This is a genomic window from Peptoanaerobacter stomatis, assembly GCF_000238095.2.
Lineage (GTDB): Bacteria > Bacillota > Clostridia > Peptostreptococcales > Filifactoraceae > Peptoanaerobacter > Peptoanaerobacter stomatis_A.
Map to the genome: position 1 here is coordinate 209863 of NZ_JH815226.1, position 57671 is coordinate 267533.

Below are 57671 nucleotides of genomic sequence, written 5' to 3' on the forward strand. Positions count from 1 at the left end.
GTTCCCGGAAAATTTTGATTGAAGAAGTTCTTTTGACCGTCATCATCCTGCTCTTCCACAGTATATATAGGATAATCTTTTTTTACTCCATTTTCTTCATTCTCATCATATATATTTATCTTGAAATCTTTATAGTTTCTTAAAAATGTTCCTACAAATACGGCTCTATCCGATCTTCCGTCTCCATTCGGAGAAATGGCAATCTTGTTTTCATCAAACACAGGTTTCTCAAAAGTACTGTCTTCGCCTCTTCCAAGCACTACAGGCTTTCCTTCATTTATTGAAGATATATGAGTAAAAGGAGCATCTAAATATTGTGAAATAGTTTCTGTATAAAAATAAGGTTTTTTATTTTCTTTGCTCATTTTATATATACTGTCTTCAATTATTTGTAATTTTTCCCATGTTCCTCTGAATCCTACAAAAGGTATACTTATGTTTTGTTCACTGTCTGAATTTTCAAAAAACACAAAACCTTCCAAGAAAAATCCGTTCGGCATTTGGGCTTTAAATTTTTCATAATCACTATCTGATAAAGTAAAATCAACCTCAAAATCTGCTGTTCCATTGGCAGGCACTATTATAGACTTTTTACTATTTTTAGTAGAATCTATTTTTTGCGGTTTTAATAATATTCTTCCACCTTCCACTGTGTCAGTATTCAAATCAGCATAATAATTAAATTCTTTTTCGTAGTTGGAATAATTTTTTAATTGTCCTTTGATTTTTATATCATTTGTATTTAAATTTCTTAGATTTATGCTTGATACACCATTTGTTCCAATCGCAACTACACTTGCCTTTATTGCGTTTTTCAAATTCATCAGTCCGGCGCCTTGACCTCTTGGAGACATATATGCTCCAGTTTTTTTGTCTTCACGTGGTGTAGCCGTACTCATAAGTAAATTTTTAATAAGACTGTGTTTCTCTGCATTCATTACATTTGGAAATGTTTTTTCAACATATTCCTTAACTATTGCAATACCTCCTGCAACGTGTGGAGTAGCCATAGATGTTCCACTCATAACAGTATATTCGTCATTATTAATACTTGAATATATCTTTCCTCCCGGAGCTGATATATCCGGTTTTATATTCCCTTCAGGAGTAACACCCCAGCTTGAAAAAGATGATAAATTATAACTATTTGGATTTTCCATAACAGAATCCGAATTTGTAAATTGTAACTTTAGATTCGGATTGTTTTTTAGATATTCTCCATCATTTTTACTTATAAAACAAGATGGTATTTTAGCATTTATTCCGCCCATACTTGTCAAATCTGTTTCGTCTATATTATTATATACTATCGCTCCAATTGCACCTTTTTTCTCAGCATTTTTAACCTTATCGCTAAAATTTAATATTTTGCCGCCATCAGGTTCTCCACGTTTTATAAGTGCATATTTACCTTCAACATTCTTATTGTTATAATCTTCTTCATAACCATATCCGATTTCAACATATTCTTTTTCATCTGTTGTAAATTCTATTTTATCTGCAGATATTTGAAATGGTATAGTCTTTTCACCAGCACCACCTATGATTTTTATACCTTTTTCTCTCATAGTTGCATTATCTACCGATGCAACTGTAAGTGATAAATCAGCTATACCAGGAGAGTTTATCAGACCATAATCCAACTGAGTTGACGGTGGACCGTCCAATATTTGAAATCCCATAAAACCGTCATTACCTGCTGCTATAGCTACAACTATACCTGCTTGTTGAGCATTTTTTAATGCCTCAATAGTTGTCTTTTCCAAACGTGAATCTGTTGTTCCTGTAGCTCCAAGACTCATATTTATACTGTCCGCACCGAGTTTTACAGCATCATCTATTGCCTTATTATATATTTCAGGAGTAGTGCCGCCTCCAAGCATACCGCCTCCGAAAACTCTAAGGATAGCAAGTTGGGAATCATATGCCACACCCTTTAAACCTTTTTTTATAAGTTTACCTTGCTGATTGAATTTATCATCAAGATTTGCCGCTATTATACCGGCAACGTGCATACCATGAGATGTCTGAGATTTTTCCTTTATATCTGAACTTTTATCAGCATAGTTATAACCATAAACTATTTTTTTATTAAACCATCTATCACCAGGATAGTTTATTCCTTTATCCTTTAGGTAACTATCCATCTGTTCCTTAGTTTTAAATCTAAGATGTTCATCATCAGTTTTTTTGAATATTTCATGATTCGGATCAGCACCGGAGTCTATTATAGCTATTAATTTCCCTTTACCTGTATATTCACTTTGCCAAGCAGATCCTGTTCCTACCATGTCATTACTTGAAAAATCTACAGGTCTCATTATATTTCCGCTTGTCATAACAGGAGCAGGTATTACCTTGCTTATCTCAATAGAATTTACTTCAGGTAATTGTGCTATAACTTTTGCATCTTTAAATGTTGTCTTTATAGCGAGACCGTTAAGTGCAGCATCATAACGTTCTGTTACATCAAAATTCACATCTTTATCTTCTATTTGATCTATAAGTTTTTCTTGTGATTCTCTTGAATATTCTACTCTATCATCCAAACCGTCTTCCGTACGCAATTTCTTCAAATCCGGCACATTCATACCGTATTTTTGTATCATAGTTTTGTCATTTACAGACACAATTATTTTTATCTCATCATTATCCTTATAATCATTATCTGCTTGTCTGATTAAGTCTTGAAGTGCCGGCGATGAGTTGTCATTAATATTTTCTGAATTTTCACTTTCTTGTCTGCTTATATCCGGCAATTTATCCGCAAATATGTATGATTGTGCGGGTAATACAGAAAATATCATACCGAGCGATAAAGCAACGGAAATTATTTTTCTATTCACTAATTTACCTCTTTCTTAATAATATCAATGTATTATATAAATTATATTAATCTAATGAATTTTAATATGTCATATAGTAATACTACTATTCCAGCAAATAGATACAATGTTAAAATCCCTTAGGGTTATACTTTTGAGCATATTTTTTTTGAAAGGCATTATATATTATTTTCTTCTTTTGTATCGTTATGTTATAGAAGTTTAGTATAGCTATAAATCTTTTATTAATTCATTTATGAGATTTAATATAATCTGTATAAAATATTTTTAAGCTATATATTTTAAGTGACTATTACTATCATTAATATCCTAAATAAAATTATAAGTGATAAAGTTATTTACTTTATCACTTATAATACAAAAGTCTAAAAGCAATATAATAAGTCTTTAATTTTTAAAGTGTGTTATTTTTTTGCCGCTGTCATAATTGCTTCATATGCCCAGCTATCTTTTTTAACATCACTATAAGGTTTCTTGTTAGATATATCTGCTTTTAAGTTAAATGCACGATTTACCATAGAGCAAGCTTCTGCACGAGTGATAGTGTTATCTGGTTTGAAACTTCCATCTTTATAGCCACTTATAATGCCTTTTTCTACTAAAGATGATATTTCTTTTGCTGCCCAATAATCATTTTTTACATCTTTTAATGATTTTGTGCCATCTTTGTAATTTCCTAATTTAGCTAATATATAAGCATATTCTGCTCTTGTTATTGCTCTATCAGGGTCAAGTTTAGTATCTTTTTCAACTTTTATATATCCAAGAGCTACTAATTTGTTCACTCCTTTGCTATACCAAGTCTTAGCTTTTGTTACAGGCATTTCGTTTGTTTCTTCATCTATTAGATTTGCAAACATAACTGATGCTTCTGCTACAGTTATTTGTTTGTTAGGCATAAATTTATTTTCCGGATATCCTACCATATATCCTGATTGTAACAATGTAGTAACTTTTTCTAATCTTGCAGTTTCAAGTACAGCTCTTAATTTTGCTTCAGAATCTTTTTCTCCTTTTTTGAATGCTTCAAATGCTTTTTCCAAAGATTCTAAAGTTTGTTTCTTGTAATATTTTCTTTCTTCCTTGGATAATATTTTTTCAATTTTTTTCTTCAATTTTTGTTCTACTTCTTTTTTCTTATCCTGTTTACTATCTTTTTTAACTTCATTTGTTTCTGTAAATACAAGATAAACATCTTTGTAAGTATCTATTACATTATCCGCTTTTATTGATGCTTTCACTTTATCAGGTTTTTCATCAAGAGTAAATGTATATGATACAATATAGTCATCATTGTCAATCTTAGTCGGTGATATTGTATCTGAATCTTGTCCGTTATATATACTAAAACTTGTTATGTCTCCTGATTTGTCGTTCAATTTTATAGTTTTAAACTCTACAGTATATTTGTATTTACCGCTTTCTTCTACCAATTTTGCAATAGGATTTATGAACTTGTTAATAATTGACTCTTTATTAGTGTCCATATCAAGAACTTTTACATTTAAGTCTCTTTCTATTTTCACAGGTTTTGTATTTGCACCATCCCAGTTAAACATTATGAAAGCTCTTTGTTCTCCTAATCCCAATTCATCCATTATATCCGCTTTCAGGTATACTTTTAATTCTTTGGCTTTGTAATCAAGCTCAAACTCATATACTCCATCTGATACTTCTGATACAACTTCTTTTGTTCCGTTTCTGTCTATAGCAAAACTTGTAATATGACCTGTTCTTCCAAGTATTTCAAGAGGTACAAATGTTATTGTATATTTATATATACTTCCGTTTTTTACAACTTTTACATTTTCCGATAATGCTTTTCCTGCCATTGATTCTTCATTTGAATTTTCTTTTCTCAACCATGCACTTACAGTATGAACACCGTCGCTAAGCTCATCGCTTGAGCCTGAAGTTTGAAGTTTGCTCTTATCATATCCTATAACAAATGTTGAAAAGTGATCAGTTTTAAATGAAAGCTTTTCACCGTCATATTTTACTCCATCTGTCATCTCTTGTATGCTTCCATCTTCTTTTACATAATATGGTGTTATAGCTCTTGAATCTTCATTTGATTTTTTAACATATGGTATTTCAACGGTTATTTTTCCATCAAAATTACGAACAGCACTTCCATTAGCTGTAACTTTAAAATCTCTTACAGGTCTGGCACTATCAATTTTATCTTTAAAATTATCAGGTAATTTTTTTAAGTCTAAAGTTGTTTCTTTTACGGATATTTGTATATTTCCCTTACCTTCCAATTGTTTAACAACTTTTGAATCCAAGTTTATCTTTGCGGATTTAGTAAAAACTATAATTTTTTTGTTGACATCACTTACTGCTTTAAATAAACTTTCAGGTATAGATGTTTTTATTTCTTTAACATCTTTGTTTTCCGTATCCACTTTTAATTCAACCGAAGTATTTTCCGGTTTTTTAATTTCTTTATTCAGTTTTTGTACTTCAGCTTCATTTACAGTAGCAGTCGCAACGGCATCTACAATCTTTGCTTCTATTTTTTTTACAATCGGTTTTTCTTCTTTAGGTTGTTCAGGCTTTGGTTGTTCAGGTGCTGGCGGTTGAGGTTTGTTAGCCCAATTAAATACCAATATGACTTTTTGCTCAGGCATTTTCATCTGTTCCATAACATCAGCAAGAATAGTAGCTTTTACTTCATCCACTTTTTCATTAAGTTCAAATACATATTCCCTTTGTTTTCCCTTTACTGTCGGTGTAATTGACTGCTTATTTCCATCTTTAAATATTGAAAACTTAGTTATATGTCCTTCTCTTCCTAAAACTTCCATAGGTTTGAAAGTTATAGTGTATCTGTAGGTATTATCCCCTATTTTTTCAACCTTTGCCGGTTTTACCAAAGCTCGATCTGCCATTGATTTTTCATTGCTGTTATCATCTTTTTTCAACCAAACGTCAACATTATATTTTTCGTTTTCATTTTGAGTTTTTGCATCACTGTTTGCAGTAAATTCTATATCAAAATCTGCTGATTTCATAAAACCGTAAATATTATTATGTTCATATACAGATTTTGTTAATATATATCTGTCACCTTTTTTCATTTCATCATCTTTAAATGTTTGAAGTAGACCTTCTTCTTTTGGAAGATTTGACTTATCTTCATATATTACCGAACCATTTTTAGTGATGACCGTATTTACTTTAAAATCATTTCCGATTTTACTTTTCAATATTTCTAAAGCCGCTTTATTTCTTTTTAAATCTCTTGATACGCCATTTGCATCACGTCCAAAAGTATCAAAATAACTCAAAAACTCATCATTCGATAAGAAAGATGCTTTATTAGTAGGAAGACTTGAATATCCCCCCACCAAATCTCCTTTATCCCAATAAATAAGCTCCAACAAATCCAAATCCGATTTTAAACTGATTACTCCGTTTTCTGCTGTTGCAACAGCTTTCATATTAGTTTTTTGCGGATAATATGTTTCCCATTTATCAGATTCAAATTTTACACCTATTTTTTCAAGCTTTTCTCTATTTTCTTTAGAGACATCAGAATTAAGGTAGTTCATATTAAGCTCAAGTCTTGCAAATTTTTTAGCATTATTGTCATATGTCTCAAAAATCTTATCTATAGGTAAATCGGATATCATATTATGGCTAAGTTGTAAACGTGGCTCTTTATTGGAATATTTTGAATATAACGCCATATTTATATAAAGTTCATCAGGCACGTTTGTTATTCTGTTATAACCGAAATCAGCCTCTGTCAACTGTACTAAATTTGAAAATGTGTCAGGTATTTCTTTTATATCATTTCCGTTTGCTTTCAATACAGATAGACCTGTAACATAGCCCAAACTTGAAGGCAGATTGTCCAAACTGTTTAATTCAAAATGTATATTTGTAAGTTTTTCGCTATTTTTTTGACCTTCGAAGAAATCATCAGGTAAATGAGTCAATGATTTATTTTCATATATATATAAATTTTGTAAATTACGTTGATTTTTTATGAAATTGCTGCCCAATCTACTTAAATTAGTATTAGCAATAGATATAAGTTGAAGCTTAGGATTATTTCTGAACAAATCATCCGGCAATTCGGTAAATTTGTTTCCATCCATTTGTATATGTTCTAATTTAGATAAATTTGCAAATGCATCTTTATCTATTTTTTCTATTCTGTTTCCGTCTAAAAATATTGCTCTTATATTCGTTGCATTGGCAAATACATCATGTGGCAATTCAGCTATTTGATTAGAAGCTAACACTATAGCATCAATATTAGGACCTAAATCTCTAAGCATACTTACATTTTTTATCTTTTTATTTTCAAGATCTAATACATTGCTATATATTTTATATTTATTATTTCCACTCGGTAATTCTTTAGTTTTACCCTTAGCATTTTTTAGTTCTTCCTTGCTGATTTGTCCATCATTATTAGTATCTACACCTGCTTCTGCAAGTGCATCTATCAGATTTTTATCTTCTTCTACCAAGGCTGATTTTTCATCTTCTATAACTTTATAATCTTTAAAACCTTTTGCAACTTCATCTTTGAATACGATTTGTATTTTTTGATATTTACTATAATCTCCTATATCTCCGGCTCCTACTTGTGAACCCGGCATAGCAACTAATACAAATACAACCTTTTTGCCTTTTAAATCCGGCAAATCTATACTATATTCGGCTTTTTGAGGTTTACCATTTTTAACCTCCACTAAATTTTTGCTGAATCTTGTCTTATTATCGTCATCATCTTTTATAGCCATATCTAATAACAGTTCAGCAAACGAGTGATTTAAAAATGATACTGTTTTCTTATTTCCTTCTATATGAAGTTTAACTCTTTCATCAAGATAACCGCCTACTGATGATGGTTGGTTTTCTCCATATTTATAAGCATTAAATCCGAGCGTATAATCTCCATCCGGCAATTCGCTATCTATTGTAAGTCCAGGTTCTTTTCCTTCACCTATATTCTTCTCCAATTTAGAATCATCAGAGAATACAAGCATTATTTCAACAGGCACTTTTTTCTTGGCTTGTTTTAGTATATCTTCCCCTTCTATAAACAATACTTTACCGTCAACTGATAGCTTATCTTCTGATAATTCAAAATCTTGCCCATTTATATTTACAGTTTTAAATATTTTTTTATCAGTTTCAATATTTTTATCAAAGTTTACTACAAGACCTTTTTTTCCATTGTAATTTTCGTTCGCTATCGCTGATTCTATTTCGTATGTTGACGCTATTTTATCAACAGTTTTAGCTATAGATTTTTCTATCTTTGTCAAATCAGCAAATGTAATCACTATATCAACCGGATCTTTTTCTTTTGCTTTTTGTACTATATCAGAGTTTTGTATATTAAGACTGTGATTATCTTCACTTAAAGCATAAGACAATGTAGCAAACTCAAACTCTTGTCCATTTACACTAATCTTGCTGAAATCTCTCAATTGGAATGTATATAGACTTGTTTCGAAATTCAAGAACAACATATCTTCTTTAGCCTTAATACCTGTAAGTTTATGCTCTGCAGCCATATTCGTTTGCGGTTTCTCATTTTCCGCAGCCGCATTTTTCAATATAGAACCGTCTTTAAATTGTATTATTATGGATATAGGAGTTTTAGACTGAGCTTGTTTTATTACATCAGAATGTAATGAAGTGGTTAAAATTGTATTCATACTGATACCTAAATCCGTTATATCTCTTTTATTAGCGTCAGGATTAGATTGATCATACAATTTACCATTTATAGTGATATTTTTAATACTATTAACCAATTCTAAAGATATGTTTTTATCAAAATGTATCTTTAATTCTGTTGTTCCCCATTTCGTAACTAATTCCGTTTTTTCTATTTTATATTGTGATGCTATATTAGAAGTTTGCCCACCGGAACCACTTTCTGATTTTTTAAGTATTGAGCCGTCTTCAAATTTTATTATGGCTTTTGTATCTACAAAGTTTCCATTATTTTCAGCAGCCCTTACAACATCTCCGTCTTTTGAAGATATACTCGAAGAACTCCATACAAATTTATCTTTTGAAAAAATTTTATTGCTTCCTTCAATTTTTATCTCTTTAATCTTATTAAAATCCGGATATTCAATTTTTTTATCAAAATTTATAACAAAATTATCATAGTCGTATTTATCTGTTATTTTAGCTGTACTTACTATTTTATATTTTGCTGCTATACCTGTAGGTGACTGAGGTTCTCTATCAGGTTTTACATATCCCGGATTTTCTAACTCTAATTTTGAACCGTCATCAAAATTTATAACAACTTTATGTGCATCTCTTTTTTTGAAATCTTCTACAGCCTGTATACCTAACGGATATGCTGCAAATATGCTGTATGCTCCTTGCCAAAGCATAAACGCAGGTCTATTATCACTCGGATCTCTGTAAGGATATTCAAAATCATCAATAACTACATTTTTAACATGCTTTCTTAATACAGAGGATAGCTCATCATCTTTAATCTGAGCATCAAGATTTATGTTTATACACTCTTTCACCACATCCATTTCTCCGGTTAATCCGCCGGCTTTTCCCAACGCTATGCTAACTATCTCAATACCGTCTGAGTGTTTTTTATTAGACGGTGCCAATGGAACAGCGTTATTTACATCTAACAATTTTCTTAATGCCTCTACATATTCTGATGAAGGTGTATTTTGTTTCTCAGATTGTCCATCGTTTGTTGTATTTTCTACTGCATCTTCCTTCTGAGCGTTTGTTGTATTATTTTGTTCTTGCTCGCTGGCTTGCTCTTGCGATATTTCCTGCCCTTGTGCATATACTGCAAACGGCACTGATGATAATGTATTACCATATATCATAGCAGAACACAATGCAAGAGATAACAGTTTTTGTGCCTTTCTTTTCACAATTTTCCTCCTTGATTAAATGCTTTAAAAATTTTATAAAAGTTTTATCATAATTAATAAATGATAAGATTATAATCATTAACAAATCACAACTATCCGCAAAAAATCTCATAGCAACACAAAGCAAATATATATAATGCATCATAAATTTGATAGGCTGGTTTTATAAATCGAATAATTATTTGTGTCAATGCTATAAAACGTTAAATAGAAATATTGCAAAAATAATTATGTCTTATTAAGTTTTAAATTAAAACTGACAATTTTAAGTATAAATAATTTGCAAAGAGCTACATAAAAATATGTTAAAATTAATTTTTAATATATACATAATCCGTATATATTACGTTCAATCCATAGGCAAACTGCAAAAAAGCTATACATAATCAAGTTATAATCTTATACATAAATCTGAATTACAACACTTGATAAAAAATTATACGATCATGATAATCATGTACTTTTTTATCAGTAAAATCTAATACTTTTATCGATAATATGTAATATTAAAAATGTTGCAACATCATATGATAAAACAAACTTATTGCATTAAGTATTATATTACAAGTGAATTATTTTGTCAAATGAATATTCAGGTAAAATTAAATTTAATATCACAATTAACCAATATCAATTCTCTACATCAAAAAACAGGATATATTCTTATAAAATATATCCTGTTTGAAATTTACTCTACTTTATATACTTTTTCAGCTATTGCCAATGTTGATTTTCTATGTGAAACTAAAATTACAGTTTTATTTAGACTTTCTTGTTTTATTGTTTTTAAAATTACTGCCTCGTTTAAGCTGTCCAAATTACTTGTAGGCTCATCTAACAAGAGTACAGGAGCATCGTGCAAAAAGGCTCTTGCCATAGATATTCTTTGTTTTTCTCCCGCACTTAATTGATTAATTGCTTCTCCTATAGGCGTATCATATTTATCCGGTAATTTATCTATAAATTCGTGTATAGACGCTTTTTTACTCGCCTCTATAATTTCTTCCATAGAAGCATTTTCTCTTGCTATTCTTATATTTTCTGCAATAGTTCCTTGAAACAATATTGTTTCCTGCGTTACATAGCTTTGTATATTTCTAAGACTCTTTGTGTTTAATTCTTTTATATCTTCATTGCCTATGTTTATCTTACCTCTGTTTACATCCCAAAAACGCATAATAAGTTTCAGCATTGTAGATTTACCGCTACCGCTTTTGCCTAATATACCTATGATTTTATTCTTTTCAAAATTCATATTTGCATTTTTGAAAATTTGTTTTGAATCATATGCAAAATCTACATCATCTATATTTATATCTTCATATTTTGCTATGTTTTCTGATATATTTTCTTCAACTTGAGGCTGTTCTTCAAGCAAACCTAACACTCTTCGTCCACTTGACAATGTCTGCAAAAGATTATTCGAAAGATTGCTGAGAGCTATAAAAGGACCGAATGATGATAAAGAAAGTACGGTAGGTATTACTACCATCTCAAAAGGCGCATTTGTCACTTCTCTTACGAACATCGTGTATAAAAATATTGTAATTCCTGTAACTATTACCGTTAAATCACTAAGTGCTTTTGTAAGCTCTTCATATTCTTTAAGTTCTCTATTTGTGTCTTCCAATTTTTCTGTCATAACCTGCATAGTATCCATACGTTCTTTTGTGTTGCCGTATTGCATACTTTCTCTTAATCCCTTTAGGCTTTCAAGCACATAACTGCTAAGTACAGCAAAATCGGAGCGAAATTTTTTGCCATTTTCTTCTCCAAGTCTTGTTATAAGTCTTGGAATAAATATTGATGTAGTCAAATATGCAACAAGCAATATAAACATCGCTACTACACTATACTGATACATTATAAATAAAATTATCAAGCCCATAAAAAATGCAATACACACAGGTGCAATAGTATGTGCAAAAAAAACTTCAAGAAGCTCTATATCCGTAGTTATAAGAGCAATCAAATCACCTTTATCTCTGCCCTCCAATTTTGCAGGAGATAAGCGTCTAAGTACGGTATATATTTTATCTCTTATTATAGCCAAAACTCTAAAAGCTATATAATGCCCTGAATACTGCTCCGCATATCTGAGTACACCTCTCAAAACTGCAAGTATAATAACTGCATAAAATATATGATTATATGTTATCTTTGTAAGCTCACCCATATATATTAGCAAGGCAATACCGCCAAGTACAGGTATTCCAATAGAACAGATAAATCCTATAACTCCCATAACTATTGTAATAATCATTATAGGAAACAACGGCTTAACTATTTTTAATAAATCAGATATTAAAGACAACTTGCTCTTGTTCATAATCGTCTGCTCCTTTCTTGAAATTTTCCAAATCTTGCTGTTTTGTATAAAGTGTATAGAACTGTTTTTTATTTTCTAACAACTGATTTAAATTACCTTGCTCAACAAGTCTTCCTTCTTCAAATACAAGTATATTATCTGCTTGCTTGACATTTTCCAATCTATGACTTATAAGTAGTATTGTTTTCTTCTTTTTCAGTGAATTTATACAATTAAGTATTATTTCTTCACTTTCTACATCTATATTTGATGTAGCTTCATCAAATATATAGATATTTACATCTTTTAATAATGCTCTTGCTATAGCTAATCTTTGTTTTTGACCTCCTGACAGATTACTTGCATTTTCTGCAAGTTTTGTGTCAAGCCCTTCTTTTGTCTGTAAAAAATCCCAAAGATTTACTCGTTGTAATACATCTATCATATCCTTATCGTTACAGGATTTTTTTGCAATAATTAAATTTTCTCTCACAGTGCCTTTGAATATATAATTTTCATTTTTTACCAAACATATATTATTCCAAAGACTTGATGATGATATATCTTTAATCTGTACATCTCCTACAAGTATATCTCCTGTATAATGTCTGTATTGCAATGTAAGTAAATTTGCCAACGTACTTTTTCCTGAACCGCTTTCTCCAACAATACCCACGAAACTTCCTTTTTTAATAACAGTGTTCACGTCTTGCAATACTGTTCTTTGTTCATTGTATGAAAAAGATACATTTTTTACTTCTATATCCGCAAATTCTTCTACGTCCTGTGTATCACCATTATCTTCCGGCATATCTAATATTGCAAACAATCTGTCACTTGCCGACATACCGTTCATAGCTATATGAAAAAACGAACCTAATATTCTAAGCGGTATAAAAAATTCTGAAGAAATCATCATTATGAAAAATGCCTGACCTATATTTATTCTTCCATTTATAAGCTCAACTGTTGCAAATATCACGCCAAGTGCAGCTCCCATATATGCTATTAAATCCATAAGAGATACTGAATTAAGTTGCATAACCAATACGCTCATAGTTATTTTTCTGAAGTTTTCGGCATTATCGTTCATCTTTTCCTGCTGTCTTTCATCTGCTCCATATATCTTCAGCGTTGTAAGTCCTTGCAAATTTTCGTAAAAATCATCGCCGAGTTTGGTATATTTTCCCCAATATTTTGCAAATAATTTCTTAGCAAATTTTTGTACTGCAATTATAGATAAGGGAATAAGCGGTACACAAAGCATAAGCACTAATGCTGTTTTAATACTAAGCACACTTATCACAATAAATAATGTAAGTGGCGCAATAAGGCTGTAAAAAAATTGCGGAAGATATCTGCTGAAATATATCTCCATTTGTTCTATACCTTCGCTGAATAATTGAGTTACTTGTGATATAGATACTTTTTGTGCATAATTTGTACCAAAACTTATCATTTTTTGGTATAACTTATCTCTAAGCGTGTATTTTATCTTACCGCTTGCTAAAAAACTTTGTTTTGCAACTTTTAATCTAAAAAAATATCTTATTGCTGTTAAAATTATTATAATAGTTACATTTATGTTAACAGTTTCTATGTCTATGCTTCTGTCAACTGTTTTTTGTAATATAATCGATATGCAGTATATTGATACTATATTACATATAAGGCATATCCAATTAAAAAACACTATGTTTTTTATGTGTTTCATACCTTCCGGCGCTTCTTGAATCAACCTTTTTTTTATCAAATCCGGTTCTCCTTTATCATAATTTTTGATGTTGAAGTAATGCTAATAAATAAAGTATATTTTCATATCATTAGATAAAAATCTTTATTTTACAAGTTTTACAGACCATTAATAGTTTAAAATTCTATAAAAACATTACAGATCAATGAGTTTTTATTATATTCATCAGTATTACTTTACATTTTAAATAAATTTTAGTATTACAATAAAAATATAATTATTCCTGTGCTGTATTTACCCTAAATATAAAATAATAATAATGTGCCAATAATACCACACCCATAAACGCTTTTAAATGAATACTTTTCGCTAAAAATATACCTATTAATAAAAGCACTGTCACCATTGCAAGAAGTGATATTTTTCTCTTTTTAGTCATACTTTTGTTTTCTACATAACTTTCAATATACTGTTTGTATATCTTGGTATTTTTAAACCATTCATTTACTTTTGTTGAGCTTTTTGCAAAACAAACTCCTGACAACAATAAAAACGGTGTCGTAGGCAAAAGCACAATGAATATTCCTATTATTCCAAGCGCAAGTGATATGAATCCTATTGTTAGTATTATATATTTCATATGCTCTCCAATTCTGTATAATATATATTTATAAAAATGTATATTCTCTAAAAAAATATAATCTTAAAAGTCTACTAATATTGTTAAATTTCAACTTATCAAAACTTGTCTTAAAAGCGTATATTTACGTCATTATTCTATAATTTCGCTTATATCGTTTTAATACAGGCATTCAAGATATATTAGTCTGTCTTGTTCTGAGATTTTTACAAAATAAATTTTACTTGTCTGTATTATTTTATAAAACAAATTTTATATATTCAATACAAAAAATTAATTTTATAAAGTATATAAAAATAATTATATACCATTCTATAAGTAAATCATATTTTATAAATATTTATTATTTTAATTATGATACTTTTTTTAATGCTTTAGAAAATCTTGCAATAGCATCATTCATATCTTCTTCATTAGGTTCTCTTGATTTTTCTCCAGCGCTTATCATTTTGTTTAGTATAGGTTTAGGCAAAAATAGAGGCGGTTTTGTTTTAAGTTTTTCGAGTAATTTCGGATCTACAAGTCCGTTATAAATACCTACTTCTATAAGTTTATTTGATTTATCCGCAAGCTTGTTCATATTTTTTATAACATCCTGTCCGTGTTTTGATGACGGATCTGCACCTAAGGTTGCAAATAAAGCAATATTTTTATTCTTTATATTTTTTATAAATTTTTTTGCCGATGAGTTGGCTGTACCTTTATCTATCCAAAAACCTACAAGCAAAGTATCATAATCATCAAGTAGACTTAAATCCTTTATATTATCCATATTTTCTATGCTCAAGTCGTATTCATCTTTCAGACCTTCGTATATCCCGTAAGCCACTTTTTTTGTGTTTCCCGTTTTGCTTGAATATATTATTAAAGTTTTCATATTTCCTCCAGAAAATAATTTTTATATAATTAATTTTTAAAAATTAATGATTTATTTCTTATAAATTTATAATAGTATTTTTTATTCTATATCACACCGCAAGTACATATTTTTGATTTTCCAAATAACCAACTTTTAGATTTATGCCATACATATCCTGTATACTGTTTTCACATATCACTTCTTGCGGATTACCTTGGAATATTATTTTTCCTTTTTTCATTCCTATTATCTCGTCACTGTAGTGAATTGCTTGATTTATATCATGCAGTACCATAACTATTGTCATATTATAGTCTTTATTAAGAAGTTTTATCAACCTCAATATCTCTATTTGATATTTGACATCAAGATATGTCGTAGGCTCATCCAAAAATAATATTTGCGGTTTTTGTGCCAATGCCATGGCTATCCATGCTCTTTGCCTTTGCCCTCCTGACAACTGCCCTAAATTCCTATTGCTAAGCTCTTTTAAATTAGTTACTTCCAATGCCCAATTGATTATTTCTTTGTCTTTGTCTGTTTGTGTTTGAAAATGTTTATAAAACGGTATTCTTCCATAAGAAACGAGTCTTTTTACGGGTAAATCAGCAGGAGCTGTGTTATATTGATGAACTATTGCTACTTTCTGTGCAAATTCTTTCAACTTTATATCCTGAACATTTTTTTCTTCAAGTAGCACTTGTCCATGTCTTGCTTTTAAATTCTTTGTCAACAATTGAAACAGCGTAGATTTTCCGCATCCGTTAGCTCCGAGAAGTGTGGTTATCTTCTTATTTTTAATTTCAAAGGAAATTCCATTTATAATATCTTCTTTATCATATGCAAAATATAAATCATTGACTCTCATATGTGCCCTCACTTTTTCTAAGCAAGATTATGAAAAAAGGTCCCCCGAATACTGACATAAATACTCCTATCGGTATTTCAAAAGGCATTATTATCATTCTGCCGACTGTATCTGCAAGCAACATCACAAATGCACCTAATATCATAGAGTAAGGTATTAATACTCTATTGTCGTTACCTACCAACATTCTTGACATATGTGGCACAATAAGTCCTATAAATCCTATCACTCCAACTACGGCAGTTGATATTCCTATAAGCAATAAAGATATTGCCGATATATATACTCTCAATCTGTTTACATTTATCCCCAAACTTTTTATAGTTTTATCCTCTAAAGCTAACAGGTTGCAACGACCTGAAAATATTAACGCGAGCAACATACCGATACTTATATAAGTTGACAATAATGATACGTCTTTCCAAGTTTTTTGAGCTATATTCGCATTTACTATGGCGGTAACCGAATTTTGGCTGCCTCCGCTCATAGCGTTTATAGCATTTAAAAGCCCTACAAATACTGCATTTACAGCCACACCTACAAGTATTACTCTAAGCGGTTTAAGTCCATCTTTCCAAGAAAGTGTATAAACTAAAATACAAGCCAGCACTCCACCTATAAAGGCAAAAAGCGGAGATAAAAAATAAAGCTTAGGAAACATAAACGTAACAATCATAGATATAAAACTTGCACCTGATGATATTCCTATAGTACCGGGATCTGCAAGCGGATTTTTCATAACCGCCTGAAACATAACTCCAGACACTGACAGCCCCGCTCCTGCAAGTATAGCTACCAATATTCTCGGAAATCTCAAATCATATATTGTAGCGAATTCTTCATCATATTTTATAAATAATCCGTTAAAAATTTGTGTATAAGTAAGGTTTATACTTCCGCTTCTTATTGCAACAAATAATAAAATTATTAGTAAAATTATGAGAAAAATAAAAGCAAAAATCTTTTTAATCACACAACACCTCTTTATTTTTCATAAAAAATCTCATCTAATATCTTTAATCCCTCTTTGTATCCCATTGTTGCCGACATACCGAAATACTTATTATCCAAATTATACACTCTGCCATTTTTTACAGCGTCAAAGTGTTTCCATATATCATTTGTTTTAAATTCTTCATCAAATTCATCCATAATTTCTTCAGACATTGTATGTGAAGTCCTAAGTATTACATCCGGCTGCATTTTTACAAGTTCTTCCGTATTTATCGGCAAAAATTCCTCAACGTCATCCTCAAAAATATTTATTCCACCAGCAAGCTCCACCATATTGCCTACATAAGAATTATTCGTAGCAATTACATATGAACCCGGCAAACCCATAAGTACAAGGACTTTTGGTTTTTCTTTATCTTTTCTCTTCTCTTGATAATCTTTAAGCAAGTTTTCATACTCACTTCTCAATTTTTTTGCTTCTTCTTCTTTCCCATATTCTTTCGCCACTTCGTCTATTGAATCATACATAGCTTTGACACTTGACATATCCAAAAATTTATATGGCAGTTTTGCTTCTTTATATTGTTCCTCCAAAAAACTTTGTAAAGATGTAGGACTAAGCACTTGTGTAGGTTTAAGAGAACGCATTATTTCCATATCAGGTCCCATAGGCATACCTACACGAGTTACACTTTCATATCTTTCCGGAATTTTAAACGACTTCGTATCGCATATACCTACCAAATCCAATCCCAACAAATCTGTAATCTGGGATATAGCAACCGATGTAGCTATTATCCTTGTTCCAGTCTCTGATTGGCTTTGTGGTTTTTGGTGCTGATCTACACAACCGGTCATAATCATACATATAAGTACAATCATTCCTATAAGTCTTTTTCTCATAGTTTCCCTTTCTATTAAATTCTCTTATATACTATAATGCTACATTTTATTTAAACTAATATATACTAAAATTGTTTTAAGAATAAAATTATTCATTCTTTTATAAATGTCTACAAAAAAACATTTTATAAAAAAGTATCTCAAGTAAAATATATTTAAACATTATATTAAAAAATATCTATATTTAATCAAATACTTGTATAACCATACTTTAAATCTACAATATATTCCAGATAATAAGATAAGTAAAATCTAATTTATAAAAATCCGTATATCTGAAGTTTAATAATCTTTTATGTATTCACAAAAATATACTCTTCTAAATTATACTTAAAATAAAGAAGAGCATCTTTCATGTCAATTATTCTTCATTAGTAGAAGGTGCTTTTGTAGTCATCTTCTGTGAATTAAACTCTTTTGCTCCTTCTTTTGCGTCTTTACTGCTCATTTGTGCAAAAAATGTTATATCTCTGCCCATAGGTTCTACATAGGCTGATATTTTTATATATGCTTCATTTGTAGGCACTTCAAATTTTATATCTTTTGTCTTTTTCTTTTTATCTTCTTTTACTACCTTAAATTTCACTTCTTTATATTTATCATCTTTTACATTTTTTACTGATATTTTGTAGTCTTTAGAAACATCTGTAAGTCCTATCTTTATAGTTAAAGACTTTGTTTTTCCGGTATTGTCCAAAAGAGCATATTTACCTAATATAGATCTGCTCATTCCATCTCCGATAGCTTTTTTACTCTTATACTTAGGCTGACCTTCTTTTATCTTCAAATCCTCCAACTCTTTAGTTATCGGATTTTCATATTGAGCAGTATTCTTTATAGAATATACTTTATTCCCTAAATCTTGAGCATTTATATTTGACACAAAAATTGTAAAAATAAAACTTAAAGCTATAATGCTTGACAATATTTTTTTTAACATAATCTTTCTCCTTTTCTTATATTATATAAATAGTACAAACTCTAAATATCAATATAAAAAACTATAATAAAATCTAAAAAATAAACTTTTATACTTCAAGCTCATTAATTATTACTTTTATTTTTAATATTTATTTTTCAAGTGAACTCCAATCCAATTTTATTGCAGCATCCGGTTTCATCCCTCCTAAAGAGTTCATAACATCTACTTCTATCCTAATATATGCAAAATCTGCACCAATTTCCACCGGAAATGCTACTGTCTTCGGATAACTTTTGATATCTTCCGTATCAAACGCTTTATCTTTATACTTATCTATAATTTCAACAGTTTTTAAATTATCTATTTTTTTATCAGTCAAAGACTTATGATAATCTTCTTTACTGCCGTAATACCAAGCGTTTTGCAAATGTCCTTTTTGCTCTCCAAAACTTTTTAATGCCATAGGCTTTGTAACCAAATACAATTTAGCTTTACCATTTTCAACTTTTAACATCGCCTTATGCTCTATAGATTCATTTGCCATAGACAATTCGCTTGGAGTATCCTGTCCTTCCGCTTTTAACATTTCTACAGAAAGTTTATATTCTCCGTCTTTTAAATTTTTATAATCTACTTTTTCAGTCTCTTTTTTGTCTTCTTTTTCAAGAGTTTTCTCTTCCTGTTTATCTTTTGTTATATTATCTTGAACCGTTTCCTGTTCTTTAAGATCATTTATAGCACTAACTATATTGGAATAAGCCCAGTGGTTCGCATTTACATCTTTTGGCATAACCAGTTTGCTGTTCATTTTCTTTAATTCTTCTATTGCTTCAGGTCTACCCAACACATCATTTAATATGCTTGCTATCTCTGCTCTTGATACTTTTTTGTCAGGTTTGAATGTACCGTCCGGATATCCTGACATATATCCGTTTGAAACCATTATTTCTATGTATTCTTTATATTCATTTTTTTCAATGTCTGAAAACTTTTTACTTACTCCATCTTCTTTTGTAAGATGATATGCTTTAACTATTACACTACAAAGCTCAGCTCTGCTCATATCGTCTTTTACGCTGTATTTTCCACCATTATCAGAACTTAATATATTTTTAGTTCTAAGATAGTTTACACTGTCATATGCCCAATTCCCTTTTTTCACATCTGTAAACTCTAAACTTTGATCTATTTCTTCATCATCTCTTATAAGATTTGAAATCATAACAGCTACCTCTGCTCTTGTAACCACACTTGCCGGTTTAAAACTACCATCAGGATAGCCTTTCATATACGCTTTATATGTATCAGATGCAAATACACTCCTTTGCAATCCTAAGCTCATTATCAATGAAAGTGTCAATGCCAATTTTCTTCTTGTGCTTCTTTTCATAAAACTCCTCCAATTTATAGCAAGTAACTTGCATAATATTTATAAAATAAAAATTTTATTACCCTTCTATAAATAATATTATTATGTAAATTTAAAAATGATATCTTTCAATATCATTATTTATTCTCCTGTTTAATTTTATATCAGATACTATAAATTGTCAATTGGCATTTTATATCTAAATATTGAGATTATCAAATATATAATGCCTTAAAGTGAAAATTTACAACATATAATAACAATTATTATATAAATATTTATAAAAAATCATCAAGAGATTACAAAACAAAAAATATTCAGCATTATAGGTTACGCTCTTATTTATATTTATATTTACATTGACACTCACATATTTTAACAATCAATTACATTTCAAATAAAACAATAGAACATTTTAACAATTTATGGTATAATTCTAAACAATAATTTAAAATTAAAAGGGGTAATTGAAATGGCAAATGTATTTGATACTCTAAAAGAACGAGGTTTTATAGCTCAAACATCGCATGAAGATGAATTAAGAGAGTTATTTGCAAATGAACGTGTAACATTTTATACAGGATATGATGCAACAGCCGATTCCTTACATGTAGGACATTTTTTACAAGCCATAGCTATGAGACATATGCAGCTTGCCGGTCACAGGCCTATAGTTTTATTAGGTGGTGGAACTACTATGGTAGGAGATCCATCCGGCAGAACGGACATGCGTAAAATGCTTTCAGAAGATGACATCAATCATAATGCCGAAAAATTTAAAGAGCAACTGTCCAGATTTATAGATTTCAGTGAAGACAAGGCCATATTGGAAAACAATGCAAACTGGCTTATGAAACTGCAATATATACCTTTTTTAAGGGAAGTCGGATCAGAATTTTCTGTAAACAGAATGTTAACCGCAGAATGTTTTAAAAGCAGAATGGAAAAAGGTCTTTCATTTTTGGAATTTAACTATATGATTATGCAAGCTTATGATTTTTACAAACTGAATCAATTATATGATTGTAAAGTTCAATGCGGTGGAGATGACCAATGGTCCAATATACTCGCAGGTGCAGATTTGGTTAGAAGAAAATCTCAAAATAAAGCATACGCTTTAACATTTAATCTGCTTACTACATCAGATGGCAAAAAAATGGGTAAAACAATGTCAGGCGCATTATGGCTTGATAAAGATAAAACTTCACCTTATGAATTTTTCCAATATTGGAGAAATATTGAAGATGCATCAGTAGAAAAATGTTTAGGCCTGCTTACTTTTTTACCTATGGATGAAGTCAGAAGACTTGGTAGTTTGGAAGGCAACAAAATAAATGAGGCAAAAGAAGTTTTAGCATACGAAACTACAAAACTTGTCCATGGAAAAGAAGAAGCTGATAAAGCTTTAGAGGCTGCAAGAGCTATATTTTCATCAAACAGTGTATCACAAAACGCTCCTACAACTCTTGTTGACAAAGACAAACTTGATAATGGCATAGATATATTGGAATTATTAAAAATGACTTCATTAGCACCTTCATCTTCCGAAGCAAGAAGACTTATAGAACAAGGCGGTATAGTCGTAAATGATAAAAAAGTCACAAGCAAAGATTTCAAAGTCAATTCATCTATGTTAAAAAATGATGTAATAATGATAAAAAAAGGCAAAAAAACTTTCCATCAAGTAAAAGTTAAATAATTAAAGCCTATATTAATCTAATTTTATGTAAAATCACTGAAACAAAACTTTTAATTTTGTTATGCTACAATAGATTTGTGACAAAAAAGTATAAAAAAAGAAAGCCAACTGATATAATAAGATTTGGAAAAAATAAAAATCAGTAAAGAGGCTTTCTTATGAATAAAAGTATAACAGAAGGAATGAAAAGACGCAAGCAAATAATAGAATATGCAATAAAAGAAAAAAATAATGCAAAAGCAGCAAGAAAATACCATGTAACAAGACAGTATGTACATTATTGGATGAAAAGATATGATGGAACAATAGAATCATTAAGAAAAGAGTCAACAAAACCAAAAAGCCATCCAAAAGAGCACACAGCAGAAGAACAAGAAAAGATAAAACATTGCTATAGATATCATAAGCATGAAGGGTTAGCACAAGTATACAGAAAGTTACAAGAAAAAGGATATACAAGATGCTATGATTCAATGACAAGACAGATAAAAAAATTAAAATTAAAAACTATACAAGAAAAAAAAGAAATTAGAAAAAAGAAGAAAGAAAAGAAAGTAAGCAAAGTAACAAGACCAGGAGAGCAAGTACAAGTAGATATAAAATATGTACCGTTAGAATGCATAGGATTTAAAAGTGAAGTAGACAGATATTATCAAATAACAGGTATAGATGTATATACAAGAAAAAGAATATTGAAGCTTGTAAAAGAAAAAAGCACATACGAAACAAGTAATTACTTAAATACATTAGAAAAAGAAATGGGATTTAAAATAGAGCAAATACAAACAGATAATGGATTAGAATTTACAAATGAGCAAGACAGAACAAATAAAAAAAGTAGATTTCAAAAAACATTAGAAGAATTAGGTATAGAGCATAAACTAACAGCCGCATACAGTCCGTGGCAAAATGGGTATGTAGAAAGAAGTCATAGAGAAGATAGTGAGAAATTTTATGCAAATAGAAGATTCAAGAGCGAAGAAGAGATGTATAAGAGTTTTGAAAGATATGCAAAAAGGCAAAACAATATAGCGAAGAAAGTTTTGAAATTCAAAACTGCAAATGAAATGTTAGAAGATTATATAGAAAAAGCGAGAGTGTGATTTAGAAAATTTTTAACAATATATGGGGTTACCCGCATATATTGTTAAAAAAATATGATATACAATAATCAAAATTATATTATAGGCTTTGTGTCAAAAATGTTTGACTTTTTTACAATCACTGAAACAAAACTTTTAATTTATTATTGATTTTTATATTTTTTTATGTTAATATATTGAGTGTTGATTTTAGTTAATTGATAATAATGGAGGTGTTATATATATGGCATTTGTATGCGAAGTATGCGGAAAAGGCACTACAACAGGAAACAACGTGAGCCACTCAAATCGTCACACAAGAAGAAAATGGAAACCTAATCTTCAAAGTGTTAAAGTTATAGTTAACGGAGCACCAAAAAGAGTAAGAGTTTGCACAAGATGTTTACGCTCAGGAAAAGTTCAAAGAGCTGTATAATAAAAAAGACTGCTATCAGCAGTCTTTTTTATTATAATACGATTTATCATACTAAATACTATATACCAATTAATAATTAACACTGAATCTAATAGAAATCTATATATTAAATTTAGGCTCACAATACAAGCCTATATAACTTGAATAAAATCTATAATCTGAATAGATTTTAGTATAAAAGCTAATTATATACTTAAAAATTTATGCTTTTTAAACAACCATTTATAAAATTTAGAAATTTTATAATTTGTAATAGTGTTTAGTATTAAACATAATCAATTTTTTAAGGAAAGAAAGGTTTTATAAACAATGGGAAAATTAGGCGATAATTACTGCAAAACACTGAATATAACAAATGACAGAATAAGCCTTGATGAAATACAAAGAAGTATTATCAAAAAATACAGAAAAGATATATGGTCAAAATTTACAAAAGCAGTAAGAGATTACAACCTCATATCTGAAAATGACAAAATTGCTGTAGCTATATCCGGCGGAAAAGACTCCATACTTATGGCAAAATTATTTCAAGAACTACAAAAGCATGGCAATATAAAATTTGATACTGAATTTGTAGTAATGGACCCCGGATATCATAAAGATATAAGAAAACTCTTGGAAGAGAATTGCAAATATCTTGATATACCTATAAAAATATTCGATACCGATGTATTTGCAATTGCTGACAAAATAGCAGGCGACTACCCTTGCTATATGTGCGCAAAGATGAGAAGAGGCGCTTTATATAACATTGCAAGAAGCCTTGATTGCAATAAGCTTTCGCTTGGTCATCATTTTAATGATGTCATAGAAACCACAATGCTCAATGTATTATATGCCGGTTCTTACAAAACCATGCTTCCAAAGTTAAAATCAAAGAATTTCGACTCAATAGAATTGATACGTCCACTTTACTATATAGAAGAAAAAAGTATAATACGCTTCACACAAAACGCAGGTATCAATGTACTTAACTGTGCATGTATGGTGGCTGCAAAAAAAACAGGCTCAAAAAGATATGAAGTAAAAGATTTAATAGAAGAAATGAAAAAATCCAATCCTAATGTAGATAAAAATATATTTATGTCAGCTCAAAATGTTTATACAGACTGTATTTTGGGGTATAACTTAGACGGAAAATCACATAGCTATCTCGAAAATTATTAGAGGAGTCTTTATGCAAAATGAAATTATCTCACTAAAAAATGATGAAAAACTGCTTGTAGGCTTATCATGGGAAAATTTTTCCAATGGCGAAGAAATAGATTTTGACCTGCTTGCTATAATGTTGGATAAAAACGAAAAATTTCTTAATAAAGCCGATTTAATTTTTTATAACAACTTATTTTCAAGAACAGGCGCTCTATTTCACACAGGCGACAACAAAACAGGCAACTCCGAAGCTGATGACGAAGCCATACTTGTAAATCTTGCATCTATACCCAGTAGTATAAGACACATAAAATTTGCAATATTAAATCAATCACAGAAGAAAAATTGTGGAAAAGTATCTTTTAGAATTGCCAAAATATCTGATATATTTGACACGAAAGGCGAAAATATATATTCTTACAGCTTTGATGACAGCGACTTCTATCTTATGTATATATTTGAAATAGAAAAAAACGAAAAGAATTTCATAATAAACATAAAATTAAAAAATATAGATGACCCTATTGACAAAATATTAAAATCTTACAATATAAAACCGGAACAATTTGAAGTTTAATTCTAAAAGTTAATATAATAACGGATATTTCTATTTTTAAGTATTTATTAGCTAAGTAAAATTAAGCATACTTAAAATAAACAACTTATATAAATTTTATCCATTAATTAAACAGATATTAGTATAATATAAATCATAACTACCGGCTAAGCCGGTAGTTTGCTCTGCCCCTATAAGGGGCTGTTACAAGCTTGTGCCTGCAGGCACATTGAATAGTTCGCCAGTCGCGTTTATTTCCCAATTAGTGCTAAAGCACTTTATTTCTTATTTTTCTTTGCGGGCTCTCCCTGTTGCCACTTGTCAAGGACTTTTTAATCAAAATCATCTTTTTTTTCATTCGATTTTCTCCGAAACTCCCTCAGCATTATTCTTGTCAGCTTATCTTGCATTGTTTCAGTTGCATTTTCATTGAAGTGGACAACGACCTCATAGGTGGTCTTTCCAATCTTTCTCTTTGTGCTAATGCCTTTTTTATCTGTGTTTTTCAGTTCTTCCATAAATTCTCCTTTCCGCTTTTTGAATTTTTGACAACAAAAAAAGGAAGTATCGGCAATTTGCTTTTACTTCCTCTTGGTAATATCCTATTTGATTTTTTTACTTCGACAAATTATGATTTTTGGTTTTTCAGAAAAAAAGCACTTGTTATATCATTTGCACATAACGTCCTAATTTTTTTATTGAGTATAGATTTGATTTATTCCCAAAACTTATCTTCTTCCTCTTGTTTTTCTGCGAAAGTCCAAACTTCCTGTATCTTACCATTCTCTATCCTGAATAGGTCAATCCCCGGATCATTTAGTTTTTCTTCTCCTCTTTCTGCTAAAGAAACAACACTGGCAGCCACAAAACAGTCATTGCTTTCAGCCCAATTTGTTATCACCCTAAATGTTCCGTTACTTCTTTTTGAAAATTCTCCCAAACGCTCTCCTAATGCCTGTTTTCCCACTATCACGCCGGAAAGCGAACTCTCTCCTCCCATATGCCATACAATATTATCCGACATCATTTCAAAAACCGCTCCAAAATCTCCTTTTGATAATGCTTCTGTGTAAGCATGAAATACTTTCATAACTTCATTTTTCATAGCTGATCTCCTTTCATTTTTGAGAAATGATTTTCTCTTGCTATCATTATACTTTTTAAGTCTTGATTTTAGAAGTACGAACATTTATAATACATAGTATCTAATACGATACTGTTAGTTTTCTAAGGAGGTTACAATGTCAAATGTTTATGATAAATGTCCATATGTTACGACTCAAAAAGTTTTACAAGGAAAATGGGCAATTGTAGTTTTATATCATCTAAGTACAGGCACAAAAAGATTTAGTGAACTTGAACGGTTAATACCTGATGTTACCCGAACCGTTTTAACAAGACAGCTCCGTCAATTGGAACAAGACAAACTAATCGTCAGAAAAGTTTTTCCGGAAGTTCCTCCTCATGTTGAGTATTCTTTGAGTGCATTAGGTACAAAATTCCAAAGAGTATTAAATGAAATAGAGATCTTTGGTTTAGATTATATTGCTGAACTCAACAAGTCCAAAAATACAAAGAGATATTAAATATAATTATTAAGCATTCCGGATATTATTATTAAAAAATAGTCCTCTTTCAAAAATTATGATTTTTGGTTTTTCAGCAAAAAATCAGTGAAAAATCACTCGTTATTTCATTCCACATAGCTTCTTTATTTTTTATTGGTGATATATTACCTCCCCTCGTTTGTGTTACTACCTAAAGTAAGATTCCTTTCAGAAAAGATTTTTTTTGCAACGAATGTAGCATTTAAGACTTTTGGAAAACCCACATACGGAATGCACTGAATAAATGTCTCAATAATTTTTTCTGGAGATATTCCCACATTTAAAGATCCATTAATATGAACTTCTAATTGTGGTTCGCACCCTCCTAATGTCAATAAACTTGTGATAGTTATCATTTCTCTTTCTTGCAAAGAAAGTCCTTGTCTATTATAAATATCTCCAAATGCAAATTCGATAATATATTCTCCTAAATCTGGAGCAATATCTTCTAATGTTTGTATAACTTTTTCGCCACTCACGCCATCAATTTCTTGTAATTGTTCTAAACCTATTTCAAATCGTTTACTTTTCACTTGAATTCACCTCCTTTTTTCTTTTATAATATAACTATACTACTTAAACTTTGGTTTAAGTCAAGTTCTTTTACTTATGAATTTTAAAAATTAGGAAAGGAGCCATCTGCAATGAAAATAGGCGAAATTACAAATAAAACAAATCTTCCAGCAAGCACCCTTCGTTACTACGAAAAAAAAGGATTACTCAAAGTAGATAGAGACAAAAATGGTAGAAGATATTATAAAGAAAGCGATATAGAGTGGATAAAATTTATAAGACGGCTGAAAGAAACAGGAATGCTTATCAAAGATATTCAACATTATTCCGAGTTACGATATGTTGGCTCGATTACAATGCCTGAACGATTACAAATTCTCCAATTACACAGAAATTATGTTTTAGAACAGCAACTAAAATGGACTGAGTATCTTCAAAATTTAGATGATAAAATTGAGTTCTATCAGCAATCTATTAAAAATATGACAAAACATAACTTGTAATTCGATAAAATCTGTTACATTGAGTGCGTGAAAAAAAGAAGTCTATAATTAGGCTTCTTTTTTCATTAGCTCTTTATATTCACTTAATGGTATTCCGCTTTTTTTCAGCGTTTTAAGTTTCTCCTGTTTGAGTTGCTCCCTTTTCTCCTTGTATCTGTCCTCATATTCTTTTTGCTTGCCGTTTGCTTTACGCTTGAGGTAGTTTTGATGAAGCCTGTCTTTTCTTTCCCGTTCTTTTTCTTCCTCCTCCCTTAATTTCTGCATTTCTTCTTCGGATAATTCTTCTTTCGGCGGTTCATAGTTGCAGATAAAGTTGAAATAGATTTCAACTTTCTGATTGGCGGTTTGACTGCCTTTTCGATCTCGTTCGTGGACTAAGATTTTTTCTACAAACTCATTGATGATGGTCGGTGTCAGTTCGTCAAAGTTATCATAGCGTTCAATCAACCGGATAAACTTCATGGCTCTGTCTGTTTCTTTTTCGTATCGCTTGATGGATTTTTCCAACCCATCGATTTCTTTGCTAAGTTCCCTTTGCTCAGTTTCATACTGATTGTTTAAGATTTCATATCGGGTGTTCGGTATCTTCTCCAGTATCATATCTTCGTATATTCGACACATTAAGCGTTCCAATTCCTGAAGCCTGTTTTTACTATCTGTGAGCCTTGTCTTTTTCTTTTCCATTTCCATTTTCTCGCTTTCTTCCATTTCATTTTGAATGGAATGGAGAAAGGCTTCGTTATCTTCATTAAGGCTTTCCTTAATGTCTTGTAAGGTGCTTTGAATGAGATTTAATAATACTTCTGCCTTTATTCGGTGTCCTGATTTACAAAGTGTTCCGCAAGGCACTTTTGTGTAGGCACTACAAGTATAATATGTGATATTCTTGTAGTTGCTTGTTTCTATGCACATACATTTTACTTCGACAATCAGAACAGTACATAAGCCCTGTAAGGGGGTGACAGTCACCCCAACCATCGGGATAGCGTTTGACATTTCCTCGTATTCTCTGCACATTATCAAAGGTTTCTTGGTCTATGATTGGCTCGTGGGTGTTTTCAAAGATGAGCCAGTTATCTTCAGATACATATTTACTTTTCTTATCTTTGAAATGCTTTCTGGTTTTGAAGTTGACCGTATGTCCTAAGTATTCTTGCTTTTTTAAGATACTTGCAATCGTGGAACTGCACCAACGATACGGATATTCAAACACTTTGCTTTGATGTAGTCCATATCCCAATTTCTGCTGATGATAGGCAGGTATGTCTATCTTGTCGACTTCTAATATCCTTGCAATGGCATAGGGTCCTTTTCCATCCATTGTCAGATGGAATATTCTTCGGACAACTTCTTCCGCTTTTTCGTCAACAATCCACTGATTTTTATCGTCCTTGTCTTTGATATATCCATAGGGAGGGCTGCTTCCTGTATGTTTTCCACTTTCTCCTTTCGCTTTGAATGTGGACTTGATTTTCCTTGAGGTATCCCTTGCATACCACTCGTTCATAATGTTTCGAAATGGAGTAAAATCATCGTCTTTGTAAAAGCTGTCTACATTGTCGCCCACGGCAATGAGCCTAACTCCCTTTTGCCTTAATATCTCCATACATTGACCGACTTTAAGGTAATCTCTGCCCAGTCTTGACATATCTTTTACGATGATACAACCGATATTCCTTTGATTGACTCCGTTCATCATTGCCATAAAGCCCGGACGATCAAACTGCGTTCCGCTGATTCCGTCATCAGTAAAATGAACGATGTTCTCCAAATGATTTTTCTTTGCGTATTCTTCCAAGATTTTCTTTTGATTGATGATCGAATTGCTCTCGCCTTGTAGTTCATCATCTCGGCTTAACCTCTCATACAAGGCGGTTATTTTCTCATAGCTTCTCACGATTACCTCCTTTCACGGGGATTCTCCAATAAAAAAAGAATTAAGCAAAACATCTTTCACTCAAATAGTGATGAAGTGTTCTTCTTAATTCTATAACTCCGTAAACGGGTCTATATATTCTTTCATCGTCAACTGTTCTGTCAACCTATCTTCTTCTAACTGATTTTTTATATATTCTTGTATCTTTCTCGCATTCTTTCCTGATGTATCTACATAATATCCTCTGCACCAAAAATGTCTGTTTCCATATTTATATTTTAAATTCGCATGTCTATCAAATATTATTAGGCTGCTTTTTCCTTTCAGATACCCAATTATTTCTGATGCACTGTATTTTGGTGGTATTCTTACCAACATGTGTATGTTATCAGGGCAACATTCTGCTTGTATTATTTCTATTCCTTTTCTTTCACATAACTCTCTTAATATCTTTCCTATTTCTATTTTTAACTTTCCATATATTATTTGTCTTCTATATTTTGGCTCAAATACTAAATGATATTTGCATTCCCATTTTGTATGTGCTAAACTATTATTGTCCACTTTAGGACACCTCCTTATGATTTTTAATATTTGGCTGACGAACCAATATTATTATATCATAAGGTTTTTTGTTTTTGCTTATAGCTAAAGCTTTCTTCCCTCCACCTGCATAGCAGGTGGATTATTGTTTTGTAAAAGCTTTGCATTTACAAAACTGGCTTAAGCCTATATAAAAAATGGCTATTCATCAATATTTTATTTCATCGATGATAGCCATTTTTTATTTAATGAATAAGTCCTATTAACTCATTTTATACTAATACCTGATAAAACAAATGAATATTTTCAACTTATAATCATCAAAAAACGAATTATTATTTTTTATAATATAAATTAGTCAAATAGGTATTAGTATTAAATCAATCATTATTTCTGTTTTTGTTTTATCACTGCTTGTGCTGCCGCTAATCTTGCTATCGGAACTCTATACGGTGAACAAGATACATATGTCAAACCTAAAGCATTGCAGAATTCTACTGATGAAGGATCTCCTCCATGCTCTCCACATATTCCGAGTATCAAATCAGGATTTGATTTTCTACCGTCTTCTACTGCCATTTTCATAAGCTTACCTACTCCTATTTGGTCAACTTGTTCAAACGGTGCAAAATCAAATACTTTTTTATTATTATAATCTGCAAGGAATCTGCTTGAATCATCTCTTGAAAATCCGAATGTCATTTGTGTAAGGTCATTAGTTCCAAAACTGAAGAAGTCCGCTTCAGTTGCTATCTGATCTGCTGTAAGTGCAGCTCTCGGTACTTCTATCATAGTTCCTATGAGATATTCAACTTTTTCGCCTTTTTCTGCAAAAACCTTGTTTATTTCATCTATCATTTGTTCTTTTACAAATTTAAGCTCATTTATATGACCTACAAGCGGTACCATTATTTCAGGTTTGATATTAGGAACTTCAGATTTTATTTCTATAGCAGCCTCTATTATTGCTCTTGCCTGCATTCTTGCTATTTCAGGATAGCTTACTGCAAGTCTGCAACCTCTATGTCCAAGCATAGGGTTGAACTCTTCAAGTTCGATAACTCTATCTCTTATGTCTTCATAAGAAATACCCATTGAATTCGCTATATCTTGTAAATCTTTTTCTTCTTTAGGTAAAAATTCATGTAGTGGAGGATCAAGTAATCTTATAACTACCGGATATTCTCTCATTTCTTTGAATATTCCGTAGAAGTCTTCTCTTTGCATTGGTAAGAGTTCATTTAAAGCTTTTACTCTTTCTTCCAAAGATCTTGATATTATCATTCTTCTAACTGCCGGTATTCTGTTTTCACTGAAGAACATATGTTCAGTTCTACAAAGTCCTATACCTTCAGCACCGAATATTCTTCCTTGTTTTGCATCTCTTGGTGTGTCAGCGTTTGTGTAAACTCCTAAACGTTTTACTTCGTTTACCCACTCCATAAACTTGCCGAATTTTCCTGATAACTCAGCTTTTGCTTTTGCTATTTTTGCATCATATACTGCTCCTGTTGAGCCGTCAAGTGATATTTCATCGCCTTCTTTAAATACTCTATCGCCTACTCTTAAAGTTTTTAATTCTTCATCAACTCTCACTTCGCTACATCCTGCTACACAGCATTTTCCCATTCCTCTTGCAACAACCGCAGCATGTGATGTCATACCTCCTCTTGAAGTCAATATACCTTGAGAGCATACCATACCTTCTATATCTTCTGGAGAAGTCTCTTGTCTCACAAGCAACACTTCTTCGCCTTTTTTACTTGCTTCCACAGCCTCATCAGCATGGAAATATATCTTTCCTGATGCAGCACCCGGTGATGCAGGCAAACCCTTTGTGAGCATAGTGGCTTTTTTAAGTGCTTCTATCTCAAATGTAGGGTGCAATAATTGATCCAATTGTTTAGGCTCTACTTTCATTATAGCCTCTTCTTTTGTTAGAAGACCTTCTTCAACCAAATCAACTGCAACATTTACTGCTGCTTGAGCTGTTCTTTTTCCATTTCTTGTTTGTAAGAAGAATAATCTTCCTTCTTCTATTGTGAACTCAATATCTTGCATATCTTTATAGTGATTTTCCAAGATATGTGTTGTATCAACAAATTGCTTATAACAATCAGGATTTATTTCCTTTAATGTATCAATACTCTTTGGAGTTCTTATACCGGCAACTACATCTTCACCTTGTGCATTCATCAAAAACTCTCCAAACAGTTTATTTTCTCCTGTTGCAGGATTTCTTGTAAATGCAACACCTGTTCCTGATGTTTCTCCCTTATTACCAAAAACCATAGATTGAACATTTACAGCTGTACCAAGATCATGAGATATTCCGTTTAAGTTTCTGTATACTATTGCTCTGTTATTATTCCAAGAAGAAAATACAGCCTCAACCGCTTTGTATAATTGCTTTTTAGGTTCTTGAGGAAAATCTTCTTTCATCTCTTGTTTATAAACTTCTTTAAATTGTTCCACAAGCTTCTTCAAATCATTAGCATCAAGATCAGTATCTTGAGTAACACCTTTGTTTTCCTTCATATTATCCAATTTCGTATCAAAAAGTACTTTAGGTATTCCTATTGCAACATCAGAAAACATTTGTATAAATCTTCTATAAGAATCGTATGCAAATCTTTCATTGTTTGTTGCTCTTGCAAGTCCTTTCACAGTTTCATCATTAAGACCGAGATTAAGTATTGTATCCATCATTCCAGGCATTGATATAACTGCTCCTGAACGAACTGAGAATAATAAAGGATCGTTTGCATCGGAAAATTTTTTGCCCTGCAATTTTTCTACTGTCTCCAAGTGTTCATCAATTTCTTTTAACAATTCATCCCAAAGTTTTTTATCTTCATCATAATATTTAAGACAAGCTTCAGTAGTTATTGTAAATCCCTGTGGCACCGGTAATCCTATGTTGGTCATTTCTGCAAGGTTAGCACCTTTTCCGCCAAGCAAGCCTCTCATTGACATATTGCCTTCTTTAAAGTCATAAACATATTTTTTTGCCATTATAACTCCTCCTAAATGTTAAATAATCTGAATATCCCAAAACCAGTCAACTATCAGCTCTTTTAACAAAATAATTTTATAAAAATAGTATTAAAATCTACATAATTTAAACTATATTATCTCATTATCTATCTTTACCCCATTTCTTTTTAAATAGGAAATTACAATCTCTGCTGTTTCTTCTATGGCTTTATTTGCAACATTTATAACAGGACACCCTATCTTTTTCATGATTGTTTCAGCATAATCAATTTCTTCAAGTATTCTATTCATATCTGCATAGCTTGAACCTGTCGGTAAGCCAAGTGCATTAAGTCTTTCTGTCCTTATTTCATTGAGTTTTTCAGGAGAATTTGTAAGCCCTATTATTTTTTGTGCCGGTACCTGATATATTTCTTTTGGTGGTGTAGACTCAGGCACTAAAGGTATGTTTGCCACTTTTATATTTTTATTGGCAAGATACATTGATAACGGTGTCTTTGAAGTTCTTGATATTCCAAGTATTACCAAGTCTGCCTTCAAAACTCCTCTTGGATCCTTTCCGTCATCATATTTTACCGCAAACTCTATAGACTCTACTCTTTTAAAGTACAAATCATTCAGTTTTCTTAGCATACCTGTCTTATCAAGAGGAACAAGACCTGTTATATCTTGTATAGAAGATACTATGGGAGACAATAAATCTATCTCTTTTATATTCTCTCTTGACGCAAAATTCTTTATTTCACTTATTATTTGTTTATGTACTATAGTATATAATATAATAGCTTTTTTCTGAGATTTAATTTCTTCAAATATATTTCCCAACATAGATACATCAGTAATATATGAAAATTTTCTCATTACAAAATCGTTAGCTTCAAACTGTGACATTGCCGCTTTTACAACATGCTCAGCGGTATTACCGAGAGAATCCGAAAGTATGAATATATTTAAGGTATCCATTCAAATATGTTCCTTTCAAATAAGCTTAAATTAATATAATATTTATATTCGGAAATCTATTTCCTTTATATAAGGATATAATTTTTTGTCTAAATTGTCAAGATATATTCGGCTTTTATAGCATTTTTTATTTTTCCAAACTATTTATAATTGAATATCTATAATTGCATTTTTCAAGATAATATAAAATACTTAAAACTTGTATGCTCTAATATTAAAATCTTATAGAATAATGAAAATTTATAATAGTTAATTTTTCCAATAAACTATTTATATTTTAGGTTTACAATGTAAGTTATCCATAATTTTATTAGAAAACAGTATAAGTTTATGCTATTTTCCTAATAAATTTTTTTATATAATATTCCAATATAACATATTAAACTTGATAAAACTGTATATGAAAGTTATTTTTAAAATAACAGCTTGACAAGAAAATTTTAAAATGTTAATATTAGACGCATAAACCTTTGAATAAGAATAGTAGGTACATAACAATAACTTACAGAGAGCTGTGGAGGCTGAGAACATAGCAGATATTTATATACCGAATGGACTTATGAGGGCGAACGAACAGGATTAAACCTAAGTAGCAATCGACGGCAACCGCAGTCGTTATTAAGCGGAGCGTATGACAGTACGTGTTAAAGGTGGGTGCTTTTAAGCATCAATTTGAGTGGTACCGCAGGATATTTCGTCTTGTCTCATTGAATTATTATTTTCTATGAGATAAGACTTTTTTTATTTAATTATGAAAGGATTTAATAATATGAAAACTTATCGTGATTTTGATAACTATTTAAAAAACTTTCCTGATGAAAAGGGATATTTCGGTGAATACGGAGGAATGATTTTACCTCCTGAATTAGTTCCTGCTTTTAAAGAAATTACACAGGCATATCTGGAAATCTGCCATAATGCACGTTTTATAAATGAATTAAGACGCATCAGAAAAGAGTTTCAAGGCAGACCTACCCCTGTTTATCATTGTGAGCGCTTATCTTCATTGCTCGGAAAATGCCAAATATATCTTAAAAGAGAAGACCTTAACCATACCGGTGCACATAAACTAAATCATTGTATGGGCGAAGGTTTGCTTGCTAAATTCTTAGGTAAGAAAAAACTCATTGCCGAAACAGGCGCTGGACAACACGGTGTTGCACTTGCTACTGCTGCTGCCTACTTTGGATTGGAATGTGATATATACATGGGAGAAGTTGACATAAAAAAACAACACCCTAATGTAATAAGAATGAAAATGCTCGGTGCAAATGTAATTCCTGCAACACATGGACTCAAAACATTAAAAGAAGCCGTAGATGCTGCATTTGAAGGATATTTAAAAGAATATGAAGATGCAATATATTGTATAGGCTCCGCTGTCGGCCCTCATCCATTTCCTATGATGGTTCGTGATTTTCAATCAGTTATAGGAATTGAAGCAAAAGAACAATTCAAAGAAATGACAGGTATTTTACCTGATGTCGTTTGTGCTGCCGTTGGAGGAGGATCTAACGCAATAGGAATGTTTGAAGCATTTCTGTCAGAACCGGTTGATATTGTCGGTGTAGAACCGCTTGGAATAGGAACAGGAATAGGAGAACATGCAGCGAGTATGAAATTCGGTAAAAAAGGAGTTCTTCATGGTTTTGAAAGCATGCTTTTACAGGATGAAAATGGAGAACCGTTGCCTGTCTACTCTATAGCCAGCGGACTTGACTATCCGTCTGTCGGACCTGAACACGCATATTTGAGCGAATGTGGAAGAATAAAATACGAAGCTGTAGATGATGAAGAAGCTATGCAAGCATTTTTCTTACTATCTCGTTATGAGGGAATAATTCCGGCAATAGAAAGCTCACATGCTTTGGCATATGCAATAAAATATGCTCAAAATCAAAATTCAGGATCCATACTTGTAAATCTTTCAGGTCGTGGTGATAAAGATATTGACTTTGTATATGAAAAATACGGTACGGGTGAACAATTTTTAAAAGAATTTATCAATAAATAATTGTATGTATCATTTTATATTATTAACTGATTATTTAGTAAAATAATATAAATACTATATTTCGTTTGTCATTGAAAAATAATCAGTATAAGTGTATCAAAGAGAATTTATTATGTCTCCTATAAAAATATGTATGAAAAGTGGGAATTTATATTGCAATCATCACTTTTCATACATATCTAAATATATTTTTTCTTTTTAATCTTATGAAATCCACCAATTTCCATCCGGATTTTGATCTAATGAACCTATCTCTTCGGATAATAGGTTTCCGAAAAAGTCTTTGACAATCAATTTATGATAGTATTTATATTCATAAGTAGCACAGTGTTTTTCATCGTCCCATCCCTCTTCAATCCAAGCCTCTATAAATACTTTATCGCTATCAATCAGCAAAACACATTCATTAGGCTCCAATTGAAATTGAAATCTTTTAGGATAATAAGATACTATATACTCATCTTCGCTGATAATATATACTTCATCTCCAATAATTTTTAGATTATACAAATTTATTTCATCCATCTTCAGCTCTGTTATTTTTTCAGGCAAATTACCAGGTAAATATTTGAAAAGAGTCATTATATTTTTATTGAAATCCCCTTTCAAAAAATAATAAGCCCCTTTAGCATACATAGGTTTATCATAAATTACATTTTTTTCTTTTTCAAACGGTTCATAAACCTTACCATTCTCATAATCATAAAATATAATGTCAGAACCTTGACATTCGCCTTCTTTTTGCAATTCAAACATATCATAAAAACCAACTGTATCACTAATACTATAACCAAGTCTTTTTTGACCGTAAATCATTTCAACACACTTTCCGCATACTTTCTCAAATCTTCTAATCATATATAGCGCTCTCCTTTTGCAACGATTTAATTTGTCAATACTTTTTTATCTATGCCCAAGGATCTTCAGATTCAGGAAGTCTAATGTCAGAAAGACATTGTATATCATTAATAAACCATTGACCTGTAGACGGTTTTTTACGAAGTTTTATCGGTCTTAGAGAATCAGCACCTCCGCTTTTTACATAAAGTGTAGCCCAATTATCTTCAGGAAAAGAATATGGATTCTCTGTAACTGTTATTGTATATGGCATAGAAGGCGTATAATTGTTAGTTTTATAAGCTCCTTCAAAGAAAGAAAAAGTTTTATAATTTTTCCCTCTCAAGCGATCTCTTAAAAACTGTTTTGCCATCGGTGTAAGCGGATCAGGACCTCTCAAAAAATCCAACATTGCATGAGTTTCTTCAACATTGTTTTCATAATTACAAAGCACCAATAATGAAAGCGCCGCTGTTTTGTAAGGAGAATCCAATGTAGCTTGAGGAATTGTCTTTAACTCCTCAACATTTTTAGGTATGAATGCAAAAGTAAATTTTTCCATGTTTTACCTCCCTTATAGCATTATATTATATTTTAAAATTTTTAATTAACCTATTTTAGTTATTATTGCAATTGCACAAGGCATTTTGCCCTCAATTAAAATATATTCGACATTTTCAATATAGCCTGCTGTTTTAAAAAATTCAATATAAGATTTAAAATTAAACTGCTTCTTAAAATCAGCTCCTAAGTTTTTAAGCAAGCGAACAAACAGGTTAGTTTTTCCGACATTTTCATTATTTACATATGTAGGGACTATCACCTTTCCTCCATTTTTACAAACTCGTATCAATTCTGTCAATGCCTCATATGGATAGTCCAGCAGATGTATTACATTTCCGGCAACAACCTTATCAAACTCGCCATCTTTAAAATTCAGACTCATTATATCAGCTTTTATTATCTTCACGTTATTCATATGTTGACAATTTTTCTTTGTCTGTTTAAGCATTCCATCAGAAAAATCAGTAGCTATAAGCTCTTTACATCTTAGAGCTATCCCTTTACTGAGCATACCTGTCCCACATGCACATTCAAGTACTCTGTCACCTGATTCAATCATGTTTGACACTGCAATAACAAGTTTACAATTTACTTCTCCGTTATACAATTTTTCAAAAATATCATAAAATCTTGCAACTTTGTCCCAAAACATCGATTGCTCCTCCATTTAATATAATACTCTTACTATATAAAACTCTGTTATATTATCTTTAAAATGTCGGTTATTTCACTCTACACTGAAATTTTATCAAATTCAATAAGCTTACTTAAAATTATAGTGCATAGAATTATAATTTTCAATATATAATTGCAATCTGTTATATATATTGATATACTTGTAAAGTAATGCAAATATTCAATAAAAATTATACTATAAACTGTCAAAATATAATAATAATAAAACATTATTGAATAATAAATAAGGAGTTTAAATGAAAAATAAGCAAATAATTGAGTTCAACATAGATGAAATGGTATTTGGCGGAGAATCTTTAAATCTCACAGAGTTTGACAAGAAAGTTACAATGAAAGGTGGCATTATCGGTCAAAAAGTGAAAGCAGTAATACAAAAAAAAAGAAAAGACAAAATTCAAGCTAAAATACTTGAAGTAACAGAAAAATCATATCTTGAAACAGAAGATGTCTGTAGTAAATTTGGCAGATGCGGAGGTTGCACCATGCTAAGTGTCAGCTATGAAAATCAGCTGAAATTGAAAGCCGAACAATTATTAAAACTGTTTCACAAATTCGGACATACAGAAATAGAAAACATTGATGTAGTAGGAAGCCCTATACAAAAAGAATACAAAAATAAAATGGAGTTTACATTTGGAAATGAAGAAAAAGACGGAGATTTGCTTATAGGTCTTCACAGAAAAAATTCATCCATGAGTATAGTTGATGTAGAAGATTGCAAAATAATAGATGAAGATTACAGAAAAATTTTAAAAACAACAGGCGAATATTTCAGAAAACAAGGTCTACCACACTATCATATAATGAGCCACGAAGGATATTTAAGACATTTAGTAATACGAAAAGGGATAAACACAGGAGAACTGTTAATAAACATAGTGACAACAAGCCAAATAGATTTTGATTTAACAGACTATATTAATATATTGGCAAATATTGAATTAAACGGCAATATAGTTGGAATATTACACACTTTAAATGACTCTTTTTCAGATACGGTTACTCCAGAAAAAATTGAAATTCTATATGGTAGAGATTATTTTTACGATATATTGTTAGATAAAAAATTTAAAATTTCACCATTTTCTTTTTTCCAGACTAACACAAAAGGAGCCGAAGTTATGTATAAAACAGCTATGAATATGATCGATGGAGAAAAAAATCTTATTTTTGACCTATATAGCGGTACGGGAACAATCGGTATAAGTATGTCTCAAAGAGCAAAAAAAGTGATAGGAATAGAGATAATCGAAGAAGCCGTCGAAATGGCAAAGAAAAATGCAATCGCAAATAATATAAGAAACGTTGAATTTATAGCAGGAGATGTAAAAGAAGAAGTCTCTAAATTAAGCGATAATCCCGAGCTTATCATATTAGACCCTCCAAGAGCAGGGATAAACCCTAAAGCTCTAAAAGATATAATAGATTTTAATGCAAAAGAAATATTATATATATCATGTAATCCAAAAATGCTCGTACAAGACTTAATAATATTAAAAGAATCCGGATATGAGATAAAAAATGTAAAAGGCGTGGACATGTTTCCAAACAGTTATCATTGCGAAACTATATGTTATCTATCATTGAAATAATAATATTTTTCTATAGCTATCTATCCTAAAATTGTATTTTTGTCTACTACAATTTTATAGACAGCATTACTCGTTAGCTATTTTTTCAAATAATTCTACTACATCTTCTTTTAGTTCATGAAACCTTATAGATAAAAAGGAAGAATTATCTTTATTAAAGGCACTTTATAATGATAATATGTATTGTAAACGAGGTCTACATCTGAATAATGTTGATATTAAGATGCCGGCAAATTATATTTTAATTGAAAATATTACTCTCTTAACTTGTGAAAGCGTAAATTCATACACTATGTTTTAGAGAAACGATTATTATGTATATAAGCTTAAAAGGAAAAAATACCTTAAAAACAAAAAATTACGTTTAAGGAAGTAGATAAAATCAGAAAAAAAATCATATTTGCAGAATAAAATTTATGGAGGTCAATTTTGAGATATATACTTTTATTGCGTGGCATAAATGTGGGTGGCAAGAATAAGGTATCTATGAGTGATTTAAAAGAATTATTGTTAAATGCCGGATTTGAAGATGTTGATTCTTATATCAACAGCGGAAATTTATTTTTCAGTAGTGTCCAAAACTGCGAAAGCTGTATCTCCAAGATAAGATATTTGTTAGAAACTAACTACGACTTTTCTATCCCTTTTGCTTTAATCAGCAAAGAAGAGTTTTTAAAAGAAAAATCAGAATTACCTGACTGGTGGGAGCAAGAGCTGGCAAGAAGAGATGTCTTATTTTTTTCGTGTACCTTGGATAAATCAAAGATTCTTGACTTTATAGATAAAGCTACATTTCACAATGAAATAGTCCATGTCGGGAGACACGCAGTATTTTGGGGTAAATATGATGAATCAGAATATCTAAAAACTACCTACCATAAAAAATTAATGAAGCAAGATTTTTATAAGAAAATTACAATTAGAAACGGCAATACATTTGAAAAAATAGCAGAAATTCTTGAAAATGAAAGATAAATACAAAATTGTAAGGGGTAAGTATGAAGAAAAAATTTGGAGAAATGAGCCTACAAGAACTTTGGCAACTATTTCCGATATTTTTAGTTGAACATAATACAGAGTGGACAAAATGGTATGAAGAAGAAAAAAACTCTATTTTAGCAACAGTGCCAAGTAAAAGTATAAAAAGAATAAATCATATCGGAAGCACCGCTATTTTAGGAATATGGTCGAAAAATATTGTAGATATATTACTTGAAGTAAACAACAAGTCTGATTTAGATATTATTAAGGATATCCTTATAAATAATGATTGGTTATGTATGAACAATACCGAAAACCGAATTACACTCAACAAAGGATATACAGAACAAGGTTTTGCAAAAAAAGTATTCCATCTTCATATTAGAATTACCGGAGATAATGATGAACTGTTTTTTAGAGATTATCTTAATGAACATGAGGAAATAGCTAAAGAATACGAAACATTAAAACTATCTCTTTGGAAAAAATTTGAACATGATAGAGATGGATATACAAATGCAAAAACAGATTTTATAAAAAAATGTACAGACTTGGCAAAATGTGAATATAAAAACAGATATTGACAAATTTCGATGTAGAAATGACAATACAATTTAACAAACAATGGTAATTTTTATAGCGAGCACTCCATAATGTTTAGTCCTTTCATCTAGCAACCATAGCGTTGATACAAAGAGTTATTACTAAACTTCTATGAAATAACGGTGCAAAATAGAAAAATAATATATAATACCTTTTAAAAAAGATATGCTCAAAAGTATAACTTTAAGGGATTTGAACATAGTATCTATTTGAGCCAGTATTAGTATAAATTATGAATACTTTTCATTTTAAGCTATTTTACAAACATTAGTGTTTATGTTGAGAACAAAAAATCTCCATTGTCAAAGAAATCATTAGAAATAGCGTGTAAAGATTGGTTCATATAAGATATTAAAATTTTATGGTTATGTGACTTCAAAAGAAGCCTTTTATGTATTTAAAACAACGAATATATATATTATTTAGGTGGTAAAATAATGATACTACATTATTTCTTAGTAGGCATGAAAGATGTCTTTTCATATGATATAGTTCGAACAACAGTTATTATACTTGTGCTCTTAGCATCAATTGTTATTTATAGAAGAATATCTATTATAATTCAAAGTGGTGGCAGTTTTTGCTCATCACATAAAATTGCAGACGGATTTTTCTACATTCACAGCGGTATTGTTCCCGGAAATCGAAAAATTTTGCTGAAAAATATAAGTAAAGCTACAATTTACTTGCTACGAGGCAGAGGTGGTAATGGAGATAGATATCATATAGAGTTAGTAATGAAAAATGGAAAAAATAAAGCCTTTATGGTAGGAAAATCCAAGAGAACCGAAGTCGAGATTACCGAAATGCAAAAACAACTAAATAAAAATAAGATAAAGATACACTATTACGATTATACAAAGCTATAAATATGAAATTAAAAGTAATAAACAATAATGGAAGAAAACAAAAGTGTCTATACCTTTTTATATTGAAACATTTAGACGTAGCCTTTTTGAAGTTCCAATAATATCCGTAAGTTTCCTTTATACAAAAAAACTCTTTACCAAAATTAAATTGATAAAGAGTTTTTTTATATTATTATAGATTAACTTTTGACAATATTTCTTTTTCTATTGAGTCTACTTTGTCTTCTATTTCTTTCATTTGGCTGTTTGTATTTTGAACAAATGCTTCATCTTTTATAGAGCCTAAATTTATTTTTACATTATAGAAAGCTCCATGAACTGCTGTTCTTGCTTGCATTGCTGCTACAGCTCCGTCTGTTACGGCATTTTGATTTCCTTTTAAAACTACTGTCTTAGCTAATTCTAAAAGTGCAAATGCGTCTTTTCCTACATTTAGCGGAACTGTTGCAGCTCCCTTAAACGCTTCTTGAACAACTTTTGTTCTCTCAGCTTTTTGCTCGTCTGTATCTTTTGGCAATTTAAATGCTGCCATTATTTTGTTGAATGAGTCTGAATCTTCATCAATATAATTTATGAATTTTTCTTTGTATTCTCCTGCAACTTTTTTGACATTTTCCATTTCTGCTGTAACTTCTTCATAGCCTTTCTTACCTAATGTAAGATTAGCCACCATTTCTATAAGTGCCGCTGCGCTTGCTGCACTAAGTGCTGCTACGCTTCCGCCACCTGGTGCGGGAGAATCTGATGCTGTTTCATATATAAAATCTTTTACGCTTAATTCTTTTAACATTTTTATCTCCTATTTTAATTAGAATAATCCTGTTATTACTCCGTTTTCATCTATATCCATTTTTTCTGCTGCAGGTACTTTAGGTAAGCCAGGCATTACCATTATGTTGCTTGTTTGGCAAACTATAAATCCTGCTCCTGCTGATACTCTTACATCTTTTATAGTTATCTTAAATCCTGTAGGAGCTCCCATTACATTTGGATCATCTGTGAATGAGAATTGAGTTTTTGCCATACATATAGGTAATTTATCCAATCCCATTTCTTCTAACTTCTTGATTTGTTTTTTGGCTTCAGCTTCTATTACTACTCCATCTGCTCCATATATTTCTTTTACTATTGTATTTAATTTATCTGCTACACTTAGATTTTCATCATATAAAGGTTTGTAATTTGACTGTTCGTTTTCCAATATCTTAACTAATTTTTCAGCCATTTCTATTCCACCTTCGCCACCTTTTGCCCAGCAATCATTTAATGATACTTCTACACCGAATTCTTGGCATTTTTTAGTAAGTAGATCTATTTCAGCTTGAGTATCGTTGATAAATCTGTTTATACCTACTAATACAGGTAAGCCGAATTTTCTCATATTTTCTACTTGTTTTTTTAAGTTTGCAAATCCTTTATCAAGAGCTTCCAAGTTTTCTGCACCAAGTTCTGTCTTTTTAACTCCACCGTGCATTTTTAATGCTCTTATTGTAGCAACTATAACTACTGCATCAGGTTTTAATTTTCCGTATCTGCATTTTATATCTAAGAATTTTTCTGCTCCAAGGTCAGCACCGAAACCTGCTTCTGTAACTAATATATCTCCTAATTTAAGTCCTAATTTTGTAGCTATAAGAGAGTTACAACCATGTGCTATGTTTGCGAAAGGCCCACCATGGATAAGTGCAGGTGTATTTTCTAATGTTTGTACTATGTTTGGTTTTATAGCTTCTTTTAATAACATAGCCATTGCACCATGAACATTTATGTCTTTTGCTGTTACAGGATCTCCATCAAGGTTATAAGCTATTACTATTTTACCTAATCTTTCTTTTAAGTCCATAAGGTCAGACGCAAGGCAAAGTATAGCCATTACTTCTGATGCAACTGTTATCATAAATCCATCTTGTCTTGTAAATCCGCAAGCTTTTCCACCTAAACCTACTACTACGTTTCTAAGAGCTCTGTCGTTCATATCGATAACTCTTTTCCAAACTATTTGTCTTGAGTCTATTCTAAGTGTATTTCCGTGATTTATGTGGTTGTCTATAGCTGCTGAAAGTAGGTTGTTTGCAGCTGTTATTGCGTGCATATCTCCTGTAAAGTGTAGGTTGATATCTTCCATAGGTACTACTTGTGCATATCCACCGCCTGCTGCTCCACCTTTTACTCCGAATACAGGTCCTAATGAAGGTTCTCTAAGTGCTATGAAAGTTTTTTTGCCTATTTTATTAAGTGCTTGTCCAAGACCTATTGTAGTTGTTGATTTTCCTTCACCTGCAGGTGTAGGGCTTATAGCTGTAACAAGAACTAATTTACCGTCTTTTTCATTTTCTAATCTTTTTATTGCTTCGAAAGATACTTTTGCTTTGTATTTTCCATAAAGTTCCAATTCATCTTCTGATAATCCGAAATTTTTAGCAACTTCTGTTATAGGTTGCATCTTACACTCTTGTGCTATTTCTATATCGCTTTTTACGTTTGACATAATGTTCTCCTGTTTAATTAATTTTTAATATTATATATACAAATCATAGCTATTTAGCCACAACTTTTTTAATTTATTAATTATACTGATAAATCCCATAATAAAATTTACTATGACAGTTTTTATTAAAAATATTGCCCGCCATTAATCACTTTTCTAAATATGCTGTTTTTTGTAAGTGCTTTTGACACTATCATAAAGCTCATAGCTTCAACCGGTATAAATATCAAGCATTTTACGATTCTTGCAGGTAATACAACCATTATTCCTTTTCCTGTTGTCATATAAACCCACAAAGTAGTCAAAAGTAAATCTACTATTATAACTTTCAATACTACAGCTATTATTATATTTTTGTTTGTCAACTCCTTTTTGTAAAACGCTGTACCGTATATAAGTCCACATAAAAATGCGCTTATAGTAAAGCCTACAAAATAAGGAAAGCCTGACGGAAAAAGATTAATACCTATTATATCAGCCATTGCCGATATGGTACCTGCTATAAGCGGTCCAAAAAACATACCTGAAAGCATTGCCGGTAAAAATTTAAATCCTATTCTCACAATTGGAGTTTGTATTGAAAATAGTCTTTCAAAAATCACTATCATAGTTATAAATAGTGCTCCATATATTATTTTATTGGTTTTCAAATTAAAATCCCCCTTATATATATTTTATATACCAATATTAAGAGCAAAACTCTTAATAAAATAATATACTACGTTTCCATTTAATTTTTTCTAAATTTTATTTTTTAAGATTTTTAAAAATGAAAATGTATTTAAAACCTATATAAATCAAGTCTATAGACCGGATTTATATAGGTGGTTATTGTATTATCCTAATAATCTTTTTTCCAATATTTGGCTTATATCAAAGTTTTCTATTTGTAGATAATATTCAGCACAATCAAGTAATGCTTTCATAGGAACTGTTCCTATAACTTCTGTTCCAACTACATTTACTCCATATCTTCTTGCTTCCATTTTTATCATTTCAAATGCTTGATATACAGATGATTTTTCATAGTTTACAAGGTTCATTGATACTTGTGTTTGATTTCTTTCTTCCAATTTTAGACCTATAGCTTTTACAAATCTAAGTCCTCCGCCTATAAATCTAACTTTTTTTGCTATTGCAGTAGCTATATCTACATCAGCTGTATCTAAGTTTACATTGAAAGCTATTAATGATACTCTTGCACCTACTGCTGAGCATCCGCTTTTTGCATTCATTTCATTTGGACCGTAATCAGGTGCCCATCCTTCTTCTTTTATCTTGTCAAAAAATCCTTCATATTGTCCTTTTCTTACATCTGCAAGATTTTTTCTTTCAGGTTTTTTTGCAGCATCTTCATATAGATATACGGGTACTCCCATTTCTCCTATCGCTTTACCTACTTCGTTAGCAAGTTCAACGCATTCTTCCATAGTTATATCTGATACGGGAGTAAACGGAACAACGTCAACTGCTCCAAATCTTGGATGAGCCCCCTGATGAACACTCATATCTATCAATGATACCGCTACTTTTGCAGCATTTATAACAGCTTCTTTTACCTTTGCAGGTTCGCCTATCATAGTAACAACTGATCTGTTATGGTCTTCATCAGATGAGTAGTCTAAAAGTGTAACTTCTTTTACTTTTCTTACTTCATCAACTATTTTTTCTACTACCTCTTTGTTTCTACCTTCACTAAAATTTGGCACGCATTCAACTAATTTTGCCATTTTACCCTCCTAATTTTTTTAATATTATTTTTAAACTAAAGATTATATACTATTTGCTTACATAACTGTAAGATATTTGAAAACAATTATCTAAAATTCACAAAAGAATTCATAAATATATAGATATTGTTTTCTTTTCATACATATAATACTATACGTCCATAAAAAAAACGTCTAATTTAAAATTATTTTCATAATATTTTATTTTTTATCATTTTTTTTATAGACGTTTCTTAGACTATATATCGTTTAAATTGCAATCTTTTTAAAATATGTTATATTTTTAAGAGTCTTTTTTTACGAAAATTGTCCATTAATTGCATAACTATAAAAACATAAAACAAAATTTTTTATATATTTTATAATTTTTTATTTTGCTACAAAACCCTGAACAAAAGTTTTTATAAACCATATTGTAACAGGTTGATAGATTATATCCACCAAAAATGCTCCAACTATAGGAACTATCATCATAGCTTTTCTTGACATTCCATATTTTTCATTTATAGCTGTCATATTTACTATTGCTGAAGGTGTAGCACCAAGACCGTGTCCGCAAAGCCCTGCGCACATAACTGCAGCATCATAATTAGAGCCTAATATTCTAAATATCACAAAGTATGCTACCAATACCATAAATATTATTTGACAAGCAAGCACTATCATAACTCCGCCAAATAAGTCTGATAATTCCCAAAGTTTTAGTGTCATTAGAGCAAGTGATAGATATAAATTAAGCATTACATCCCCTATGCCGTCAACAAGCGGATAATCAAATTTATAAAATTTAGCTTTTTCATTTACATTTCTTACTATAACCGCAATGAACATAGCTCCTACATAAGTAGGGAAATCCATTTTTATAAGTTTACCTATTTGTTTGGATACAAGTGAACCTATAGCCATACATATCAAGATTACAACAACATTTTTTATTATGTCCAACGGTGATAATTTTTCTTCTGAAGATGCGTTTATATTTTCAACGGATGTGTCGAAATTTTCTGAGTTATCAGGTTTTAAATTATTTTTTTCTATAAGTCTTCTTCCAAGTGGTCCACCTATCATTACACCGCTTATAAGTCCAAATGTTGCTGCTGCCGCTCCAACAAGCGGTGCTATCTCATATCCCATTTCTTTGAAAGTATTTCCATAAGCAAGTGCCGCACCGTGTCCTCCTACCATTGATATTGCACTTGAAAGCAATGCATATGGAGGCTCCAAGCCTGTTATTTTTGATACACCTATACCTATAGTATTTTGTATTGTAGAAACTGCCCCGCAACAAAGCCAATATATGAATAATAATTTACCGCCTTTTTTTAGCAATGAGATACTTGCACCAAGCCCTACAGTTGTAAAGAACGCTAACATAAACGTGCTTTGGAATGTATTTTCAAAATTGAATTTGAATGCGCCTGTTTTATGACCGATAAAAGTTATAAACATGAATATAAATCCACCTATAACAGGTGCAGGTATACAATATTTGTTCAGTGCATTCACTTGTTTTTTTACTGAATATCCTACTAACAACAATATTCCTGCAAGTGCCAAAGTGAGCGTAGAATCAAGACTTATGTTCATGATATTGTCAACAATTTCAAAATTCATAAAATTCTCCTTATTAAATATGTTCAAAATTTCATACAGATTTAAGCTATACTATAAATCAAGTTCATTATAATAAAATACCGCCATATTAAATTTATCGTTTCGTAAATTTACAAATACATCAATAATTTGATTTAATGCAAATATCAACCAACAAATATATTTTTATACTGACGGCTATTTTAAAACTAAATTATCTTTACAATATAACTTCACAAATTATTACAGGATTAGTCGCAAATTTTAATGTGATTTTGTTTAATATATCTTCCTCTTGTATTTCAAGTAGACTATTTGCAGGTACATTCATTATCTGCATATTATCTGTTGCAATGGCAAGCTCAAAAGAGCCTAATGAATATAAAAATAATTTTCCGTTTTTCTTAGGTATATATGACATACCTTCAGAAAGCACAGATAAATTAGATTGTATTCCTTTTTTTACAATCAAGTTAAAGTCTTTACAATCAAGTGTATTAGTCGATGATGTTTTCCAAGAGCCCAAAAAGTATTCAAGTTCGTATGTATCAAGTTTTCTTGAATATAAATTTTCATGATTGACAGATAATTTGCCTATTAGCGGAAGAAGATATCTTTGATAAGAGTTAAACTCACTAAAATCAGATGAAGTGGATGTGAACGTAGCAGATGATATTCTGAAATCAAAATCCCGATTGGCTAAACTCGAACCCTCTGGAAATATTACAAGCTGTGTAGTGGTGCCACCTGACCATTGATTTTCAATAAACTCATCTGGCGAAATGATTTTGCTTTTCAATATAAATTACACCTCCTTTTAAAATATAGTAGAGATGTGCAAAACAAAAATAAAAAGAAGTGATACACAATAATAGATATTTGCATATAACTACTAAGTTATTTAGTTTTGCTCATATCTAATTGTTGTCAAAGCTTACTGAGATAATTTCCAAAATTAGAATACATTTTTTCTAAAAATAATCTACATTTTCATATTATCATATATAAATAAAAATATCAACACTTTAAAAATAATTATAATCATTACAGACTATCTTCAATTTAAAATGTTGATATTTTAGGAATATCCTTAATATAATTTATATTTTAAATAAATATATTTATTATTCAAATTCTAATGTTGCTATTTCTTTTAGAGTGTTTATATCATTTACCTTTATTCCATATTCTGAAACCGTATATAGATTATCCCCTATTTGTACGCTACGTTGTATCTGTCTTTCATAATCGTATACGTCATATTTTGCAGAAGCTTGTTGTTTTTCTGTATAATGAGATATTCTTCCTTTTATATCAAATCCTTTTTCAGATATATCGTATACATAAACTCCTGAAAATGTAGGAACTATTGGAGATGAATCCAATTTTTTCTCCAATCTTGTAACATACATAGGTATGGCGAATATATTTCGTCTTTCGTCAAACATAAGTGCTTTATGGTCGTTTTCTATGGCTGAATATGTTCCTTTTGCTCCTATGCTTTCTGTATCTACTTCTTTAGGATTATTAAAATCACTTATATCGAATAAAGACATCTTAAAGCCGTCATTAACAACTCTTTCACCTTTATTAGCCGTATTTTGTCCGAATCCTATCAAATAATTGTCCTTATATGGATGTAGGTATTCGCTGTATCCAGGTATTTTTAAATATCCAAGCACTTTTAAGTTCTTCGGATTTTTAAGGTCTATTACAAATAAAGGATCAACTTGTTTGAAAGTTACCAAATAAGCTTTATCTTTTATGAATCTTACTGAGTATATTCTTTCGCCTTTTGCCAAGCCATCCAATTCGGATAGTTTTTTCATATTTTTATCATAGCTTGCTACCGCATTTTCGCTTTTATCGTCATATTGATATTTTGTGTATGCTACAAACAGGTTACCATCATTTTCATTCATTGAAAACTGATTTAATATACTTCCTTCAAATTCGCAATATCCTGAATAATTGAAGTCCATCTTATCTACAGCTATTTTTTTAATTCCAGTGCCTTCTCTAAATTCATAAGTTTTATAATTATATTCATATATAGGTGTAGATATATATATATTATCTGTAGACATATAAATATCTCCAGAACTTCCCATATATAACAGCTCATTGTTATTTTTTGACGTTGTTGTTTGCATGGCTGTGATATATGTTATTTCTTCTGACGGATTAAAAGGCATATATATCATCTTTTTCAAATCTATTCCTGTAGAGTCAAATTCATATGAAGGGCTTGTATAAAAACCTCTTTTATATAATATATTTGGTGTTTCTTTATATTTTGTATTGAAGTAATCACTTGTTACTGTATATATTATATCGCCCTTTTTTCTTGATTCATATATAAATCCTTTTGCTGATTTGCTATTTAAAAGCTTAGGCTTTGAAGCATTGGACACATCATATGTATCAACTAATGTCACATTTTTATAATTATCATCTTTGTATTCATTATATGCATATATAAGAGACAATTTATTGTTGTCTATATATATATTGTTTAAAGTTTTTCTTTTTTTTGTTTCTATCTTTGATTTTACTTGCATATTTTTTGTATTGGCATCAACTATGAGCAAATCTCCGTCATTTATACAATAAATATTCTTACCGTCGGTTTTTACTATATCAGCTTCGTCCACTCCTTGTGTTTGAACGTTTGTCTTGCTGTAATCGTCACTTCTATTTTCAGATGTTTTTGCACTTTGATTAGAATCGGCAGATTTTGCTGCTACGCCACTCTCAGCAACAACGCTTTCATCTACTGAATAAAGTGGCATTACAGGTCCCCTATTTCTTTGCAAATACTTTGATATCTTCTTTAAATTAGATTCATTTTGCACATATATATTGCCTTCATAATCCGAAATTTTATAATCTGAAACGTCTTTTATTTTCAACTTTTCATCTATTTTTTCAATAGGAGATATGGCAATTTTTTTGTTATCTATAACATTTACCACAGCGTCATATACATCTCCGTCTTCACTTTCCAACTTCAGATTTTTAGCAATTTCTTCAGCTTTGCTGTTTTTTAACTCCACCTGTTTCGGAGAGTCGAATATAAAATATACATCTTTACTTTGTCCGTTTGCACCAATCATTCCCATGCACATAAAAGACAATACCAATAAAATTATCTTTTTCATCTCTTCCTCCTTATCATAAAATATTATATGATTATTTTTATTAAAAAAACATATCGCTACAGACCATAAAAAATATTCTTTTTTAAAACAAATATTAATATAAAGTAAGCATTATATCTTTAACAAATGTTTTCCTAAGTAATATACTACACCTAAAAATCGCTGATGTCCATACATTATAATACAATTTAAATCTATTGTAATAATTGTAATACGAAAGAAATTATTGCAATTTTTATTGTACTGAAGTCCATAATATATTATAGTAAATTATATTAATTAAATAAGATGATAGTCTTACTTCAAAAATTTTCTCGTCTCAAGTCCTTTTATAGAAAATTTTAAAACTTGCTCTTTTTCTCCTGAAAATACAACTATTTCAAAATATAACGTACTATCTTTAAATTCAGTCTTAACCTCCCTGATATTTTCTTCTATTATGTTGCTTCCTTGTTCCTTTGAAACATCTTTTATATAATTTGCTCCGTTCTTTATGTAATAATCATTCTGTGTATCTAACATTATAGAGCTGTTCTCTTTAACAAACCTTAATTTTTTATCTGAAAATTTATATTTATTTCCTGTTCCTTCTTTTGTAAAGGTCTGATAATGCACCATATACTCATCTTTATTGCAATCTATAAAACTTATCCTGTCAGGTTTTAACTCTTTTTTTATATAGTATTCCAAATTATCTGATATTTGATTTATCTCTACATCAGCCTCAAATTTTTTCACGCTTTTAAGCGTATACACTGTAATACTCATAAGACTTGTCATCACAAGCAACAAAAGTGATATAGCACATATTATTTCAATAAGTGTAAATGCCTTTAATCTTCCACGCATAATAATCATCCTGTAAATTTTTATATTGTTTAAATCTAAGTTAACGTCTATTTTTAATATGTATTAGAAAATAAGTATATCAAAAGATAATAAATACATCTACAATTTTAAAGCGAATATTTTATAATTTTTACATCATTATTATAAATGCTCTTGCTATTTTTCTAATAAACAACTACAATATTTAAGAGTAATTATTATAAAAAATAAAAAAAGGAGAATTATATGTCAATAGTACAAAAATCTATAAATGCGATAAGAATATTATCTGCCGATCAAATACAAAAGGCTAACTCAGGTCACCCGGGATTGCCGCTCGGTGCTGCACCTATGGCTTATACAATATGGTCTAAAATGAATATTAATCCTAAAAATCCGAAATGGATAAACAGAGACAGATTTGTGTTATCTGCCGGACATGGCTCTGCAATGCTTTATTCATTACTGCATTTATTCGGATTTGAAGGAATGAGCATAGATGAGCTAAAAAATTTCAGACAATTAAATTCAAAAACTCCCGGACATCCGGAATATGGACACACTGCAGGAATAGAAGTGTCAACAGGTCCTCTCGGTGCAGGTATGTCAAATGCAGTAGGACTTGCAATTGCAGAACAATATTTAGCATCACAATTTAATGAAGACAATTACGATATAATAGACCATTACACATATGTATTGGGTGGAGACGGCTGTATGATGGAAGGCATTACATCTGAGGCTATGTCACTTGCCGGCACACTCAAATTATCAAAACTTATAGTGTTTTACGATTCAAACAACATAACTATAGAAGGTAATACAGATACAGCATTTACAGAAGACGTAAAAAAACGATTTGAATCATACGGTTTTCAAATTATAGAAGTAGATGACGGAAATGACATTGATAAAATATCAGCCGCAATAGATGCAGCAAAATCAGATAAGCAAAGACCTTCACTAATAATTGTAAAGACAATTATCGGCTATGGCGCAGGAAAAAAACAAGGTACTGCAGGTGTACATGGAGAACCGCTTGGAGAAGAAGGAGTATCTGTACTTAGACAATCTTTATCATGGGATGAAAATGAGCCTTTCAAAATATCTGATGATATATATACACATTATAAAACTCTTGCGCAAAATGGAGAAGAAAAAGAAAATTCTTGGAACAAATTATTCGATGAATATTCTAAAAAATATCCTGATAAAAAATCAAAATGGGATGATTTCTTCTCAGATAAATTTGAAAAAGATTTAAATAATAACGAAGATTTTTGGAAATTTGCAGATAAACCGAATGCAACAAGAGCATCAAGCGGAGAGGTTATAAACAAATTAAAAGACATTTTCCCTAACTTGCTTGGAGGCTCTGCCGATCTTGCTCCTTCAAACAAAACATTGATGAATAATATAGATTATTTTTCACCTGAAAACAGAGCAGGACGCAACATACACTTTGGAGTAAGAGAGCTTGCAATGGGTGGAATAATGAACGGTATAGCAGTTCACAGTTGTCTAAAAATATTTGCAGGAACATTCTTTGTATTTTCAGATTATATCAAACCAATGATAAGATTGGCGTCTCTTATGGGACTACCTACAACTTATGTGCTTACTCATGACTCTATCGGAGTTGGGGAAGACGGTCCTACACATGAGCCTATAGAACAGTTGGCAATGCTCAGAACAATACCTAATATAAACGTATTTAGACCTTGCGATTACACAGAAACAGCATGCGCTTATTATTCAGCTATGACATCAAAACATACACCTACTGCAATTGCACTTACAAGACAAAACTTAAAACAAATACCTACATCAAGCAAAGAGGCTTTAAAAGGTGGATATGTAATAAAAAAAGAAAAAGATAATAATATAGATTTGATAATAATTGCAACAGGCTCTGAAGTAGCATTGGCAATTGATGCCGCAGAAAAATTAGAACAAGAAAATAAATCAGTAAGAGTTGTGTCAATGCCTTGCACAAATATATTTGACAGACAAGACAGTGAATACAAAAACTCTATATTGCCTAATAATGTAAGAGCAAGACTCGCAATAGAAGCCGGAAACACATTGTCTATGAGTAAATATGTAGGCTTGGATGGGAAAGTTATAGGAATAGATACATTCGGTGCATCAGCTCCCGCAAATGTATTGTTTAAAGAATTTGGTTTTACAATAGAAAATGTAGTTGAAACTGCAAAAGAACTGTTATAATATTTATAAAAAAGTGCCATGGATACAGATTATAATGAACCATGGCACTTTTTTTGTTTATATTTTATTAAATTTATTTTTATACTAAAATTCTATAAAATAACGGTGCAAAAGAGAAAAATAAGATATAATACCTTTCAAAAAAGATATGCTCAAAATTATAACTTTAAGGGATTTTAACATGGTATCTATTTTGTGGAATATTAGTATTATACTATTTTCTAATAAACTTATACAATTCCATTAATATAAATAGTTTATTTGAAAAATTAATTATTATGTTTTTCCATTATTCTATAAGATTTTATTTTTATACGTTTTAAATCAGGATAATATTACCAGAGCACTTTATCCCTATTCATCGGCATTGACATACATCTTGGACCGCCTCTTCCTCTTGATAACTCTCCTTCTTTTAATATATGAAGTTTTACTCCGGCTTTGTCCAACAACTCATTTATCACCACATTTCTTTCATATACTATTACTTCTCGTGGTGCTATTGCCAATGTGTTATATCCGTCTGACCACTGTTCTCTAACTGCATCAAGTATCCCTCTGTTACCTTGTTTTATAAGCTGTATGCCTTTTACTCCAAGTTTTTCTTCCAATACTTGTACCAATTCTTTATTTAATAAAGTAGTTTTTATCTCACCGTTTTTGTATTTCAACTCATATATTTCCAGACTTGACTCTATTCCTGGAAATACTGTAAACAAATCTCTATCTACCATTGTAAAAACTGTGTCAAGGTGCATACAAGTTCTTTCTCTTGGCAAAACAAGACAAAGAATCGTTTCAAAACCTTCATCGCTTGACAATATATTTTTTGCAAAGTTTTCTATTGCTCTTGGTTCTGTACGCTGAGATATTCCTACTGCTATCACTTTTTCAGAAAGCACGATTATATCTCCGCCTTCCAATGTAAATTTTTCATCTCTGTTATACCAAAAAGAAGGTTTATCATCTTTAAAATAAGGATGATGCTTAAACACCAAATCTCCAAACAATGTCTCTCTTTGTCTTACTTGTGACCACATATGATTCATACAAACGCCTTTTCCTATAAGAGCAAATGTATCTCTTGTAAAATACAAATTAGGCATAGGATAGGTTGTAAATATATCTTGAGCCGATACCATTTCTTGTAGACTGTTTACCTTTTCTAAAGCAAGCTCATCTTTTCTTATTCCTTCTATCATTTTATGAATTAAGGTACCATTGTCTTTTATTGAGCTTAAAAGTTCTCTTACAAGTTCTAATTCTTTAAGTCCTCTTATATTTGCTTCGCCTATAAAATTTTCTATTAAATCTTTTCTGATTTCTTCATCTGTAATAGATTCTGCAGCCAAGTCTTCTATATATTTTACATCTACTTTGTTTTGTCTTAATATATTGGCAAATTCATCATGTTCTTTTTGTGCCGATTTCAAATATGGAACTTCATCAAACAAAAGTTCTTCTCTAAGACTTGGAACTATGTTTTCAAGCTCCATATTAGGTCTGTGAAGTATTATGGAATTTAACTTTCCTATTTCCGAAAAAACATTAATTGTATTTGACATTTTCATCTCCCTTTAAATTAATATTTATTTTAATTTGTTCTAAAAGCGTTTAAAACGATGCGGACAAAGAGAACTTTAGCTAATGTTCCAATGTTTTACACATCAAAAAAACAACGAAGTCAAACAACATAAACACATGATTTTAGAGCAAATTTATTTTATCTTGTATAGCTTTTTTAGCTAATTTATCTACATATTCATTATATTTAATATTCGTATGTGATTTCACTTTTACAAACTCTATTTTTATTTTTTGTGACATATCTTCACAAAATTTTCTATACAACTTCGTCAGATTATTATTTGTTTTCCAATTTCCAACAGCCCAGTTTTCAATACCTGTATAATCATAGTAGATTATAACTTTACTCAAATTATACTCTACTGCTTTTTCAATCACATACATAGACGCTTTTACTTCACCCGCTACATTTCTCATGGATATTAAATCTTGGTCGTTAGACGCAAATGCAAAATCTTCGCTTACATTATCGTAAAACATCACACCCGCATATGAAAAATATTTTGAACTGTCTTCATAGCTACCATCTATATACGCAATCATATCATCTTTTCTCAAATCTTTGAATATATCTTCCTCTTTTGTGTGATACATCTGCTCTTCTTTATCTTTTTGATTTTCCATATCATCAGAAAAATCATCACAACCCAAAAATTTTTTGGCGTCATCTATATTACTGAATGATTTGAAAACAGCACCTTTATAGCCTGTAACCTTATCTTTACATTCATCCCACGTCATAAATATACCGGTTTGTCTGCCATTTTTTACTGCATAAAATTTCTGCATTATATTTCCTTTTATTGTAATAAAATATATTAAATTATATTATGTTTTTATTTTGATGTTAGAAATACAATTAATTAACGAAAGCTAAAAAATCATTTAGTTAAGATTAATCATATCATTCCTGATACTTATAAAGATTATCAGTATAAAGTTTTATTGAATTATCAAACTTATTTTAAGTCACTGTTATTAAATATACTCCCTATCAATATAAGCATAGGATATATCTCCAATCTTCCGAAAATCATCGAAAAAGAAAGAACTATTTTAGTAAAATCCGAAAAGTCCGAAAAATTACCTGCAGGACCTACCACATCAAAACCCGGCCCTATATTGTTATATGTTGCAGACACTGCTGAAAATGCTGTAGAAAAATTTGGACTATCAAATGCAACCAATAAAAGCAATACAACAAAAACTAACATATATACAACAAAATAATTGGCGATGGATGTTATAATATTGCTGTCCAACACCTTACCGTCAAATCTTATGGATACGACTCTATTAGGCTGTACCACTTTTTTTAACTGAGCATAGGAGGTTTTCATAAGTATGCCTATTCTTGATACTTTTAATCCGCCGGCAGTAGAGCCTGCACACCCTCCTATAAACATCAACACAAGCAATATTATATGTGAAAAAACAGGCCACTCATTGTAATCAACCGTTGAAAATCCGGTTGTGGTTATTATAGATGATACTTGAAAAAAAGCATCTCTTAATAGTTTCATAGAAAAGCCGGATTTAATTCCAACATTTATAAATATCGCAAGAATTGCCCAAAAAATTATTTTTATATATATTTTCAATTCTTCAGATTCAAAAATTTTTTTGATATCTCCAACCATAATCATATAATATAAGTTGAAATTCACACCGAATAAAATCATACCTATTCCGATTACTGTTTCTATATATG

44 protein-coding genes, 1 pseudogene and 1 other annotated feature (2 of these 46 only partly in view) are annotated in these 57671 nt (G+C 30.6%); of the genes and pseudogenes, 13 read left to right on the top strand and 32 right to left on the bottom strand.

The genetic code is table 11. The annotated features are described in order from the left end of the window. The 11 genes from HMPREF9630_RS09235 to HMPREF9630_RS09285 all read right to left on the bottom strand — a co-directional run. Positions 1-2846 carry the 5' portion of a S8 family serine peptidase gene (locus tag HMPREF9630_RS09235; RefSeq protein WP_009528123.1) on the bottom strand. 4039 nt of this gene lie to the left of the window's left edge, so 2846 of the gene's 6885 nt are visible here — the first part of the coding sequence; it begins with the start codon at positions 2844-2846; its stop codon lies off the left edge, out of view. A 404-nt stretch (positions 2847-3250) separates the two neighbouring features. Then, positions 3251-9745, bottom strand: a complete 6495-nt coding sequence (locus tag HMPREF9630_RS09240; RefSeq protein ID WP_009528124.1) for an S-layer homology domain-containing protein — start codon at positions 9743-9745, stop codon at positions 3251-3253. 688 nt (positions 9746-10433) lie between these two features. Continuing rightward, a complete protein-coding gene (locus tag HMPREF9630_RS09245) occupies positions 10434-12074 on the bottom strand; it encodes an amino acid ABC transporter ATP-binding/permease protein (RefSeq protein WP_009528125.1) in 1641 nt (546 codons plus the stop codon). Continuing rightward, a complete protein-coding gene (locus tag HMPREF9630_RS09250) occupies positions 12043-13806 on the bottom strand; it encodes an ABC transporter ATP-binding protein/permease (RefSeq protein ID WP_009528126.1) in 1764 nt (587 codons plus the stop codon). The genes HMPREF9630_RS09245 and HMPREF9630_RS09250 overlap by 32 nt, the downstream gene beginning before the upstream one ends. A gap of 217 nt (positions 13807-14023) precedes the next feature. Then, on the bottom strand, positions 14024-14386 hold the full coding sequence (locus HMPREF9630_RS09255) for a YbaN family protein (protein ID WP_009528127.1): 363 nt from the start codon (positions 14384-14386) through the stop codon (positions 14024-14026). A 352-nt stretch (positions 14387-14738) separates the two neighbouring features. Further along, a complete protein-coding gene (locus tag HMPREF9630_RS09260; protein WP_009528128.1) occupies positions 14739-15263 on the bottom strand; it encodes a flavodoxin family protein in 525 nt (174 codons plus the stop codon). Between the two features lie 91 nt (positions 15264-15354). Further along, positions 15355-16113 carry an ABC transporter ATP-binding protein gene (locus HMPREF9630_RS09265; protein ID WP_009528129.1) on the bottom strand — a complete coding sequence of 253 codons (759 nt, stop codon included), beginning with the start codon at positions 16111-16113 and terminating at the stop codon, positions 15355-15357. Beyond that, positions 16100-17086 (bottom strand): FecCD family ABC transporter permease, encoded by a 987-nt coding sequence (locus HMPREF9630_RS09270; RefSeq protein ID WP_009528130.1) that lies wholly within the window; start codon positions 17084-17086, stop codon positions 16100-16102. The genes HMPREF9630_RS09265 and HMPREF9630_RS09270 overlap by 14 nt, the downstream gene beginning before the upstream one ends. 11 nt (positions 17087-17097) lie before the next feature. Next, positions 17098-17970 carry a heme ABC transporter substrate-binding protein IsdE gene (isdE, locus tag HMPREF9630_RS09275; RefSeq protein WP_009528131.1) on the bottom strand — a complete coding sequence of 291 codons (873 nt, stop codon included), beginning with the start codon at positions 17968-17970 and terminating at the stop codon, positions 17098-17100. 361 nt (positions 17971-18331) lie between these two features. Further along, positions 18332-18910 (bottom strand): heme-binding Shp domain-containing protein, encoded by a 579-nt coding sequence (locus HMPREF9630_RS09280; RefSeq protein ID WP_009528132.1) that lies wholly within the window; start codon positions 18908-18910, stop codon positions 18332-18334. A 130-nt stretch (positions 18911-19040) separates the two neighbouring features. Then, the gene (locus tag HMPREF9630_RS09285) at positions 19041-20282 is read right to left on the bottom strand and encodes an S-layer homology domain-containing protein (RefSeq protein ID WP_009528133.1); all 1242 of its coding nucleotides are present in this window, start codon (positions 20280-20282) and stop codon (positions 19041-19043) included. A 451-nt stretch (positions 20283-20733) separates the two neighbouring features. Here HMPREF9630_RS09285 and tyrS point away from each other — a divergent pair, with 451 nt between their 5' ends. The 5 genes from tyrS (at position 20734) to HMPREF9630_RS09310 (ending at position 25207) form a co-directional block, all read left to right on the top strand. Next, positions 20734-21960, top strand: coding sequence for a tyrosine--tRNA ligase (gene tyrS, locus HMPREF9630_RS09290; RefSeq protein WP_009528134.1), 1227 nt, complete (start codon positions 20734-20736; stop codon positions 21958-21960). A gap of 158 nt (positions 21961-22118) precedes the next feature. After that, complete coding sequence (locus HMPREF9630_RS09295) at positions 22119-23063, top strand: DDE-type integrase/transposase/recombinase (protein ID WP_009526608.1); 945 nt, start codon at positions 22119-22121, stop codon at positions 23061-23063. 223 nt (positions 23064-23286) lie between these two features. Beyond that, positions 23287-23478, top strand: a complete 192-nt coding sequence (gene rpmB, locus HMPREF9630_RS09300; RefSeq protein ID WP_009525116.1) for a 50S ribosomal protein L28 — start codon at positions 23287-23289, stop codon at positions 23476-23478. A gap of 309 nt (positions 23479-23787) precedes the next feature. Next, on the top strand, positions 23788-24645 hold the full coding sequence (locus HMPREF9630_RS09305) for a tRNA 2-thiocytidine(32) synthetase TtcA (RefSeq protein ID WP_009528203.1): 858 nt from the start codon (positions 23788-23790) through the stop codon (positions 24643-24645). A 10-nt stretch (positions 24646-24655) separates the two neighbouring features. Continuing rightward, on the top strand, positions 24656-25207 hold the full coding sequence (locus tag HMPREF9630_RS09310; RefSeq protein WP_009528204.1) for a TerD family protein: 552 nt from the start codon (positions 24656-24658) through the stop codon (positions 25205-25207). A gap of 311 nt (positions 25208-25518) precedes the next feature. On the opposite strand, the gene HMPREF9630_RS09315 is transcribed toward HMPREF9630_RS09310, so the two are convergent. Continuing rightward, a complete protein-coding gene (locus tag HMPREF9630_RS09315) occupies positions 25519-25704 on the bottom strand; it encodes a transposon-encoded TnpW family protein (RefSeq protein ID WP_009528205.1) in 186 nt (61 codons plus the stop codon). A 197-nt stretch (positions 25705-25901) separates the two neighbouring features. Beyond that, positions 25902-26291, bottom strand: coding sequence for a nuclear transport factor 2 family protein (locus tag HMPREF9630_RS09320; protein ID WP_009528206.1), 390 nt, complete (start codon positions 26289-26291; stop codon positions 25902-25904). Positions 26292-26427: 136 nt separating this feature from the next. On the opposite strand from HMPREF9630_RS09320, the gene HMPREF9630_RS09325 reads away from it, so the two are divergent. Beyond that, the gene (locus tag HMPREF9630_RS09325) at positions 26428-26772 is read left to right on the top strand and encodes a winged helix-turn-helix transcriptional regulator (RefSeq protein WP_009528207.1); all 345 of its coding nucleotides are present in this window, start codon (positions 26428-26430) and stop codon (positions 26770-26772) included. Positions 26773-26918: 146 nt separating this feature from the next. Here HMPREF9630_RS09325 and HMPREF9630_RS09330 read toward each other — a convergent pair whose 3' ends face one another. Further along, positions 26919-27326: a carboxymuconolactone decarboxylase family protein gene (locus tag HMPREF9630_RS09330; protein ID WP_009528208.1), complete on the bottom strand. Its 408-nt coding sequence runs from the start codon at positions 27324-27326 to the stop codon at positions 26919-26921. 111 nt (positions 27327-27437) lie between these two features. Here HMPREF9630_RS09330 and HMPREF9630_RS09335 point away from each other — a divergent pair, with 111 nt between their 5' ends. Beyond that, on the top strand, positions 27438-27809 hold the full coding sequence (locus HMPREF9630_RS09335; RefSeq protein ID WP_009528209.1) for a MerR family transcriptional regulator: 372 nt from the start codon (positions 27438-27440) through the stop codon (positions 27807-27809). Between the two features lie 48 nt (positions 27810-27857). On the opposite strand, the pseudogene HMPREF9630_RS09340 reads toward HMPREF9630_RS09335, so the two are convergent. The 4 genes and pseudogenes from HMPREF9630_RS09340 to HMPREF9630_RS09355 form a co-directional block, all read right to left on the bottom strand. After that, positions 27858-29706, bottom strand: a pseudogene (locus HMPREF9630_RS09340) (DUF4368 domain-containing protein). Between the two features lie 90 nt (positions 29707-29796). Beyond that, complete coding sequence (tnpA, locus tag HMPREF9630_RS09345; RefSeq protein ID WP_009528212.1) at positions 29797-30249, bottom strand: IS200/IS605 family transposase; 453 nt, start codon at positions 30247-30249, stop codon at positions 29797-29799. Between the two features lie 366 nt (positions 30250-30615). Further along, positions 30616-33243, bottom strand: coding sequence for a pyruvate, phosphate dikinase (ppdK, locus tag HMPREF9630_RS09350; RefSeq protein WP_009528213.1), 2628 nt, complete (start codon positions 33241-33243; stop codon positions 30616-30618). A 111-nt stretch (positions 33244-33354) separates the two neighbouring features. After that, positions 33355-34188, bottom strand: a complete 834-nt coding sequence (locus HMPREF9630_RS09355; RefSeq protein WP_009528214.1) for a pyruvate, water dikinase regulatory protein — start codon at positions 34186-34188, stop codon at positions 33355-33357. Positions 34189-34649: 461 nt separating this feature from the next. Next, positions 34650-34893: a binding site (T-box leader), on the top strand. 64 nt (positions 34894-34957) lie between these two features. Between HMPREF9630_RS09355 and trpB the strand changes: the two genes are divergently transcribed. Beyond that, positions 34958-36202, top strand: coding sequence for a tryptophan synthase subunit beta (gene trpB, locus HMPREF9630_RS09360; protein ID WP_009528215.1), 1245 nt, complete (start codon positions 34958-34960; stop codon positions 36200-36202). 204 nt (positions 36203-36406) lie between these two features. On the opposite strand, the gene HMPREF9630_RS09365 is transcribed toward trpB, so the two are convergent. The 3 genes from HMPREF9630_RS09365 to HMPREF9630_RS09375 are packed head-to-tail and all read right to left on the bottom strand — an operon-like array spanning position 36407 to position 38255. Then, positions 36407-37060, bottom strand: a complete 654-nt coding sequence (locus tag HMPREF9630_RS09365; protein ID WP_009528216.1) for a hypothetical protein — start codon at positions 37058-37060, stop codon at positions 36407-36409. 49 nt (positions 37061-37109) lie between these two features. After that, complete coding sequence (locus tag HMPREF9630_RS09370; RefSeq protein WP_009528217.1) at positions 37110-37601, bottom strand: DUF6935 domain-containing protein; 492 nt, start codon at positions 37599-37601, stop codon at positions 37110-37112. Positions 37602-37646: 45 nt separating this feature from the next. Continuing rightward, positions 37647-38255 (bottom strand): class I SAM-dependent methyltransferase, encoded by a 609-nt coding sequence (locus tag HMPREF9630_RS09375; protein ID WP_009528218.1) that lies wholly within the window; start codon positions 38253-38255, stop codon positions 37647-37649. 280 nt (positions 38256-38535) lie between these two features. Here HMPREF9630_RS09375 and rlmD point away from each other — a divergent pair, with 280 nt between their 5' ends. The 4 genes from rlmD (at position 38536) to HMPREF9630_RS09395 (ending at position 42344) form a co-directional block, all read left to right on the top strand. After that, positions 38536-39891 carry a 23S rRNA (uracil(1939)-C(5))-methyltransferase RlmD gene (gene rlmD / locus HMPREF9630_RS09380; protein WP_009528219.1) on the top strand — a complete coding sequence of 452 codons (1356 nt, stop codon included), beginning with the start codon at positions 38536-38538 and terminating at the stop codon, positions 39889-39891. Between the two features lie 429 nt (positions 39892-40320). Next, positions 40321-40866, top strand: a complete 546-nt coding sequence (locus HMPREF9630_RS09385) for a DUF1697 domain-containing protein (protein ID WP_009528220.1) — start codon at positions 40321-40323, stop codon at positions 40864-40866. A 23-nt stretch (positions 40867-40889) separates the two neighbouring features. Further along, positions 40890-41456 (top strand): GrpB family protein, encoded by a 567-nt coding sequence (locus HMPREF9630_RS09390; RefSeq protein ID WP_009528221.1) that lies wholly within the window; start codon positions 40890-40892, stop codon positions 41454-41456. Positions 41457-41912: 456 nt separating this feature from the next. Next, positions 41913-42344, top strand: a complete 432-nt coding sequence (locus HMPREF9630_RS09395) for a hypothetical protein (protein WP_009528222.1) — start codon at positions 41913-41915, stop codon at positions 42342-42344. Between the two features lie 172 nt (positions 42345-42516). On the opposite strand, the gene HMPREF9630_RS09400 is transcribed toward HMPREF9630_RS09395, so the two are convergent. From HMPREF9630_RS09400 to HMPREF9630_RS09435, 8 genes are all read right to left on the bottom strand, one after another. After that, complete coding sequence (locus HMPREF9630_RS09400; RefSeq protein WP_009528223.1) at positions 42517-43134, bottom strand: cyclodeaminase/cyclohydrolase family protein; 618 nt, start codon at positions 43132-43134, stop codon at positions 42517-42519. Between the two features lie 18 nt (positions 43135-43152). Continuing rightward, positions 43153-44832, bottom strand: a complete 1680-nt coding sequence (locus tag HMPREF9630_RS09405; RefSeq protein ID WP_009528224.1) for a formate--tetrahydrofolate ligase — start codon at positions 44830-44832, stop codon at positions 43153-43155. Between the two features lie 125 nt (positions 44833-44957). Further along, positions 44958-45482, bottom strand: a complete 525-nt coding sequence (locus HMPREF9630_RS09410) for a folate family ECF transporter S component (protein WP_009525132.1) — start codon at positions 45480-45482, stop codon at positions 44958-44960. Positions 45483-45668: 186 nt separating this feature from the next. Beyond that, complete coding sequence (ftcD, locus tag HMPREF9630_RS09415) at positions 45669-46562, bottom strand: glutamate formimidoyltransferase (protein ID WP_009528290.1); 894 nt, start codon at positions 46560-46562, stop codon at positions 45669-45671. A gap of 369 nt (positions 46563-46931) precedes the next feature. Next, entirely contained in the window at positions 46932-48176 is a 1245-nt protein-coding gene (gene gltS / locus HMPREF9630_RS09420) for a sodium/glutamate symporter (RefSeq protein ID WP_009528225.1), read from the bottom strand. A 199-nt stretch (positions 48177-48375) separates the two neighbouring features. After that, entirely contained in the window at positions 48376-48954 is a 579-nt protein-coding gene (locus tag HMPREF9630_RS09425) for a HutD family protein (protein WP_009528226.1), read from the bottom strand. Between the two features lie 325 nt (positions 48955-49279). Next, positions 49280-51316 carry a beta-propeller domain-containing protein gene (locus tag HMPREF9630_RS09430; RefSeq protein WP_009528227.1) on the bottom strand — a complete coding sequence of 679 codons (2037 nt, stop codon included), beginning with the start codon at positions 51314-51316 and terminating at the stop codon, positions 49280-49282. 297 nt (positions 51317-51613) lie between these two features. Further along, positions 51614-52165, bottom strand: coding sequence for a type II secretion system protein (locus HMPREF9630_RS09435; RefSeq protein WP_009528228.1), 552 nt, complete (start codon positions 52163-52165; stop codon positions 51614-51616). A 225-nt stretch (positions 52166-52390) separates the two neighbouring features. Between HMPREF9630_RS09435 and tkt the strand changes: the two genes are divergently transcribed. Then, a complete protein-coding gene (gene tkt, locus HMPREF9630_RS09440; RefSeq protein ID WP_009528229.1) occupies positions 52391-54373 on the top strand; it encodes a transketolase in 1983 nt (660 codons plus the stop codon). Between the two features lie 335 nt (positions 54374-54708). Here the strand turns inward: tkt and HMPREF9630_RS09445 are convergent, their stop codons facing one another. The 3 genes from HMPREF9630_RS09445 to HMPREF9630_RS09455 all read right to left on the bottom strand — a co-directional run. Then, complete coding sequence (locus HMPREF9630_RS09445; RefSeq protein WP_009528230.1) at positions 54709-55938, bottom strand: arginine deiminase; 1230 nt, start codon at positions 55936-55938, stop codon at positions 54709-54711. Between the two features lie 142 nt (positions 55939-56080). Continuing rightward, the gene (locus HMPREF9630_RS09450) at positions 56081-56749 is read right to left on the bottom strand and encodes a ribonuclease H1 domain-containing protein (RefSeq protein ID WP_009528231.1); all 669 of its coding nucleotides are present in this window, start codon (positions 56747-56749) and stop codon (positions 56081-56083) included. A gap of 170 nt (positions 56750-56919) precedes the next feature. Further along, positions 56920-57671 carry the 3' portion of a TrkH family potassium uptake protein gene (locus HMPREF9630_RS09455; protein ID WP_009528232.1) on the bottom strand. Its footprint extends 703 nt past the window's final position, so the window shows 752 of its 1455 coding nt (coding positions 704-1455); the start codon falls outside the window, past its right edge; it ends in the stop codon at positions 56920-56922.

What these genes read in the sequence shown, in the direction of transcription:
- HMPREF9630_RS09255 (WP_009528127.1), bottom strand. Translation starts at nt 14,386, where the DNA reads ATGAAATATATAATACTAACAATAGGATTCATATCACTTGCGCTTGGA.
- trpB (WP_009528215.1), top strand. Translation starts at nt 34,958, where the DNA reads ATGAAAACTTATCGTGATTTTGATAACTATTTAAAAAACTTTCCTGAT.
- rpmB (WP_009525116.1), top strand. Translation starts at nt 23,287, where the DNA reads ATGGCATTTGTATGCGAAGTATGCGGAAAAGGCACTACAACAGGAAAC.
- HMPREF9630_RS09370 (WP_009528217.1), bottom strand. Translation starts at nt 37,601, where the DNA reads ATGGAAAAATTTACTTTTGCATTCATACCTAAAAATGTTGAGGAGTTA.
- tyrS (WP_009528134.1), top strand. Translation starts at nt 20,734, where the DNA reads ATGGCAAATGTATTTGATACTCTAAAAGAACGAGGTTTTATAGCTCAA.
- HMPREF9630_RS09260 (WP_009528128.1), bottom strand. Translation starts at nt 15,263, where the DNA reads ATGAAAACTTTAATAATATATTCAAGCAAAACGGGAAACACAAAAAAA.
- HMPREF9630_RS09305 (WP_009528203.1), top strand. Translation starts at nt 23,788, where the DNA reads ATGGGAAAATTAGGCGATAATTACTGCAAAACACTGAATATAACAAAT.
- HMPREF9630_RS09435 (WP_009528228.1), bottom strand. Translation starts at nt 52,165, where the DNA reads ATGCGTGGAAGATTAAAGGCATTTACACTTATTGAAATAATATGTGCT.
- HMPREF9630_RS09365 (WP_009528216.1), bottom strand. Translation starts at nt 37,060, where the DNA reads ATGATTAGAAGATTTGAGAAAGTATGCGGAAAGTGTGTTGAAATGATT.
- HMPREF9630_RS09325 (WP_009528207.1), top strand. Translation starts at nt 26,428, where the DNA reads ATGTCAAATGTTTATGATAAATGTCCATATGTTACGACTCAAAAAGTT.
- isdE (WP_009528131.1), bottom strand. Translation starts at nt 17,970, where the DNA reads ATGAGAAAAAGACTTATAGGAATGATTGTACTTATATGTATGATTATG.
- HMPREF9630_RS09375 (WP_009528218.1), bottom strand. Translation starts at nt 38,255, where the DNA reads ATGTTTTGGGACAAAGTTGCAAGATTTTATGATATTTTTGAAAAATTG.
- ftcD (WP_009528290.1), bottom strand. Translation starts at nt 46,562, where the DNA reads ATGGCAAAATTAGTTGAATGCGTGCCAAATTTTAGTGAAGGTAGAAAC.
- HMPREF9630_RS09265 (WP_009528129.1), bottom strand. Translation starts at nt 16,113, where the DNA reads ATGAGAGTCAATGATTTATATTTTGCATATGATAAAGAAGATATTATA.
- HMPREF9630_RS09450 (WP_009528231.1), bottom strand. Translation starts at nt 56,749, where the DNA reads ATGCAGAAATTTTATGCAGTAAAAAATGGCAGACAAACCGGTATATTT.
- HMPREF9630_RS09310 (WP_009528204.1), top strand. Translation starts at nt 24,656, where the DNA reads ATGCAAAATGAAATTATCTCACTAAAAAATGATGAAAAACTGCTTGTA.
- HMPREF9630_RS09280 (WP_009528132.1), bottom strand. Translation starts at nt 18,910, where the DNA reads ATGTTAAAAAAAATATTGTCAAGCATTATAGCTTTAAGTTTTATTTTT.
- HMPREF9630_RS09405 (WP_009528224.1), bottom strand. Translation starts at nt 44,832, where the DNA reads ATGTCAAACGTAAAAAGCGATATAGAAATAGCACAAGAGTGTAAGATG.
- HMPREF9630_RS09335 (WP_009528209.1), top strand. Translation starts at nt 27,438, where the DNA reads ATGAAAATAGGCGAAATTACAAATAAAACAAATCTTCCAGCAAGCACC.
- tkt (WP_009528229.1), top strand. Translation starts at nt 52,391, where the DNA reads ATGTCAATAGTACAAAAATCTATAAATGCGATAAGAATATTATCTGCC.
- HMPREF9630_RS09400 (WP_009528223.1), bottom strand. Translation starts at nt 43,134, where the DNA reads ATGTTAAAAGAATTAAGCGTAAAAGATTTTATATATGAAACAGCATCA.
- HMPREF9630_RS09430 (WP_009528227.1), bottom strand. Translation starts at nt 51,316, where the DNA reads ATGAAAAAGATAATTTTATTGGTATTGTCTTTTATGTGCATGGGAATG.
- HMPREF9630_RS09390 (WP_009528221.1), top strand. Translation starts at nt 40,890, where the DNA reads ATGAAGAAAAAATTTGGAGAAATGAGCCTACAAGAACTTTGGCAACTA.
- HMPREF9630_RS09355 (WP_009528214.1), bottom strand. Translation starts at nt 34,188, where the DNA reads ATGGATACCTTAAATATATTCATACTTTCGGATTCTCTCGGTAATACC.
- HMPREF9630_RS09315 (WP_009528205.1), bottom strand. Translation starts at nt 25,704, where the DNA reads ATGGAAGAACTGAAAAACACAGATAAAAAAGGCATTAGCACAAAGAGA.
- rlmD (WP_009528219.1), top strand. Translation starts at nt 38,536, where the DNA reads ATGAAAAATAAGCAAATAATTGAGTTCAACATAGATGAAATGGTATTT.
- HMPREF9630_RS09320 (WP_009528206.1), bottom strand. Translation starts at nt 26,291, where the DNA reads ATGAAAAATGAAGTTATGAAAGTATTTCATGCTTACACAGAAGCATTA.
- HMPREF9630_RS09395 (WP_009528222.1), top strand. Translation starts at nt 41,913, where the DNA reads ATGATACTACATTATTTCTTAGTAGGCATGAAAGATGTCTTTTCATAT.
- HMPREF9630_RS09285 (WP_009528133.1), bottom strand. Translation starts at nt 20,282, where the DNA reads ATGAAAAGAAGCACAAGAAGAAAATTGGCATTGACACTTTCATTGATA.
- HMPREF9630_RS09295 (WP_009526608.1), top strand. Translation starts at nt 22,119, where the DNA reads ATGAATAAAAGTATAACAGAAGGAATGAAAAGACGCAAGCAAATAATA.
- HMPREF9630_RS09445 (WP_009528230.1), bottom strand. Translation starts at nt 55,938, where the DNA reads ATGTCAAATACAATTAATGTTTTTTCGGAAATAGGAAAGTTAAATTCC.
- gltS (WP_009528225.1), bottom strand. Translation starts at nt 48,176, where the DNA reads ATGAATTTTGAAATTGTTGACAATATCATGAACATAAGTCTTGATTCT.
- ppdK (WP_009528213.1), bottom strand. Translation starts at nt 33,243, where the DNA reads ATGGCAAAAAAATATGTTTATGACTTTAAAGAAGGCAATATGTCAATG.
- HMPREF9630_RS09245 (WP_009528125.1), bottom strand. Translation starts at nt 12,074, where the DNA reads ATGAACAAGAGCAAGTTGTCTTTAATATCTGATTTATTAAAAATAGTT.